At 47.1% G+C, this 51,877-nt stretch carries 42 protein-coding genes and 2 riboswitches; of the genes, 27 read left to right on the top strand and 15 right to left on the bottom strand.

From position 1 onward, the window contains the following. Positions 1-177 precede the first annotated feature (177 nt). Both C1I60_RS00430 and C1I60_RS00425 read left to right on the top strand, forming a co-directional pair. Positions 178-345, top strand: a complete 168-nt coding sequence (locus tag C1I60_RS00430; protein WP_082067123.1) for an aspartyl-phosphate phosphatase Spo0E family protein — start codon at positions 178-180, stop codon at positions 343-345. Between the two features lie 63 nt (positions 346-408). Further along, positions 409-603, top strand: a complete 195-nt coding sequence (locus C1I60_RS00425) for an XRE family transcriptional regulator (RefSeq protein ID WP_137060008.1) — start codon at positions 409-411, stop codon at positions 601-603. Positions 604-654: 51 nt separating this feature from the next. On the opposite strand, the gene C1I60_RS00420 is transcribed toward C1I60_RS00425, so the two are convergent. Together C1I60_RS00420 and C1I60_RS00415 are read right to left on the bottom strand one after the other, a co-directional pair. After that, the gene (locus C1I60_RS00420) at positions 655-1,608 is read right to left on the bottom strand and encodes an AEC family transporter (protein WP_137060007.1); all 954 of its coding nucleotides are present in this window, start codon (positions 1,606-1,608) and stop codon (positions 655-657) included. A 24-nt stretch (positions 1,609-1,632) separates the two neighbouring features. Then, entirely contained in the window at positions 1,633-3,354 is a 1,722-nt protein-coding gene (locus C1I60_RS00415; protein WP_137060006.1) for an NAD-dependent malic enzyme, read from the bottom strand. Positions 3,355-3,752: 398 nt separating this feature from the next. On the opposite strand from C1I60_RS00415, the gene C1I60_RS00410 reads away from it, so the two are divergent. Genes C1I60_RS00410 through C1I60_RS00395 form a run of 4 tightly spaced genes read left to right on the top strand, consistent with a single transcriptional unit; the run spans position 3,753 to position 8,225 of the window. Then, positions 3,753-4,874 carry a glycosyltransferase family 2 protein gene (locus C1I60_RS00410; RefSeq protein WP_137060005.1) on the top strand — a complete coding sequence of 374 codons (1,122 nt, stop codon included), beginning with the start codon at positions 3,753-3,755 and terminating at the stop codon, positions 4,872-4,874. A 4-nt stretch (positions 4,875-4,878) separates the two neighbouring features. Further along, positions 4,879-6,144 carry an MATE family efflux transporter gene (locus C1I60_RS00405; protein WP_137060004.1) on the top strand — a complete coding sequence of 422 codons (1,266 nt, stop codon included), beginning with the start codon at positions 4,879-4,881 and terminating at the stop codon, positions 6,142-6,144. Further along, a complete protein-coding gene (locus C1I60_RS00400) occupies positions 6,128-7,354 on the top strand; it encodes a glycosyltransferase family 4 protein (RefSeq protein WP_137060003.1) in 1,227 nt (408 codons plus the stop codon). The genes C1I60_RS00405 and C1I60_RS00400 overlap by 17 nt, the downstream gene beginning before the upstream one ends. After that, entirely contained in the window at positions 7,314-8,225 is a 912-nt protein-coding gene (locus tag C1I60_RS00395; protein WP_137060002.1) for a glycosyltransferase family A protein, read from the top strand. The genes C1I60_RS00400 and C1I60_RS00395 overlap by 41 nt, the downstream gene beginning before the upstream one ends. Here C1I60_RS00395 and C1I60_RS00390 read toward each other — a convergent pair. Next, a complete protein-coding gene (locus C1I60_RS00390; protein WP_137060001.1) occupies positions 8,193-8,897 on the bottom strand; it encodes a response regulator in 705 nt (234 codons plus the stop codon). The genes C1I60_RS00395 and C1I60_RS00390 overlap by 33 nt on opposite strands. 45 nt (positions 8,898-8,942) lie before the next feature. On the opposite strand from C1I60_RS00390, the gene C1I60_RS00385 reads away from it, so the two are divergent. Genes C1I60_RS00385 through C1I60_RS00375 form a run of 3 tightly spaced genes read left to right on the top strand, consistent with a single transcriptional unit; the run spans position 8,943 to position 15,584 of the window. After that, positions 8,943-9,392 carry a hypothetical protein gene (locus C1I60_RS00385; RefSeq protein ID WP_137060000.1) on the top strand — a complete coding sequence of 150 codons (450 nt, stop codon included), beginning with the start codon at positions 8,943-8,945 and terminating at the stop codon, positions 9,390-9,392. Continuing rightward, positions 9,389-11,122 (top strand): ATP-binding protein, encoded by a 1,734-nt coding sequence (locus C1I60_RS00380; protein WP_137059999.1) that lies wholly within the window; start codon positions 9,389-9,391, stop codon positions 11,120-11,122. The genes C1I60_RS00385 and C1I60_RS00380 overlap by 4 nt, the downstream gene beginning before the upstream one ends. Positions 11,123-11,156: 34 nt before the next feature. Then, the gene (locus C1I60_RS00375; RefSeq protein WP_137060212.1) at positions 11,157-15,584 is read left to right on the top strand and encodes a polysaccharide biosynthesis protein; all 4,428 of its coding nucleotides are present in this window, start codon (positions 11,157-11,159) and stop codon (positions 15,582-15,584) included. Between the two features lie 45 nt (positions 15,585-15,629). Here C1I60_RS00375 and C1I60_RS00370 read toward each other — a convergent pair whose 3' ends face one another. Then, the gene (locus C1I60_RS00370; RefSeq protein ID WP_137059998.1) at positions 15,630-16,325 is read right to left on the bottom strand and encodes a response regulator transcription factor; all 696 of its coding nucleotides are present in this window, start codon (positions 16,323-16,325) and stop codon (positions 15,630-15,632) included. A gap of 155 nt (positions 16,326-16,480) precedes the next feature. On the opposite strand from C1I60_RS00370, the gene C1I60_RS00365 reads away from it, so the two are divergent. Then, positions 16,481-17,830 (top strand): sugar phosphate nucleotidyltransferase, encoded by a 1,350-nt coding sequence (locus tag C1I60_RS00365; protein ID WP_137059997.1) that lies wholly within the window; start codon positions 16,481-16,483, stop codon positions 17,828-17,830. Positions 17,831-18,040: 210 nt separating this feature from the next. On the opposite strand, the gene C1I60_RS00360 is transcribed toward C1I60_RS00365, so the two are convergent. The 4 genes from C1I60_RS00360 to C1I60_RS00345 form a co-directional block, all read right to left on the bottom strand. After that, positions 18,041-18,556: a thioredoxin family protein gene (locus tag C1I60_RS00360; RefSeq protein WP_137059996.1), complete on the bottom strand. Its 516-nt coding sequence runs from the start codon at positions 18,554-18,556 to the stop codon at positions 18,041-18,043. Positions 18,557-18,797: 241 nt separating this feature from the next. Further along, on the bottom strand, positions 18,798-20,654 hold the full coding sequence (locus tag C1I60_RS00355) for a beta-glucoside-specific PTS transporter subunit IIABC (protein WP_137059995.1): 1,857 nt from the start codon (positions 20,652-20,654) through the stop codon (positions 18,798-18,800). 262 nt (positions 20,655-20,916) lie between these two features. Then, a complete protein-coding gene (licT, locus tag C1I60_RS00350; protein WP_137059994.1) occupies positions 20,917-21,765 on the bottom strand; it encodes a BglG family transcription antiterminator LicT in 849 nt (282 codons plus the stop codon). A gap of 232 nt (positions 21,766-21,997) precedes the next feature. Beyond that, entirely contained in the window at positions 21,998-22,969 is a 972-nt protein-coding gene (locus tag C1I60_RS00345) for a LacI family DNA-binding transcriptional regulator (protein WP_137059993.1), read from the bottom strand. 196 nt (positions 22,970-23,165) lie between these two features. Here C1I60_RS00345 and C1I60_RS00340 point away from each other — a divergent pair, with 196 nt between their 5' ends. The 4 genes from C1I60_RS00340 to C1I60_RS00325 all read left to right on the top strand — a co-directional run bounded on the left by C1I60_RS00340 (position 23,166) and on the right by C1I60_RS00325 (position 28,665). Then, positions 23,166-24,200 carry an oxidoreductase gene (locus C1I60_RS00340; protein WP_137059992.1) on the top strand — a complete coding sequence of 345 codons (1,035 nt, stop codon included), beginning with the start codon at positions 23,166-23,168 and terminating at the stop codon, positions 24,198-24,200. A 36-nt stretch (positions 24,201-24,236) separates the two neighbouring features. Continuing rightward, the gene (locus C1I60_RS00335) at positions 24,237-25,226 is read left to right on the top strand and encodes a Gfo/Idh/MocA family protein (RefSeq protein WP_137059991.1); all 990 of its coding nucleotides are present in this window, start codon (positions 24,237-24,239) and stop codon (positions 25,224-25,226) included. Between the two features lie 24 nt (positions 25,227-25,250). Further along, positions 25,251-26,708, top strand: coding sequence for a glycoside hydrolase family 1 protein (locus tag C1I60_RS00330; protein ID WP_137059990.1), 1,458 nt, complete (start codon positions 25,251-25,253; stop codon positions 26,706-26,708). Between the two features lie 190 nt (positions 26,709-26,898). Continuing rightward, positions 26,899-26,975, top strand: a riboswitch (glycine riboswitch). A 17-nt stretch (positions 26,976-26,992) separates the two neighbouring features. After that, a riboswitch (glycine riboswitch) is annotated at positions 26,993-27,087 on the top strand. A 159-nt stretch (positions 27,088-27,246) separates the two neighbouring features. Further along, positions 27,247-28,665 carry an alanine/glycine:cation symporter family protein gene (locus C1I60_RS00325; RefSeq protein ID WP_289306496.1) on the top strand — a complete coding sequence of 473 codons (1,419 nt, stop codon included), beginning with the start codon at positions 27,247-27,249 and terminating at the stop codon, positions 28,663-28,665. Positions 28,666-28,808: 143 nt separating this feature from the next. Here C1I60_RS00325 and C1I60_RS00320 read toward each other — a convergent pair whose 3' ends face one another. The 4 genes from C1I60_RS00320 to C1I60_RS00305 form a co-directional block, all read right to left on the bottom strand. Beyond that, the gene (locus tag C1I60_RS00320; RefSeq protein WP_137059988.1) at positions 28,809-29,636 is read right to left on the bottom strand and encodes a carbohydrate ABC transporter permease; all 828 of its coding nucleotides are present in this window, start codon (positions 29,634-29,636) and stop codon (positions 28,809-28,811) included. A gap of 23 nt (positions 29,637-29,659) precedes the next feature. Next, positions 29,660-30,535, bottom strand: coding sequence for a carbohydrate ABC transporter permease (locus C1I60_RS00315; protein ID WP_137059987.1), 876 nt, complete (start codon positions 30,533-30,535; stop codon positions 29,660-29,662). Positions 30,536-30,569: 34 nt separating this feature from the next. Beyond that, positions 30,570-31,853: an ABC transporter substrate-binding protein gene (locus C1I60_RS00310; RefSeq protein ID WP_137059986.1), complete on the bottom strand. Its 1,284-nt coding sequence runs from the start codon at positions 31,851-31,853 to the stop codon at positions 30,570-30,572. Between the two features lie 230 nt (positions 31,854-32,083). Beyond that, positions 32,084-32,956, bottom strand: coding sequence for a LysR family transcriptional regulator (locus tag C1I60_RS00305; RefSeq protein ID WP_137059985.1), 873 nt, complete (start codon positions 32,954-32,956; stop codon positions 32,084-32,086). 198 nt (positions 32,957-33,154) lie between these two features. Between C1I60_RS00305 and C1I60_RS00300 the strand changes: the two genes are divergently transcribed. The 7 genes from C1I60_RS00300 to C1I60_RS00270 all read left to right on the top strand — a co-directional run bounded on the left by C1I60_RS00300 (position 33,155) and on the right by C1I60_RS00270 (position 40,272). After that, positions 33,155-33,994, top strand: coding sequence for an ACP S-malonyltransferase (locus C1I60_RS00300; RefSeq protein ID WP_252361496.1), 840 nt, complete (start codon positions 33,155-33,157; stop codon positions 33,992-33,994). After that, positions 33,991-35,637 carry a malonate decarboxylase subunit alpha gene (mdcA, locus tag C1I60_RS00295; RefSeq protein ID WP_137059983.1) on the top strand — a complete coding sequence of 549 codons (1,647 nt, stop codon included), beginning with the start codon at positions 33,991-33,993 and terminating at the stop codon, positions 35,635-35,637. Before C1I60_RS00300 ends, mdcA begins: the two co-directional genes overlap by 4 nt. A 4-nt stretch (positions 35,638-35,641) precedes the next feature. Next, the gene (locus tag C1I60_RS00290) at positions 35,642-36,466 is read left to right on the top strand and encodes a triphosphoribosyl-dephospho-CoA synthase (RefSeq protein WP_137060211.1); all 825 of its coding nucleotides are present in this window, start codon (positions 35,642-35,644) and stop codon (positions 36,464-36,466) included. A gap of 28 nt (positions 36,467-36,494) precedes the next feature. Continuing rightward, entirely contained in the window at positions 36,495-36,794 is a 300-nt protein-coding gene (locus tag C1I60_RS00285) for a malonate decarboxylase subunit delta (RefSeq protein ID WP_137059982.1), read from the top strand. Then, positions 36,784-38,457, top strand: a complete 1,674-nt coding sequence (mdcD, locus tag C1I60_RS00280; protein ID WP_137059981.1) for a biotin-independent malonate decarboxylase subunit beta — start codon at positions 36,784-36,786, stop codon at positions 38,455-38,457. The genes C1I60_RS00285 and mdcD overlap by 11 nt, the downstream gene beginning before the upstream one ends. Beyond that, on the top strand, positions 38,451-39,071 hold the full coding sequence (locus tag C1I60_RS00275) for a malonate decarboxylase holo-ACP synthase (RefSeq protein ID WP_137059980.1): 621 nt from the start codon (positions 38,451-38,453) through the stop codon (positions 39,069-39,071). The genes mdcD and C1I60_RS00275 overlap by 7 nt, the downstream gene beginning before the upstream one ends. A 79-nt stretch (positions 39,072-39,150) precedes the next feature. Further along, positions 39,151-40,272, top strand: coding sequence for an acyltransferase family protein (locus tag C1I60_RS00270; protein WP_137059979.1), 1,122 nt, complete (start codon positions 39,151-39,153; stop codon positions 40,270-40,272). A 182-nt stretch (positions 40,273-40,454) separates the two neighbouring features. Here C1I60_RS00270 and C1I60_RS00265 read toward each other — a convergent pair whose 3' ends face one another. Continuing rightward, positions 40,455-41,933, bottom strand: a complete 1,479-nt coding sequence (locus tag C1I60_RS00265) for a PTS transporter subunit EIIC (RefSeq protein WP_137059978.1) — start codon at positions 41,931-41,933, stop codon at positions 40,455-40,457. 407 nt (positions 41,934-42,340) lie between these two features. Here C1I60_RS00265 and C1I60_RS00260 point away from each other — a divergent pair, with 407 nt between their 5' ends. Continuing rightward, positions 42,341-43,162, top strand: a complete 822-nt coding sequence (locus tag C1I60_RS00260; protein ID WP_137059977.1) for an MIP/aquaporin family protein — start codon at positions 42,341-42,343, stop codon at positions 43,160-43,162. A 30-nt stretch (positions 43,163-43,192) separates the two neighbouring features. After that, the gene (gene glpK, locus C1I60_RS00255) at positions 43,193-44,686 is read left to right on the top strand and encodes a glycerol kinase GlpK (RefSeq protein WP_137059976.1); all 1,494 of its coding nucleotides are present in this window, start codon (positions 43,193-43,195) and stop codon (positions 44,684-44,686) included. A gap of 215 nt (positions 44,687-44,901) precedes the next feature. On the opposite strand, the gene C1I60_RS00250 is transcribed toward glpK, so the two are convergent. Beyond that, positions 44,902-45,942 carry a LacI family DNA-binding transcriptional regulator gene (locus C1I60_RS00250; protein ID WP_137059975.1) on the bottom strand — a complete coding sequence of 347 codons (1,041 nt, stop codon included), beginning with the start codon at positions 45,940-45,942 and terminating at the stop codon, positions 44,902-44,904. A gap of 297 nt (positions 45,943-46,239) precedes the next feature. On the opposite strand from C1I60_RS00250, the gene C1I60_RS00245 reads away from it, so the two are divergent. The 4 genes from C1I60_RS00245 to C1I60_RS00230 all read left to right on the top strand — a co-directional run bounded on the left by C1I60_RS00245 (position 46,240) and on the right by C1I60_RS00230 (position 50,721). Next, positions 46,240-47,565 carry an ABC transporter substrate-binding protein gene (locus tag C1I60_RS00245; RefSeq protein WP_137059974.1) on the top strand — a complete coding sequence of 442 codons (1,326 nt, stop codon included), beginning with the start codon at positions 46,240-46,242 and terminating at the stop codon, positions 47,563-47,565. Between the two features lie 74 nt (positions 47,566-47,639). Next, a complete protein-coding gene (locus C1I60_RS00240; RefSeq protein WP_137059973.1) occupies positions 47,640-48,533 on the top strand; it encodes a carbohydrate ABC transporter permease in 894 nt (297 codons plus the stop codon). Then, on the top strand, positions 48,533-49,351 hold the full coding sequence (locus C1I60_RS00235) for a carbohydrate ABC transporter permease (protein WP_137059972.1): 819 nt from the start codon (positions 48,533-48,535) through the stop codon (positions 49,349-49,351). Before C1I60_RS00240 ends, C1I60_RS00235 begins: the two co-directional genes overlap by 1 nt. A 23-nt stretch (positions 49,352-49,374) precedes the next feature. Next, positions 49,375-50,721 carry a GH1 family beta-glucosidase gene (locus C1I60_RS00230; protein WP_137059971.1) on the top strand — a complete coding sequence of 449 codons (1,347 nt, stop codon included), beginning with the start codon at positions 49,375-49,377 and terminating at the stop codon, positions 50,719-50,721. Between the two features lie 88 nt (positions 50,722-50,809). Here the strand turns inward: C1I60_RS00230 and C1I60_RS00225 are convergent, their stop codons facing one another. Further along, positions 50,810-51,574 carry an exodeoxyribonuclease III gene (locus C1I60_RS00225; RefSeq protein ID WP_137059970.1) on the bottom strand — a complete coding sequence of 255 codons (765 nt, stop codon included), beginning with the start codon at positions 51,572-51,574 and terminating at the stop codon, positions 50,810-50,812. Between the last annotated feature and the right edge of the window lie 303 nt (positions 51,575-51,877).

The raw sequence follows: 51,877 nt of genomic DNA, 5'->3' as shown, positions 1-51,877 counted from the left end.
CAAACCAAAGGAACCTCTGTCCCCACTTTAGTAGTGGAGACAGGGGTTCCTTTGCGTAAAACTTGGGGACTTCCCAGTTAATGCGAACTTTTGGGAAAGTCCTTTTTTGGTAGGAGCATCATTAAAAAACCCAAAAAACATCTTTTTGTTCTAAAATATGACATATAGGAGGGGATCATGCTGATGAATCAAGGTGTGACTTTACTTCGTGTCGAAAGAGCCAGGAGGAAGCTGTATCAAGTCCAGAAAAAGTACGGATTTTTAACACATCCCAAAGTGATTGAACAATCCAAGAAACTGGATGATCTGTTGAATCATTACCAAACGGGTAGATCAGATCATTAAGCTAATGTGTATTACGTGTTGCATCATATATGATTTCACAAACCAGGCTTGGAGGTAATAAAATTGAATCGACGAAATGCTGTAACCCCCTTTGGGTGGGAGATCAAACAAAAACTGGTTGAGAAAAGAATGGATCAGAAAACGTTTTGTACTACATATCATATTCCGACCACCAGATTGTCCAATCTCATTCACGGAACACGTAGGGCTACGAGATATAGAAAGCAAGTATCCGAATTGCTTGGAATTGAAGAATAACGTATCTTTATCTATTTCTGGAGAAAGTCAGCTCTATCTATACGCATGAATTCACACCAGCAGGGAAATCAGCACAGGGAGTGTAGCAAGAGAAATGACCGCACTAATGACGAAAGCAGAGGCCGTTTCCGATTCCAGACTTTCAAAACGCGTAGCAATCATGGCAGCAACGGCTGAGCCAGGGAAGGAAACGAGCAATACGGCTTTTACCGTATCGGCAGACGAAAGACCGCACAGGTAGGCAAGCAGCAGCATTAATAGAGGCTGTACTATCGTTTTTAACAGCGCGATAGCAATGGCGGTTATGCTGAAACTGATATTGCGTACGCCGATGGTCACACCGACTGCGAATAAAGCGGCCCCGGACGTAATATCACCAATTTGATTGAACGATTTGTTCAGTAAATCCGGGGAGTGGAAGCCGAACAAGGTCAAAATAACACCAATAAGCGGCACCAGCGCCAGCGGTTCTCTTAAGCCGTGGAGAATGGAGTCCCAAACAATCTTCCCGAGATGACCATTCCGCTCTTTGCCTGAGTTCCGGCTGGCGACGGTAGCTATGATGGTAGCCGCTGGATCAAGAACAGCATTGACTACAATCCCCGTAATCGCAATCGGGATAGCTACAGCAGAGGAACCGTAGATGGCACCCAGCACCGGAATGCCCATAAAGGCAAACGTCGGCTGGGCCGAGTTCAAAGCAAACATGGATGCATCCTTTACCGATTGCTTCACCGCAAACCGACCCACCAGCAGGAGGACGGCATAAAAGCCGACAATACCCATGAACAGAGCCAGCAAGAAAGGCCATTGCTCGATCAGGGATTTCCTGCTGGTGGCCGTAATGCCGATAAATAAATGCGCGGGCAGCGCAAATTTGGTAACCAGTGAATTTAGGGCTTTCGAGGAAGAGGCATCGAAGCTTTTGTAATGGCCTGCCAACCACCCTAAAATAATAACGAAGAAAATAGGCACCAAAATGTAAAAGATATGTCCGACACTCATGGATTGTTCCTCCTGAAAGCCCTCTTAATGCGGGTGGTGTATTACGTTTTCCACTGCTTTTACCTTCGCATATTCCGGCTTCCACATCGCATCCCGAACGGCTTGCTCGATATCTGAAATGCGTGCCTGAGCCACCTGATCCTGAATCGCAGCTTTTCCTACTGCAACAGCAACGGCAAACGATACATCCCGTAATTTTCGGATGTTGGGAAGCAATGCGCCTCCGGGTTGATCGGTATCCACCCCATTGGCAACAGCGTCTGCCGCAGCGGTAAACATGGCGGGTGTAATTCTTTTTGCTCGGACCACAATTGCGCCCAGACCAAGCCCCGGAAAAACAAAGGCGTTATTCGCCTGTCCAATTTCAAGTTTCGTTCCGTTATAGCTAACAGGTTCAAAGGGGCTTCCGGTAGCGATTAAGGCCTTGCCATCTGTCCATCGAATCAAATCCTCCGGCACGGCTTCCGCCAGGTTCGTAGGGTTAGACATCGGCATAATAATGGGACGCTCCACATGCTTGGCCATTTCCTTGACAATCTCTTCGGTAAAGGCACTCGCTACACCGGAAGTTCCGATCAATATCGTAGGCTTCACCTGTCGGATGACCTCCAGCAGCGATATTTTGCCGTCATCAGACCGGGTCCAGGAGCTGACTTCTTCCTTGCTGCGCACATACGGCTTCTGATAATCCAATATATCCTCCATATCGTCCGTTAGCAGACCTCGATAATCAAAGGCCCAAAAGGACTTGAAGGAATCCTTGTCTGCAAGGCCGTCCACGATCATGGCTCCGCGAATTTGGTCGGCGTTGCCGATTCCCGCTGCTCCCGGGCCGAAGACCAGTATTCGTTGCTTACGCAGCGGAACCTTGGTGACGCCTACCGCCGAAAGAATTGCAGCCAAGGTTACGGCTCCCGTACCCTGAATGTCATCGTTAAACGTGAGAATACTTTGACCGTATTTTCCGATAATATGGCGTGCATTCACACTACCCACGTCTTCCCAATGCAAAAGCGCCTTTGGGAATTGAGCTAACGTTTTGCTGATAAAGGTATCAATAAACTGGTTATAAGCCTCTCCGCGAACCCGTTTATGGCGGTTTCCGATATACAGCGGATCATTCAGCAGTTTTTCATTGTTCGTGCCCACATCCAGCACAATCGGCAGCACCCGCCCCGGGTGTATTCCTGCCGCAGCCGTATATACAGCCAGCTTGCCGATGGCAATATTAATGCCTCCCACACCCCAGTCACCAATCCCCAAAATACTTTCGGAATCCGTCACGACAATCAGATCTACATCCTCACCGCTCAGGCCAGAATTATAGAATGCTTGTCCAATGCCGTTCGGGTTATCAATCGACAAATAGACGCCGCCGGGGCGATTATACTCATGACTATATTCCTGAATCGCGGTCCCAACCGTAGGGGTGTAGACTACAGGCAGCATCTCACTCAAATGGTCGGTTAGCAGCCGATAGTACAGCACGACATTTCGATTGTGAAGGTCGTTTAGGGAAGCGTTTTTGCGCAGCATGGTCGGTTGTGCCAAAAATTGCTGGTACGCCCGGACGCTCTGTTTCTCCAGAGAAAGGATGGTTGGCGGAAGAATTCCTTCAAGACCCAGTTCTTTGCGTTCCTCTTCGGTAAAAGCGACCCCCTTGTTCAAAAGAGGATTGGCTAATACATCCTTTCCCCGTAGCGGGGTGGATAATGACCCGTCCTTATTCACATAAAATGCTTCCATAGAAATAACCTTCTTTCACTTCATATTGATGATCATTCGTGACGTAAGATGACATGTTATCCATAGTATGGACGCTTGAATCTGATTTATTCGCCTAGTTTTCTATGACAAAATAACCATAATGTATTCTGTTTTTGATCAAAAAGAACTATATATGAGAATGGGATACAAGGTCTTTTTACACTTATTTTTACAGGTAAAAGTAGGTCTAAATACTTGTTTTCTGATAAATGTGAAATATCAGTCTCATTTCGACATTATCCATATATATCAAGATGTGTGAGCTATTTTATTAAAAAAATATGAAGAATTTGCAGCTATGTTTAATCCCTATAAGCGAACATTTTTAAATCCTTTTCAACAAAATAGAACTACCCGGAGGAAAAGGAGATGTTTGTGTGCAGGGACCTATAGCCATTTTTAGCGATAACCACAGGGCTATTGATTATCCCAACGTGATTTATTTTTACGAGTATATACAGTGTGAGGATCAGGAGGCTACTTCAGTCTATGAAGACGCATGCTGCTGCCTGATTGATTACAGGGAGCCTGGACAGGCTGTATGGGTAGCCAATCAGATTCGCGGCCGCTTTCCGCAGATGCCGCTGTTGCTGGTGACGGATGTATCGCATCCGTTCAGTGATCAGCATATGGTGCAGATTACCGGAATAGGCCGTTTGCGCCTGCTGTTTTGGCAAGCCAATGACAACGAGGAAATGCTTTCCGAAATTCAAAGCTTGCTTTATCCCGAGTATTCGGCCAAAAGTCAGCATATTGCTTTCATCTTGTCTGTGTATAACGAGGAGCAGCGTTTTGTGCATGTCAAGAAGTTTGCTGAACGGTTGCAAGCCTTTATCCGCAGCCATATTGTAGAGGGCTCCATTTATCTCATTGATGATGGCAGTCACGATGGGACGAATGCCTTGATCAAAGCGCTGGAGGCAGCGACAGACCTGTCCGTGAACCGGATTAATCAGAATCTGAGTCCGCTGCTTCAAACCAGGGAACTGGGACGCAATACCCGCAAGGCAGGAACGTATCTGGAAGGGATGCGTACCATCGGCGCGGATTACTATGTATTTGTGGACGCGGACGATTCCTTTTTTATTGAGGATATTGCCAAAATGATTAATGTCGTTCGGCAGGGCTACTATGATGTGGTGATTGGAACCAAGGACATGACGGCTGAAAACCGTTCCTTATTACGATCTGTAGTCAGTTTCGGCAAACGTGTCATTTCGCGGCCGTTTTTACCGACAGGCGTGGTAGATTCCCAAACAGGGCTTAAAGTGATGAGTTCGGTCGCTGTGAAGAGGATGTTCCCGCATTTGAAGGAACAGCTCGGACTGGCGCTGGATCTGGAAATGATGTTTATCGCCAAGCGACTCCAGCTTCGAGTGCTGCAATTACCTGTCAAGTGTATTGACCGGGACGGATCGCACATCCATGTCTGGAAGGATTCCATTCGTTTTTTGCGCTCCATCATTGATATTTGGCGACTGGATCGGCGGGTGAGATAAGCACGTGACAAACCGCTTGCGAACGTTGATGTTTCCTCTATTTAATGTGCTGCTGAACGGCTTTAATTTTTTCTTCCATATTGCAGCGAGCTGGTATCTTACCGGACAAGCTTATGGTCAGGCGAATGCGCTGCTGGCCCTCTTTGCACTTTTGTCCGTTTTGGGTCTGTCCATTCAACTATTAACAGCCAAGCTGGTCTCCAAGGGAGACAAGAAGCTTCCATTGAGCAGCTTGCCACTTGGTTCCCTATTGCTAAAAGCACCACTGTTTCTAACCGCGCTTGCCATAGTCATTTTGCTGGCGTTTCATCCGCTGCTGCGCTCGCTATTAGGCGTGGAATCTGGACCGCTGTTCATGCTGTATGGCTTGGTAGGGCTGCATATTCTCGTCAGCTCGTGCCGTGGAGATTTACAGGGCAGGGAACGCATGCTGGCTCTCAATATCAACTATTACATTGAGGTTTTAGGAAAGCTGAGCCTGTTTTTTATACTGGCTGCGTCAGGGCTTAAACTGGAGGCTTTGCTGCTGGCAAGCTGTGGGGGAATGCTGCTGTCGCTGCTTCACGGCTGGGCTGTTTCGGTTCGAGGCTTATCCTTACTCGGTCATACCAGGGAACGTATACCTTCCGGGCTATGGAAATCACTAGGCCAGGATTTTACGGATAGTCTTATTACGAATTTATTTATTTTGTTCTGCATTTCCATTGACATGCTGTATGTGCAGCATTATTTTCCCGAACAGGCCAGTGGCTATGCGATTGCGCTGAAATATAGCCAGTTGGTCTATTACGTGTCGTACAGCCTGATTGCCGCCTTTATACCAAAGCTCGGTGCGCAGGGTCATGATCGCCAAGCCCTGGGCAAGCTGGTTGCCGTCTATGCCGGATTAATGGCTATTGCAGCGATCTGTGTATATGTGGGCATCACCTTTGTATTCCCGCCCTCTATTCCCGTACTATTCGGGTCTTCATACCAGTCGGCAGAAGCCTATATTCCGCTAGGGGGATGGGTGTATTGGCTGTTTTCTATCGTGCTGTTCTTTGTTCATGTGCATGTGTTGGTGGGCAGGCGCAAATTTATGTTCGGGCTGCTGGCCGGAGCTGCGACTTTATTGGCAGCCTTTCATATTGCGCATCAAAACCCGTCTGACTTTCTGCTATCTGAATTGATTGTTTACGGCGCCATGTCTCTCTACTTTGTGGTAGATGCCTATGTATATTTGTTCAAAATAAAGATAAGGGGGGATTCAACCCGTGAATACAATACCTGAACAGGATGGTAAAACCGTAGTTCTGTTGCTCTCCTGGCGTGACATTCGTTCGCCTAAAAGCGGGGGGGCCGAAATTTTTACCCACGAAATGCTCAAACGCTCACAGCAAGACCGTTTTCAGTTTATTCATTTTTCGCCCAGGCTTGAGGGGATGCCCGAGGAAGAAATCATAGACGGAATTACGTATATCCGAAAAGGAAACATCTATAGCGTTATTTATTATGCCATGCGCTATTATCGCCATCATCGTAAGCATATTGATTATGTGATTAATCAGGCGAACACGCATCAGTTTTTCACCCGTTTCTGGGTGGAGGCGCCCAAGCGAATTTTCTTTATACATCAGCTAACAAGGGAAATATGGTTTGAAAATGCCGGATTCCCGCTTAATCATATCGGATATCGCCTGGAGCCATTGATGCTCAAGCTTGCCCGTAAGGATCGGACAATTACCGTATCCCCGTCTACCCGTTATGATCTGCTCAAGCTGGGCTTTCACCCGGATCGTGTTCATCTACTGCCTGAAGGCATCGAGTTTGAACACTGGCCTCGGGAACAATTTTTAACCAAGGAGTCCAATCCGACCTTTATGTACGCCGGACGCTTTGTAAAATATAAAGGCATTGATCTGGTGGTTGAAGCTTTTGGAGAGCTTAAGAAAAAATTCCCGCAGGCTATGTTATGGATCGCTGGAAAAACCGATAAAACCTATGTGGCAGAACAATTATTGCCGATTATGAAACGGTATGGATTGACCTACGGAGAACCGGATGAACAGGGACAATCCCAAGCGGATATTACCTTTTACGGATTCGTTTCAGCAGAGCATAAGCTGGAGCTGATGAGCCGCGCCCACGCGCTCGTATTCCCTTCCCTGCGTGAAGGCTGGGGCTTGACGATTACTGAAGCAGCGGCTGTGGGGACTCCCAGCATCGTCAGTAATTCACCCGGACTGGTGGATGCGACGGATTTTGGGAAAAGCGGATACCTGTGCTTCCACGGTGACGTCCGGGGATTATCTGAACAAATGGAAAGAGCAGCCAACGGCGGTGAAGACTATATGGCCATGCGTGAGCGGGCGTATCAGTATGCGCTGGGATTTCATTTTGATCATACGGCGGCTGCATTTGAGCAGTTAATGGGAGATTGGGTAAAGGAGGCGGAACAGAGTGGACAAAGTGGTCATTCTCTTCTCCACGTACAACAATGAACGGACGATAGAGCCTTGTTTGCGGAGCTGTATGTGGCAAAATTACAAGGATCTGCATATCGTGATTGCCGATGACGGCTCGGAGGATCAGACGGTGGAGACGATTCGTACGCTAGCCGCAGGGAGTCCAGTACCCGTAACGGTGTTGGAGCTTCCTCATGGAGAGCGGGGCGTTGCCAGAGTCAGGGCGGTTGAGGAGGCTGGACGTTTGGGTGCCGAGTACATACTTGTATTGGATTCGGATATGATTTTAGCCGAGCATTTGATTCAGCAGAGCATCGACTTTTTTGACCATCATCAGGACATCGGCGCATTGGTCGTTCCCGAGGAGGCCTATTCGGAGGCGGCCAACTTTTTTTCCAAAGTCAAAGTCTTTGAGCGGAATGTGATTAACAACGCGGGTGAGAGCTTGGGAAAACGTTCGATTGAAGCGGCACGCTTCTGGCGAATGAGCGCTTATGAATCGACGGGCGGATTTAACGCGGAGCAGATTGCTTTTGAAGAAATACAGCCGACCCTGCGTTATATAGAGTCTGGCGGAGTCATCCGGCGGGCGGTGTTTACCCGTGTATATCATGATGAAAAACAAGTCTATCTGCGTGATGTATTACGTAAAAAAGCTTACTACTTCTCGGTGATGGATCGTACGCTGTCGTCTGAGGAGGGGGGATTGCGGAAGGCGCTGGAACGGTGGTACTTTTTCCGTCCGGTGCTATATACATGGAGCAATCTGAAAAGCTACATTCGTCACCCGCTGCTAACGGCGGGGATGCTGTGGATGTATGCATGCCTGACCGTGATTGGGGCAGCCGCCGTGTTGAAGGGCGGCGCCCGTCACTCAGGCGATCTCGCTAAGGCGGACAAGGCGTAAGGATGAACGGCCCAAGGTCAGCGTATCCACCGTGTACAGGTCGGGATCGGAAGATTCCGACTCATCATACGGTATATACAGTGAGTGTGCAGTTAACTGAATGCCTTCCTGTGCAGGATGACGAAGCGAGCTGCCCACAGGATACAGTTCAGCCAGTGCAACGTGTACAGCAGTTACGATATCTTGCTCATTCAGCAGCACATAGGGTCGGTATGGAGCATTCAGAATGCTGTCTATAAATACCGACAGGGCAGGAGCGATGCTCTGGTCTGTGTTCAGATGTGTTCGATTGAGCTTGGCTTCATCAAGCGCCTCGTACAGTATCGTTTTCAGTGTGTCATCATCCAACTCCAGTGGTTTCGTCAAAAAGCGGAATACGCCCACTTGATTAATCGCGGATAAAATGGTCTGCGTATGCAGGTGACCTGACAAAATGATCCGAACGATATGGGGATAGTCCTCCTTGATCATACGAAGAAAGGTAATTCCGTCCAAACCAGGCATAAGCAAATCGGAAACCACGACATCAATCGGGTGCTGCTCCAGCACCTGCAAGGCTTCTTTGGTGGTATGAGCGGTATGTAAGGTGAACCTTTCTTCCGACAATGTCCGTTCAAGCAGGGATAAAACCATAGGACTGTCGTCAACAAATAGAATGTTTTGGGGTGTCATAAGAACTGGGCAACTCCAATCATGAAGTAAGAAATGAGGAACTACATGTATAATATCAGCGTTTTGGCATTTTTGAAAGATGTCAATACAGAACGGGCGTTGCGTCTTTTTTGTGAACGATTCGACTCGGCTGAACATGCGCTCTGGGAAAAAGGAATGCGTCTGCTTCACCAGTACCATGCTGCACGACATGCAGGAGTAACCCTGACCGTCTCCAGCACACTTCAGCATATGGACGATCGTCATGATATTTACATTGTTGATCTGCGCGAGTACAGCGAAGAAGAGCTGGATCGTTTATATATTGCAAAAACCTGCGAGTTGCTGCTGCTGACGGATGGGGCAACGGAAACCGCTGCAAGGTTTGCCGCACTCCAGCGCCGGACTCCCCGGCTGCTGTGCGCACGGCTTCCGCTGGTCAGCTATGAGCTGGAGTGTCTGATGCAGGCTATTCTGGGCCGAATCGAACCGAATGGAGGAGACAGGGAAGCATGAGACGATGGGCTTTGTTGAAACCGGGTTGGCAAAAGCTAATCCTGTACCTGCTTGTTCTGGGTATGACCATGCTTCTGGCCATCGTGCTTCAGTGGTTTATTGTTCGACAGTTCAGCGGTCAATTGGCGGACATTCAGGACAAGCAGCTCCGGTATGAGGTGCAGGATTGGTCCAGCCGTATATCCGAGCACTACGCGGCATGGCAGGCTGAACTGAATGAGCTGGCCTCCAGCCTCGGCAGAAATATACTGAATCAGGGGACGCGTCAGTATACCGAGGGCTTTAAGCGTGAAAGCGGGGCATTTTATGTGCTGGATGAACAGTATCGTGTGATTGCCGGACGTGATAACCGTGAGATGAAAAGCGCGGTACAGCAAATTAAATTGCTGCAAAACGGCTGTGCCGTAAGCTCCTTTGTGACAGAGGATCATCAGCCTGCGCAGTATATCGTGTGCAGGATTCAAGGGGCGCAGACGGGCGGCTTTATGGTGCGTACCATTGACTCCGGTATGCTCAGCGGTATCATCAAGAGTAAACCGGTCAATCCGCACGAGACTTTATTTTATAATGATCAATTCAAGGTCGTAGCTTCCCTCAATACATCGGATATCAATCGGACAGACATTACGGGTGTAACCCGCAGGTTGCTGGAGGGCAATACGGGTGTTGTTGAAGATCAGGGAGTGAAACACGGCATAGGGTTCAGCCGCGTTGGGGAAGAGGCTCTTTACATTTCAGTTGAGGATGTTGATCAGGACACTGCCCAGCGGATCAGCTCTTTTCGCAAAAAGGTATGGCTGGTCATGGCTCTGCTATTGTTGATACTATGGGCCATGCTCGTACAGTTTCGCAAACGGATCGTGAAGGATACGCTCGTGAATAATCAGGTGCGGGACCAACGGCGGGATGAAGATATGCGTCAGCAGCAGGATACGTACTACTTGCCGTTAATGCAGACGATTGAGCAGCGGCTACAAGAGTTGCAAGAGCAGACTGCCCGCCTGACAGGCGGAGATGACTTGAAGCTGTTAGGCTTTTATCATGATCTGGCGAACCGCTTTGAAGCAGCTTCCAGTCAGGGAAAGGGAGCATCCCATGAGGAATTGGAATATTTCCGTGAGTTGAATGAAAATTTCATTCAGGGACGTCTCAAACAGGAATCCTCACTGGGAGGGCTGCTGACCGGAGTCCGCACCTTACGTGATGAGCTGGAAGAGAAGATGCACGACAATAGCGGAATCAGCTTCACGGATATGAACGTGGTATTGTCAGAGTCGCTGAAATGGGCGAACCGTTCGATGAACATGAAGGAAATTCAGGTCATCTTGCGGCAAGAGCCTGTTCCGTCCATTGCAGCCCAAGCACCAATGCTGTACAAGACGATTCAGGGACTGCTGGAAAATGCCGTGCAGGCGATGGGACAAGTGGATGAGCTATCGGAGGTTCAGGAGCGAGGTCGTACGGGTCTGCGCTCTAAGCGACAGACTCAAGTGCTTAAGGTCAGCTCGCGGCTGGAAGAAGGAGAAATCGTTATTACCATTGAGGATACGGGCGGCGGTATTGATGACAAGATGCGTTGGAGCTATTTTCAGCCTGAATATTCGCAAAATTCGCAGGAGCATACGTTCAGCCTGTATCATATGGATGCCTATCTAAAAACAATCAGTGGCCGCTTAAAGCTGCGTAATACGGATAAAGGCTTGCAGGCAATTGTTCGTTTGAGAAGATAATCGGAAATTTCAAGAGAGGAGGGGGCCAGGCATGGTGAGAAAATGGATATTTCGATACCGCTATGATATGGCAGCAATCTTGCTGATGCTGGCAGCGATTGGCGTATATCTTGCGCCTATCTATGGACCGGGGCAAATCGTATTTAGTGATATTGCCTTTGGTGCCACCTCTCATCGGTACCTGGAGGAAATTATGGGGGTATGGAACGAACGGTGGTCTACCTCTACCATGTTCAATGCTCCCCGTATCCTTTATATTTTGCCCTTCTATGGATTTTCGTTGCTATTCGGAGAAAGCGGACCGGTCTTGCTCAAGTCGTTTATCACGGGTTTGCTGTTTGTTTCGGCATTTTCGATGTATGCCTTTGCCAAGCGGCTGGTCAGTGTATATTATTCACCGAGCTTTACGAAAACTCGCATTTTTGCCATCATGATTGGCGCACTGTTTTATGCACTGAATCCGTGGGTTATTTTTCGCATTCAGCATATCTACTTGCTCTGTGGATATAGCTTGTTCCCGTTAATGCTGCGCTTCTTTTTCAGCGCGGTTGATCCCAAATTTCAAATTCAGCAAATTAAAAACTATAATCCTCACAAGCTGTACCAGCGGAACTGGATAGACTTGTTTCTGTTGGCTGCGGTATTTACCGTCAGTGCCGCTGCGATTCATTATTTTTTCTTCGGCATGATTTATTTGGGATTGTTCACCATGCTTTTGCTGATCAAGCTGACCTGGACGCACCGCAAGGCCGGTCGCACCTATTTACAGCCGTTATACGGCAATTTTTTGCGTAAAGGGATCATTTTTGGCGTATTCTTCGGCCTGCTCAGTTTTTACTGGTTGTCCCTGTATCTCGGCAGTATGGTGATGGATGCCCAAGCGTCGCAGCATAATATCAACGTCGTTGATACCTTGTCCCTGTTCAGCCGCAACAGCAGCTTATATAATGTGGGCTATTTACTGAGCTATTGGTGGCCTATGTTTTCCTTTTCCTCACTGCCTGCAATGTTTTATGTGGGCGGAGGATTTTTACTGCTCTTGATTGGCTATGCGATGGTGACACGCTCACACAAAAATCCGATCATTCTGATTTTTTCGCTGCTTACGTTATTATTTCTCGTCGCCGCCACCGGGACAACCTTTCCATCCATTGCCAAGTGGTTTGTCATTCTGGTGACGAAGACCCCTGTGATTGGCTCGGTTTTCCGTGATCCCAACAAGTTTATCGGGCTGATTGCCCTTAATTTCGGGGTACTGCTGACCTTCGGTGTGATTCAGTTTATGGAATGGTTTGGATCATCGCGGCTGCAACGAGTATATAAAAGGCTGGCGCTTGTCATTGTGGTCCTGTGCCTTGGCGTGTATTTTGCTCCTCTGCGCACCCAGTTCATTGAGGGGTATTACAAGCCTGTTCAAGTACCGGAGGCTTACAGTCAATTGGCTGAAAAGCTGACAGACCCGGATCGCTTTGACAGCAAAGCCTTGTATTTTCCGATTGCCGACAATATGATTCAGAGTTTCAACGGCGTAGCCACACCCAAATGGAATAAGGGTAAGACCGCGAACGAAAAGGCAACCGGAGATTTTCAGGTATATTCTTCGCCCAAAAATACGATCTTTCATCATGAAGGCAACGATCCTGGTATTACATACTATATGAACTTTCTGGAGTATCTGCTGGACAATGGACTAAGCTCGCGGTTAGGCTCGTTATTCTCCACTTTTGGGGCTAATCAGCTAGTCTACCATGACGAATATGAGGGGCAGGAGAAGCGGCAGGATTTCCATCTGTCTCAGCTGGAAGGCCAGACCGGGCTGAAACGCACATACAAGAACGGAATTTTTTCCATATTTAATTTGGATCAGGCCCCGTCTTATATGAACATATTAACGAGCAAAATTGTGACACCTTACGGCTTTAACCGACTGGAGAGTTACAGCCATCTGCCTGGATTTGATTTTAGTCGCTTCGGCGTATTGTTCAGTGCGTTAAAGCCTGAGCTAAAAACCATTCAGACGGTCAAAAAGGGGGATTATGTGGAAGCGGCCTCCTTTAACGATTTGCTGTTGTCACAGCTTCCGGCAGAGGATTATTTGCGTCCGTTTGATGTCATTGAAGATGGCAATGCCTTTTTAAAATGGTCCAAAACCTTTGCCTCGACCAGCGAATGGCTATGGTACTTATCGTCCCAAAATATACGGAATTTCCCTTTTGATATGGAGATGGACGCTGGAATTGCTGTCACCTTTGCCAGCAAGAAGCTGGATGTGGCCCCTTATCAGATGAGCAGTATTGAGGGGAAAACCGTCGTGGATTTTGATTCCATGCTGCGGACCGAAACCTTTTTCAAACCGGATAATCCGCAGTTGTTCAGTGTGGAGGCTAACCCACGTGAGGAATCGAATGATGTGCCGACCCTGCATGGCGAGATTATGAAGGGAGACCCAAGCAATATATGGCAGGTCGCCAGATCCGGTTTACTGGAAGCCAAGGAAAATAACCCGTACCAGTTTCAGATCACTGTCTCTGGACGCGGCACGAACAAAATGCATGTTAAAATGAGATTTTATGATAAGCAGATGCGTGAGCTGGGGGTTAGCTATGTCGTAGCTCCTTCGGAGGGACATGATTTTGACGGTGTGAAATTTTACGGGGAATATGTGTCCCCGCCGGGCAGCTATTGGATGCGAATGGATTTGTTAACCCTGCAACGCCCGCAGCAAAAGAACTACTGGTGGATTCATGATATCCAATTACGTGATTTGGGACAATATAGTAGGCCTAACGCGTTTACGATGCACAAAAAGCTGGAACAGCCGCAAGCCTCGCATGTATATGCGAGAGTGTTTATGAATAAGGCAGGTGGGAAGCTACAAGTTACGCTGCCAGGTGGAGTGGTCGACATCAAGACCCGTGATGAAGGCTTGAATCAGTTCCAATGGGTTGACCTGGGAGAGCATGCTTTTCCCAAAGGGGATACCCCGATTACGGTGAATAACCTGCAAGGCTTTAATGCGGTCAACCAATTTGCGATTGTGCCTGTAGACCAACTGGATGAGCTATCTTTTCCGGTGGAGCAGGCATTGAAGCGAGGCAAGCTCTTTTTCACTCTGGAGGCCGAGAGCGATTTTAACGTCCAAGGAAATGTACAGTCAGAGCGTGCTCTGCCGAGGCTCAGCATGGGACGGGGAATCAGCTATCAGAAAGGTACATTAAGCAGGGATGTGGAGATCGCCAAAACCGGCACCTATTCCACAGCTATTCTGGCTGATTTACCTGCGGGTTACCATGGCGTATTGACAATGAAGTGGACGAATGAAGAGACAGGCAAGGTGCTGACAAGAACGATTTATACAGGTGAGTCGTATAAGCGGTTGCCCGTTACTTCTTCTTCCGAAGATCAGGTTATTGAAACGGTGCCGAATCAGGATGGCTTTGCCAAACAAATTATTCAAATTCCCGGTCTGCTAAACGATTATGGACGAGTAGAATTCAAGAAACTCTTTTTGACCAAGGGGAAGTATCGCTTAACGCTGGCGTTGGACAGTCAGGTGCCGTCCATGAGCGGGTATGGAGATATTCATCGGATGGCTGCGCAGGAAATGACGGTTAAGCCAGAGGAAAATACGAAGGAATCTTTAAGCAATGATGTAGGCTGCGTGGCGGATATTCAGCCTGGCAAGACGAGTCTGTCCTCAGATGGCGAGGGGGTGTCCATTCGTTACGCACCGAGCTATTCATGTGATTGGAATATCTATGCGTCGAAGAAGATGAAGGCTGAGCCACTACAAGAGTATGCCGTACAACTGGATGCGCGGTCAGAACAAATTGGAAGCAGGCATATGAAGGTTATTTTTTTGAATAAGGCCTCCCAAATCCTCCAGACCTCTTATATTAACGAGGTGGAGGAGCGAGATAAGGAGCAATGGAATCATTACGATCAGATTGTGAAGGCTCCGGCAGGAGCCGCCTTTATGCAGTTCCAGATTTTGGCACATGCGCATAAGAAGCAGTCAGGCTTATTTCAAATGAAGCATTATTCCATCATTCCTTATCGGGCAATGATTACGGTGGATCAGCTTACGCTGTTTGAGGGGACGGATATGGAAACCTTTTTTGCGGTTCCCCATGCTTCAGAAAGTATTCAGGCTACTCGTGAAAATTCCATGGAACGCAGCTTTACGCTGTATAATCCGACGAATCAGCAGGTACTGATTCGGGAAACCGAGTCGCCTAATCCACTGTGGGAATTCAGACTGGGAAGTGAAACCCAGCGTGCGCGTCTGTCGGTGAACGGAGTGACTACCGGATTTATAACGAGTGGCAACGGAAGTGGCAAGGTCGTCATTATTCTGGCTTCCGCCTACCGTTTTGGCTGGATACTGTTCATTATTGGAATACTTGGTGGAGCGGCTTGCTTCCTTCCATATCAGCGATGGATAAAACGAAAGATTCCATAGAAGGAAGTTACCATGATGCAATTCAGTAGCCATTAGAGGGCACGGCTACATCTCGTATTTGTACCCTCGGCCCCAAACGGTACGGATGTGCTGAGGATTTTTGGGATCGCGTTCGATTTTTTTGCGGAGACTGGAAATATGTACGTCAATCGTGCGATCGAGATAGGCACCGTCTCCGCCTTTAATCCGATCCATCAGCTCGCTACGGGTAAAGACTTTGCCTGGATAGCAGGATAGCTCTTTTATAATGGAAAATTCGATTTGAGTCACTTCAACCTCCCGGTCATCGACCAACAGGCTGTGACGGTAATCATTCACCCAGACCCGCACTTTTTTGAGTTTTTTGGTTATGGCTTGGGACTCGGCAGGCATGCTGCGACCACAGCGGCGCAGTAAGGCTTTGATACGGGCGGTTAGCTCTCTCAGGTTGAATGGCTTGCATAAAAAATCATCCGCTCCGTCTTCCAGTGCTTTAATTCTTATATTCAGAAGGGTATTGTTGGAGATCACCAGCACAGGAACCGTCGTATATTGACGGAGTTGGTCGATTAGTGCGCATTCGACCATACCGGAAAACAAAAGATCAGTCACAATAATATCAGGCTTAAAACGTATAAGTGTCGAAACTGCTTGCTTAGAATCGTAAATAAGTTCGGTAAGATAACCTTCTTCCTGAAGATGAAGGGCAATCATATCTGCCAAACTTTTTTCATCTTCAATGATAAGTATTTTAATGGACATAACTGACAGCTCCTGTACAAACAAATATACAAATACATGATGCAATCATGTATAAATTTCGATTTATGCATACTTATGTAATCGGCAAATTTATGAAAAACGAACAGTGCCAGGTGGCATGTAACTTATTAATTAAGAGGAAGAAGGTTGCATAAATGCGAATGATTTTATTATCTGGAGGTTCTGGTAAACGTCTCTGGCCTTTGTCCAATGAGAGTCGCCCCAAGCAGTTTCTTTCGATTCTGCGTCATGACGAACGACCTGAAAGTATGCTGCAACGGATTTGGCGGCAGTTAACTGAAGCAAATTTGGCAGGGGAGGCCTATTTTTCAACGAGTGGAACTCAAGCTGAGCTGATCCGTGGGCAAATTGGAGCGGATGCTGTAGTAATTGAGGAGCCTACCCGACGGGATACATTTCCAGCTATTTCCTTGGCTGCCGCCTACTTGCATGATCGGGCAGGTGCATCGCGCGACGAAGTTGTAGGGGTTATGCCAGTGGACGGATATGCGGGAGATGAGTTTTTCGAGCATTTACGCAGGCTTCCATCTATATTGGAGCAATCCGGGAGTGACATCGCACTCATGGGAGCTGTTCCAACGGAGCCTTCTGACAAATATGGCTATATTGTTCCTTCGTCATCTCCTTCCTCCAATCAGCCCTATCTCAGGGTTAGCTCATTTGTGGAAAAGCCGGATCTGATCCGTTCGGAGGCGCTGATTCGAGAAGGAGCACTATGGAATTGCGGTGTATTTGCTTTCAGGCTTGGTTTTTTACTGGACACGCTGGAGCAAAAGGGTCTATCATCGGACTATGCATCTCTTTCGACAAATTATGCAGAATTACCCAAAACAAGCTTCGATATTGCGGTGGTGGAACAGACCCGTCAGCTTTCGGTGCTTCCCTATCATGGTGAGTGGAGGGATTTAGGAACGTGGGATTCGCTGGTGCGGGAAATGAGTTCGGAGCTGAGCGGCCCGGGCTATATTTCGGAAGCTTCTCATGATTCGCATATTATCAATGAACTGGAGATTCCAGTTAGCATATGGAATGTCCCGGACATCATCGTCGTTGCCGGACCGGATGGTGTGCTGGTCACCGATCGACAGTCGTCTACAGGGATTAAGGATATGGTGGCGGAAATTGAGATAGGCCCTCGTTTTGAGGAGCGCTTTTGGGGGAAACAAACGGTATTGTCCCACCAACAAGCGACCAGCGGCTTACAGACAGTCACCAAACGGGTAGTCATCTCTGCTGGAAGGTTCATCAGCTATCATGAGCATCAGTTTCGTAAAGAGGTTTGGACTATTGTGTCCGGGGTGGGAAGCGTCTGTATCGATGGAATAAAGCAAACGGTCAACCCCGGTGAAGTTATTGTCGTAGAGCCGGGTACGAAGCATTATATAGGTGCTATCGAGGGGGATTTGGAGTTCATCGAATCTCAAATTGGGCATATTGTGTCAGAAACCGATATTATTAGATACGAATTTCCCGACTCCATCTAACACTAGCTATCGTATGAAGTAAATCTAAAATAATAGGACTCAACTGGTACGGATGATGCTATCATAAGGTAGTGAAGGCGAGTTAGGAACTATTTTTCTTTAAAACCATAAAAGCATCTGAAATTTCACGAAAAAGGTATCCATGCGGTGAACGCGTGAATATCTTTTTCTGCATCGAAGCTTGCGTAAGGCACGGTATAGGGACGATGCTTATAAAATCAGTTTCTTGGAAATCAGCCACTCTTTTACCACATCCGTACTGAGGTCTCTTTCTGGTGTCCATTCCACTTTATCCACCAGCTTGCCATGCCTGAATTCCGCAATGGTGGGGGTGTACTTTACGTTGTATTCCTCTTTGAATTTATTCCATTCTAGCTTGTTCTTATGAATTTTGTGAACATTCAAAAAAGTGATTTTGGAGCCCAGATCATACTGCTCGATCATCTTATTAAAGTTAGGCTCAAAGCGATTGCAGTCACCGCAACTGGGTCTGCCAACATAGACAAACACACTTTGATCCTGCTGGATCAGGTTTTTAAAACCATCAACTGTAACCGCATTCAAATGATCGTATATTTCGGGATAATTGCTTTTACTCGCTTGAATCTCTTTGTCTTTTTGCTGAACAACCTGCTCCAGATCCTGAAACTTGAACACAGCCGAAATAGCGATAGCAATGACGAGCAGTGCAATTACGCTTAAACCGACGATATATCCTTTTTTCACGAAAATCCTCCTTTATTTAACAATCTTATACACACCATACACGATATTTCCATTTTTCGCTGTAATAATTGTCTCATTTTTACTTTTTTTCTACGAATCATGACATAAACAATAAATAGGATATATTTGTGAATTTATTAGCTGAGGAAAAATATAAAATACAGTGGAGGAACGCAAAAGAAGCTCCCCGCAAGGGAAGCTTCTTTTATACGTGAGGCAATATTACTGTGTTAATTCATGATTAGATAACTACTGTCATCAAGTAGTCTTCGCGTTTCACTTCAGATTCTGCTGTTTTCAGAACATCCAGGTACTTAGCAGAATTCGTCACAATGATCGGCGTAGCTGTCGGGTAGCCTGCGGCTTTAATTTGCTCAATGTCAAATTCGAGCAGCAGTTGTCCTTGAGTCACTATGTCGCCTTCTTTTACGCGCTTGTCAAAAAATTGTCCTTTCAGCTTCACTGTATTCACGCCAACGTGGATCAAAATTTCTGCTCCGTCATTGGAAGTAATACCGATAGCATGTCCGGTAGGAAATACCGTCGTAATTGTTCCGTTTACAGGAGAAGTCAGTACACCCTCTGTAGGTTCAATCAGAATTCCTTTACCCATAGCCCCTGAGGCAAAAGCGACATCAGAAGATTCTTCGAGTGGCAACACTTTACCTTGCAGCGGACTTACGAGTATTTCCTTCTCAATCACAGTTTCTTTCTTCTCAGGTGTTGGTGCTGCTTTGACAGTTTCTTCTTTTGGATCATCAAAGCCCAAAACCATAACTAGCACCATTGCAAGTACAAAGGCAACGAGCAAGCCGATGACAACCCACAAGAATCCAGCACCAAAATAAGTAGGCAATGCCAACAAACTAGGCAGGGAGAAGGATTTTGCAGTCGCTCCGCCGGAAGCGATAATAGCCCCGCCAATACCACCGGAAATACAAGCATAAATAAATGGCTTTTTCAATTTCAAAGTTACGCCATAAATCGTTGGTTCTGTAATCCCAAAAACAGCCGCCAGCGTAGAGGAACCTGCCAAAGCCTTCATTTGAGTATTTCGGGATTTCAGGAATACGCCGAATGTTGCACCAGCCTGAGAAAGTACGGCTGCTGTAAGCATCGGAAGCATCGTGTCATAACCCAATGTTGCAATATTCGACAGCATGACCGGAACGAAGCCCCAATGCACGCCGAAAATAACAAACACTTGCCAGAATGCCCCGGCAACAGCACCAGCGACCAGCGGGCTTAAATTGTATACCCAGGTAAAGCCGTTCGCCAAGCCTTGACTGATCATGTTACCTATTGGACCAAAGGCCAGGAATGTCAACGGAATAACGACCAGTAAAACCAGCATCGGAACGATAATATTTTTCACCGATTGATGGATAAAGGAATTGAACCAGCGTTCCACATAGGACTGAACCCAGACTGCGAGAATAATTGGAATAACACTGGAACTGTAATTAATCAGAATGATCGGAATACCCAGAAACGCCAATCTTTCCGGGTTGCTTACCGCCGCTATAACCGCCGGATAGACCAGAGCTCCGGCGACTGCGACCGATACAAAGGTATTTGTCTTAAATTTACGGGACGATGTAACAGCCAGAAATACGGGCAGGAAATAAAATACGCTGTCCGAAGCAGCGCTTAGGATCAGATACGTACCGCTTTTATCATTAATCCAATGGAGTGACAAAATTAATGCCAGAATCCCTTTGAGCAAACCGGCTCCGGCAAGAGCGCCCAAGAGAGGCGAAAAAATGCTGGAAATGATATCGACGGCTTTACCAAGAAAGTTCGTTTTCTCGGAAGATTCTTCCTTTTTCTCACCTGCATTTTCGGCATCCTGCAAATTCGTTTCTGCCATCATATGCTCAAATACTTGACCTACATTGTTGCCGATAACAACTTGAAACTGGCCGCTGCTTTCCACCACCGTAATGACACCGGGCGTTGCTTCCAATGCAGCTTTGTCTGCTTTTGTACGATCATTTAATTTAAATCTCAAGCGTGTAGCGCAATGGAATACCGAATTGACATTCTCTTCGCCGCCAACGAGAGTCACTATTTTTTTGGATAGCTCTTTATCGCTCATGTTCAGAACTCCTTATAGGTTATTCTTGTTATGGATAGGACTTTCTGTTTACTTCATGTTGCTAAGATGCGCCGGCGTGCATCTTTTTAACCTTGTAAACAAGAAAAACCTAAACTCGTAGCGAAAGCAACACGTCCTCTTAAAGAAGAACGTGGATTTCGCCATCAGTTTAGGTTTTGCCTGCCTTACCAGTCACAATCCATGAACGATGAAGGTATGAAGTTTTTAGCCAGATTTATGATTGACTTGTTACTTGACAATATTATTCCGCAATATTATTTCGCTCGGTCACTCGATGAATATGAATGGTCAGATATACATATTCGTCCTTGCTTAAATATTGATCGTAGGTTTTTTCCAGATATTCATTGATCTTTTGCGCACAAGCGAAAGCTTCGGTATACGTCTGCTTTACCTGGTTGTACAAAAATTCTTCGCCGCTGTGAATGACCTCTTTACGAATCACCCGCATCGCAAAATATTGCAAATGCGTCAAAAATCTCGAATAGCTAAAAGAGGACTCGTCCAGCACAATACCATAATGATACGTAATAATATTCAATATATGTTGAACGATTTCGGTCATTTTCAGCGTAGACTTCATTTCGTTACCGTCGATCCGAGCATTCACCATATGCAATGCGATAAAGCCCGCTTCGTCTTCGCCAAGCTTCACTCCAAGCGTATTTTCAATTTTTTGCAGAGCATCCAGCCCAACCTCAAATTCTTTCTTGTAAAAGCGCTTAATCTCATACAGCATCGCGTTTTGGAGAGCGAGCCCCTTCTCTTGCCGCTGTATCGCAAAATGAATATGATCGGTCAGCGTTAAATAAATATTATCGCTTAATTCCGTATCCAGCACTTCCGTTGCATGGGTTACGATTTCATTCACGACCTCCAGATGAGATACGGGAATGTCGTTTAGCAGCTCGGTAAGCTTGGCCGTGAACTCGTTTTCATTTAACATGAAGATTTTATCTATTTTATCATCATCGACTTGGTCGCCAGCCACCTTTTTGAAGGAAATGCCTCTCCCCATCACGATGACCTCTTTGCCTTTGTCGTTTTTAGTCAACAGGACGTTGTTATTGAGCACCTTCTCAATAATCATTGAAGTTCCCCCTCCCATCCTTTACCAATAAAAAATGCCTAAGCACAATTCAACACTATTGTTAGCAATAGCACTCAATTGAACTCAGGCATTGCCCGCATCACCGGTCACAATCCTTTATATAGTGCTATTGTAGCACAAAAAAAAGCGATTTCAACATATTTTATTCTTATTCGACAAAAAACATTACAAACACAGGTCCTTTCGCCTAGCCCCTCAGTTAAGCGTTACTCTATGTAGTCGTGCGTTCAATGAGGCTGTATTGCAGGGGTTGCAGCTCCATTTGGCGACCCACGAGCTGAGGGGAAAGCATGTAAAAGGCATTTTGCGCCTGAGCCTCAATTGGATTCTGAACGGTTGTAATGCCCAGCGTATGCGAGAGCTCCGTGTTATCAAACCCGACGATCGCCAGATCTTCCGGCACGCTCAGCAGTTGTCTGCGGGCTTCGCAGAGAATTCCAACCGCCACATAATCGTTGGAGCACAGAATAGCCTGTGGGAATTCGTCCCGATACTGTAACAAATCGCGCACCACCCGCTCACCGTCACGGATGTTATAGATGGAAGATTGATTCCAATGCTGCAATACAGGAAGATTATGCTGCTCCATGATATATGCATAGGCTCGTTGTCTGCTGTGGGTGTTGATGCTGCTTGGGCGACCAAAGGCATTGGCTATACGAGTATAGCCTTTTTGTATCAAGTGTTTTAGCGCTAGCATGTATCCTTCGTACTGGTCCATGGCGACGGAGCGAATATCGGTATGATCCATTCGTTGCCACGACACAATCGGGCCATACTTGCAATAAGTGCTTAATAAATCGGTATCATTTACACAGGAAATGATGACCAGCGCATCAACTCTTTTTCTTTTCAGATCTTCGAAGGCCTGAAGCTCTTTCTTCTTGTCTTCTCCCGAAGTGTAAATTATCGTTTGAAATTCGTACTGGCCCGCCACCTCTACAAAGCTGTTCAGAAATGCGAGAACAATTTCATTAATGGTTGAAGTGATGATGCCAATTTGAAGGGTCTGACCCTTGGATAAGGAAATGGCGTTCCGATTGGGAACGTAATCCAGCTCCTGCATGATTTTTAAAATCTTGCTTCTCGTCTCCTGGCTCACATGGGGGGACTTGTTTAACACTCTGGATACCGTAGCTTTGGAAAAGCCCGCCAGTTTGGCAATTTGATCAAGATTCGACATGCTGCTTCTCCTCACATATGAAAAATATTTGACATGAAACGCGTTACAACATTTAGGATGCTTATGAGGGCATTACTTCTATTTTATAGCATCTGTCGATGCATTTCAAAAAAACGTTCCTCATGTTGTGGTATTATCCTGGCAATACTTGCGATATCGTAAAGCTAAGCCTTTAGGAAACGAGGGGATTTGCGAAATGACGATTCAAATTGCATATTTAGGATTTGGCAAAAGTACAACCAGATATCATCTGCCCTATGTTCAGATCAGGGACACCTTTCAAGTATCGAGAGTGTTCACACGCCAAGTGCGGGAGGATATGGAAACGGCTTACCCATACATTCAGTTCTCGGACCAAATTATGGACGTTCTGGGCGACCCGGAAATATCACTCGTCGTTGTATGTACGCCTTCCTCTACGCATTATGAATATGCAAAATTGGCTCTATCCCATGGCAAGCATGTGCTGGTGGAAAAGCCTTTTTGTGAAAACCTTGAGCAAGCGCGAGAACTGATCCAATTCGCCAAGGAACATAATCTCATCATCATGCCTTATCAAAACCGGAGGTTTGACAGCGATTATCTGGCGTTCAAGGAAGCACTCCATTCCGGAAAGCTGGGAGACATCGTCGAAATTGAATCCCATTACGATTATTTCCGTCCAGATGCCAGTATGCCCGGCGGCAATCCTGTTAACGGAATGTACTACGGACTCGGTGTTCATACGCTGGACAGGCTCATCGCCTTATTTGGCAGACCGAAGCAAGTCGGATATGACATCAAGTCTATTCGTACTCCTCATGGCGCTGATGATTACAATGAAACTATATTATATTACCCGGACAAAAAAGTGATTGTAAAAACTTCTCTGGTGGTGTGCCTGCCTTACCCGCAGTTCACTATTCACGGCACGAGGGGCAGCTTTGTCAAATGGGGAGACGATCAGCAGGAAACCTGGCTGAAAGCTGGCGAGACCCCGGATGCGGAAGGTTTCGGACTGGATAATCCCACTTCCTATGGCAAACTTAAATACGTGCCGCCCGGTAGTAGTGAAGCTATCGAGGAAACACTTCCTACGCCAATAGGAGATTATGGACAATTGTATGACTCGTTGTACGAGTCCATTGTGCACGGAACACCCAAGCTGGTTAAGGACGAGGACATATTGCTGACAATCGAAATATTGGAAAGCGGCTTTAAGCAGCCTTCCCCGTCCATCGTTGATTTCTGACGATAAACTCGCCATCAAGAAAGGAAGTTATGCCATATGAAGCTCGGAATGATTGGAACCGGATGGATCAGCACGGAATGGGTTAAAGCCGTGAAAGAAGGCGGCGGCTGGGAAATTACAGCCCTCTTTGTTCGAAATAAGGACAAAGGCGCAGCTTTTGCCGCTGGGTGTCAGCTTGAAAACATTACGCTGTATGACAGTTTGGAAGAGATGGCTCAATCCGATATTGATGCCATTTATATTGCTACGCCCAATTCCTTGCACATGCCGCAAGCGCGTCTTTTTTTGGAGCATGGTAAACATGCGATTGTCGAAAAACCGATCAGCCTGACAGAACAGGAATTGCGAGAAGCTTACGAGTTGGCTGACCGAAATGGTTGCTACCTGCTGGAAGCGGTTCGCCATATCCATGAGCCTAATTTTTTGCGCCTTAAGGACAACTTGAAGCGCGTGGGCAATATCCAGGGCGGCACCTTGTACTCCATGCAATTTTCCTCCCGGTATGATCAGTTGCTGTCAGGAGATACTCCTAATATTTTTTCTCTGTCTTATGGCGGGGGGGCATTAACGGATTTGGGTGTGTATTCGCTGTATTTTGCCATTGATTTGCTCGGAGCTCCGACATCAGGCTTGTACCGTGCCCAAAAGCATGAGAATGGCGTGGATTTGGGCGGCCCGATCCTACTGTCGTATCCCGATTTTACACTGGTGATCCAACTGGCCAAAAATGCTGTAACCACCAACCGTGTTGAAATTTACGGGGACCAGGCCACTATGATCTCCAGTGGTGTTTCTGGTATTACGGAGGTATCGGTGCTGGATGTCCGTACTCAGGAAATAGATACTATAAGTGCTCCTGAAACTCATCATTTCATGTTTCACGAGGCTCAGGAATTTTATCGGATCATTGCCGAAAAGGACAAAGACCGCTACGAAGAATTGAAGTCATTAAGCATAGAGGTTCAGAAGATCAGCAATGAGCTGCGCCATCAAAATGGCATTTATTTTGAAGATAGACAAAAATAACTAAAGAAAAGAGGCTCTCATACTATGACTAAGACATTAAAAGGATTTCCGAAAAACTTTCTGTGGGGCGGGGCAACCGCAGCTAACCAATTGGAAGGCGCTTTTGACGTAGATGGAAAAGGATTGTCCAGTGCGGACGTAATTGCCTATGTACCCAAAGCAGAGCGCACAAACGATCATGCTATAGAGATTTCGTCCGAGCGACTCGAAGACGTTTTATCTGGCAAGGTGAATGCCCGTTTTCCAAAGCGCGAGGGTGTGGATTTTTTCCATCATTACAAAGAAGATATCGCATTATTTGCGGAGATGGGCTTTAAGGTATTCCGCATGTCCATTAACTGGTCGCGGATTTTCCCGAATGGTGATGATGCGGAGCCGAATGAAGCAGGACTGCAATTTTACGATAATGTATTTGACGAGCTGCGCAAGTATGGGATAGAGCCACTGGTGACATTGTCCCATTACGAGACACCGCTAGGTCTGACACAGAAATATAATGGCTGGCTCGGTCGTGAAGTGATACAACACTACGTCAATTATGCCGAAACGGTGTTTACACGTTATAAGGATAAAGTGAAATACTGGCTGACTTTTAATGAGATCAATGTGATGACGATGAGTCCGTTCACAGGTGGCGGTGTGGTCATTGACCGTGTAGATAACAAGCAACAAGCGATCTATCAAGCCCTGCATCACCAGTTTGTGGCGAGCGCATTGGCGACAAAACGAGGCCATGAGATTATTCCTGGCTCTCAAATCGGCTGTATGCTGGCTCGTATGGAAAGCTATGCAAATACATGTAACCCGGAGGACGTGCTGAAAAGTCAGCATGAAAACCAAATGAATCTGTTCTTTACGGATGTACATGCCCGTGGGGAATATTCAAATTATATGAATCGTTATTTTGAAGAAAATAATATTGTTTTGCACACAGAACCCGGCGATGCCGAAATTTTGAAAAATAACACGGTCGATTACATCTCATTCAGCTATTACATGACCTTGACTGTCTCTGCAGGTCCGGAAGGAGAGAAGGCAGCGGGGAACCTGATTGGCGGCGTGAAAAATCCATATTTGCAATCCTCTGACTGGGGCTGGCAGATTGATCCGATCGGCCTGCGTGTTACGCTGAACACATTATATGACCGCTATCAAAAGCCGCTGTTCATCGTGGAAAACGGCTTGGGTGCATATGACAAGGTGGAAGAAGACGGCTCCATTCACGACACGTATCGCATTGATTATTTGCGCCAGCATATTGCCCAAATGAAGGAAGCGATTGCGGACGGTGTGGATTTGATTGGTTACACGAGCTGGGGGCCTATCGACCTTGTGAGCATGTCTACTTCCGAAATGTCCAAGCGTTACGGATTTATTTATGTTGATCTGGACGATGACGGTAACGGAACACTGAAGCGCTCCAAGAAGGATTCTTTTGACTGGTACAAAAATGTAATTGCCACTAACGGCGAAGAACTGTAACCCAAGCTAACTGAATATAACCCAATATGGTCTGGGGGCGGGTGCGGCGAAGAACATCATGAGGATGAATCTGGCTGCGCCCGCCCTCATTTTATAGGCCATCTTAAGATAACGAAACAACTTCACAAATTTTTCACTTGTAAAAAGCTGAAAGTTTTCTGTATAATAAAAAACAATTTCATATGTCTGGTTGATGTTTGCGGGAGATGGAACGTAAGTTCCGACCGAAGGGGCAAAACTCTCAGGTGCTTGGGCTGATTACAGCAACAAGCGGGACCGTAAACGGACAGAACTCTGGAGAGACCCTTAATTGGGCGCCGAAGGTGCACCGCAGATATCATCTGCTTAAACTCTCAGGCAAAAGGACAGAGACGCGAATAACCTGTGACAGGGGATGCCCTAGGCTTTTTTATGAGCTGTTAGTGGCTGAATCCTGCACAAGATGGTTGTATTTTTTCGTGCCTTTAACCTCTCCAGGAGTCGAATCAGCGGATTTGACTCTTTTTTGTTTTTTAATATGCTGGAGGAGCGGGTTGAAATGAATTTGGTACATGTGTTAGAGACAATTAGCAGTTGGATATGGGGTGCCCCTCTGATCATTCTCGTCATGGGAACAGGTCTGTGGCTGACCATACGTTTGAAAATGTTGCAGGTTTTCCGCCTGCCTCTGGCGATCAAGCTGATCGGCAAGGCCCCAAATGAAGGTAGCGGGGATGTCAGCAGCTTTGCGGCCCTGAGTACGGCGCTGGCAGCTACAGTAGGTACAGGAAGTATTGTCGGCGTCGCGACAGCGATAAAATTGGGAGGACCAGGCGCCCTGTTCTGGATGGTTGTTGCAGCCTTTTTCGGGATGGCGACGAAATATGCGGAAGGTGTGCTTGCAGTAAAATACCGGGTGAAGGATCGGAATGGACAATTTTCCGGCGGCCCGATGTATTATATTGAAAAAGGGCTTGGACGCCGCTTTAAACCGTTGGCGATGCTGTTTGCTTTTTCCGGGATGCTCGTAGCGCTGTTCGGGATTGGAACATTTCCTCAGGTCAAAGCGATTGTATCCTCAACCGAAAACAGCTTCGGTGTTCCGCCGATTGTAACGGCATTGATTATTGCTACCCTTACGGGACTCGTTACCATTGGAGGACTCAAGAGCATTGCCAAGGTATCAACCAAAGTGGTCCCTTTCAAAACTGGCTTGTACGTGTTGATCTGTATGATCGTACTGATTCGGTTCGCCGATCAGATTCCTGCCGCACTCGCACTTGTGCTGCATTCGGCATTTTCCACGACGTCTGCGACGGGTGGATTTGCCGGGGCTACGATTATGCTGGCGATGCGCAGCGGGGTAGCCAGAGGGATTTTTGCCAATGAGGCCGGATTGGGAAGCGCACCGATTGCAGCCGCAGCCGCCAAAACCAAATGGCCTGCGGAGCAAGGGCTGATTTCCATGACAGGTGTGTTTATAGATACGATGATTATTTGCGTAATGACCGGGCTGACGCTGCTGGTTAGCGGCGTATGGAGCGGTCCTACCGATGCGGGCTTGATGACGCAGCAAGCTTTCTCCAGCGCATTCCCGCTTGGTGCGGAACTGCTCACAATCATTCTGATTATGTTCGCGTTCACCACGATGCTTGGCTGGAACTACTATGGAGAACGCTGTGTTGAATATTTGTTGGGTGTCAAATGGATTAAGCCTTACCGTTATCTGTTCATTGCGCTGGTTGCCGGAGGCGCGTTTATTAAGCTGGATGCGATATGGTTACTGGCAGATATCTTTAACGCCATGATGGCCTTCCCGAACTTGATTGCACTGCTTGGCTTGTCGGGAATTGTGGTTGCTGAGACCCGTACCTATATGGATTCCCTGTATCCCAACAAGAAAAAGGGAATACTTGCAGGTGCCAGTGCAGGAGCAGCCATAGACATAGAAGAAAATGGTCAAACAGTCAGATCGTAAAGTCCGATATATCCGGATTTAAGAATATTGACTCTGCAAGAACATTTGACAGGATAACGAAAGGGAGTGTACCTCAGCCATTAGAGGCTGGGAGGACACTCCCTTTTTGCGTTTTAGAGCAGGATAAAGCTGGCTCAGTAAATCTAATCTTTGACCGCTCCGGCGGCAAGATCGGAAATAAACTGGCGGCTAATGAAAAGAAATAAAATGATAAGTGGCAGTACAGCCAACAGGGTGCCAGCAATGACCATCGCATAATCCGTATTGTAAATACCGTTTAATTGGGACAGCGCAATCTGGAGCGTAAATTTGCGCTCATCGGTTAATACGATTAACGGCCATAAATAATCATTCCATGCTCCTATAAAGGTGAATGCGCCGAGAAAAGCGAACGCAGGACGTAGAATCGGGAGCGCCACATTCCAATACAGCCGAAAAAAGCTGCATCCGTCCATACGCCCCGCTTCCAGCAGCTCCGTTGGAATGGATTCCTCTGCATATTGGCGTATCCAGAAGATGCCGAAGGCATTCACCATCCCCGGAATGATCAGCGCTTTGAACGTACCTACCCATCCAAAGGTAGCCATCAGCACAAAGGATGGGACAAGCGACAGTTGGGAAGGGACCATCATCGTAGCCAGAAGAATGATGAATAATGCTTTTTTGCCCGGAAAATCAAACTTAGCGAATGCAAAACCGGCCAGTGAATCGAAAAACAGTACCAACAGGGTAACCGAACTGGCTACAAAAAGCGTATTAAAAAAGGCTCCGGCAAAATCAATCTGCTGCAACACTCTTGTCACATTGCTCCAGAAGTGGCTTCCAAACCATAGCTGCGGCGGAAAACGATAGATGTCCGAAGTTGTACGGGTAGCCATGACGATCAGCCAGTAAAAAGGAAACATCGACAGGATCATTCCCGCCAACAGCCCGGTATATAAAATAACGGATTTTACACGTGCCTGCATCATGTTGTAGAGCCCCCTTCCTGCCGTTATTTTTTACCTTGTACGAGTTTCCAGTTCACGATGGAAAACAGGGCAATAATGAGGAACATGCCCCATCCAACGGCTGCGCCATATCCAAAATAATTGTTAATGAACGATTCACGGTACAGATACAACACAATGGTCATGCCACTTGCTCCGGCGCCGCCGTCATTACCGACCAGTACCTGCGGTTCGGTGAACAACTGCATTCCGCCAATGGTAGACGTAATTACGGTAAACAGGATGACTGGACGCAGCATGGGAATGGTGATGCGAAAGAAGGCCTGCACTCCGGTGGCCCCATCCATTTTCGCAGCCTCATACAGCACATGCGGAATACTCTGGAGTCCTGCCAGATAGATGATCGCATTATAGCCGGTCCATCTCCATACAACCATGGAGGAAACGGCGATTTGGATACCCCAAGGCACATTAAGCCACTGAATCATAGGCAAGCCTAGGAGTTGCAGCAGGTAATTGAGAAATCCGAAATTATTGGCAAATAAAGCGCCAAAGATGATGGCAACCGCCACAATGGATGTCACGTTCGGCAGAAAAAATCCGACCCGCCACAGGGTACGCATTTTGACAAAGGGTGCATAAAGCAGGAAGGCAATAATCAATGCAAAAAATAGCATCGGAATCGTTGAATACACCCAGATCGCAAAGGTATTGCCCACAGCCTGCCAAAATTCGTTATCTGTTACAAGGTAGCGAAAGTTACCCCAGCCGTTATAGGTCATATCTCCGATGCCATCCCATTTGTGAAACGCCAGATATAATGAAAAGCCGATCGGAAACAAGCCGAAGATGCCAAACAGCAGGTAAAACGGCGAGATCGCGGCATATACGGCACGGTGCTTCCATATTTCTCTCAGCATATTGACCACACGCCTTTTTTAAAAGTTTGATTTTTTACCGTTGTAATTCCCGTTCGATGCGATCCTGCGTTTCCGTCCATAGTGCATCGGGATCGGCATCCTGCTTGGCGACATTGGCAAGGCGACGTGTCACAATGCCGTGAATGACAGGATAACGCTCGCCGAAATAGCTGCTTTTGACATTACGTGCGGAGGCAGCAAAGATCAGTCCGGTGGCCTGACCGCCAAAGAAAGGTTCGGGTGTCTCCATGGCAGGATCGTCATAGACGCCAGGAGTGGATGGGAACAGCCCGATTTTTTGGTAGGCTTCCAGCTGGTGTTCCGGGTTTTGCAGCCAGGTCAGCACTTCAAAGGCTTCTTTGGGATGTTTGCTGGATTTGAGGATGGAAATGAAAGATCCACCCAAATTTCCGTCCCCTCCAGGGGCACGGGCGACTCTCCATTTGCCCGCAGTATCCGGCGCGGCCTCCGTGAGAACCTGCTTCATCCAGATTGCCCCTACAAAAGAGGCAACTTTTCCGTTATTGACCGAAGCATTCCATTCGGGGGTCCAGCCATCCGCATTGGCGAGTAGATGCTTTTTGTGAAAAGCCACGGCGGTTTGCCAGCCCAAACGGATATGAGGAGATTGATTACCGATGTAGCTGCCGTCCGGCTTGAAATACAGGTCCGTATTTTGGGCAAGCACCTGATTGTAAACGTTTACAATATTGTCAGCTAAAAACGAACGGCTTCCGAACTTTTGCTGAAGCTGTTCTCCGGCGGCCATATAGTCGTCCCATGTGCGAATCGTAGCACTGACCTTTTCAGGATCACTGGGCAGACCCGCCTGTTCAAAGAGATCGCTACGATAGAAGAGGGCGGTAGGGCCTGTGTCCATGGGAAAGGCAATCATTTTGCCATCAGGGGTGATGCCCTGATTCCATTTCCACTCCAAATATTGATCCTTGAGTTGATCGGCTCCCAATGTCCTCAGATCATAAAAACGATCCGCACTAGGAAATAACTCTACCATCCAGTCGTTCAAAGCTACGATGTCCGGTTCCCCGGAACGGGCTGCCAGAGTTGTCTTGAGCTTGGCTTTGAAATCACCGCCGATTTTTTGGGTGTTCAGTTCAATGTCGGGAAACTGCTTTTCGGCACGAGCGAGTAGCTCATCGTCAATAGAACGGTTCCAGTACCATAATGTAAGCGCTATCTTTTTACGGTTTGGCAAATTGCTGCCAGATGAACGACTTTCAGAGGACAGAGGGGCGCTACAACCACTAATCATAGTGAGGAAAGCAAGACATAACACCAGCCATCGCACTGTCTTCACGTCATTTCCCTCCTTGCTGTCTGAGATGGTCTACCTGCTGAACAAGTTGTGAATGGTATAGCTCCATCATATGAATCGGTTATCCATTTATGTGCAAATGCCTTAACCAAAAACAAAAAATTTGAAACGAAGCATGTATAGAAATTAAATATTCTAAAGATATTGATCCTACTAATCCGAAGAATGATAAAGCAATAAGTCAGTTATTATGACAAAAGGTATCTAAATCGTCAATGCTGGGCAATATCCTGGAAAAATCTAATGATGAATTCGAAGAACGATTTCTCTATATCGGTGTGCAGTTCCCCAGTAGGATAGGACAGATAGATTGTTCGCATACATCGAGGCTCCCTGATTTGAAGCAGCTTGATGTCTTCGGTTACGACGTTCCTCCACAGGATAGAAGGAATAAAGGAGATGCCAAGTCCTGTCTGAATCAACCCTCTTACCGTAGCCGGATCATCACTTTCAAAGATGATGTCCGGTTCATAAGGGACGTGGGTAAAAAAGCGGTCTGTTGTCTTCCTAAGCGAATTTCCAGGTGTAAGGCTGATAAACTTCTCATGCTCTAGATCTTTCAGGAATACGGTGTCCTGAGAACTCAGAGGGTGAGATTTTGGTACGCCAAGCAAAATTTCCTCCTCCAGCAGGATCGCATGTTCGTTGTCTGCCAACTCTTCGGACGTAATCGCAAAATCGTACGCCAGTCCTTTCTTCACCATCGCAGGGTGCTGGGTCAGGTTGAATCTAATTTGAGGGTAGAGATCGCGAAACTTACCAACCAGGTTGGGCAATAGCATAGAGCCGACGGCGACGTATAACGTGATGACCTCTACCTTTTCGTTCTTCATTTCTTTGACTTCGGATATGCCTTGCTCTAGCGCTGAGAGCGACTGATTCACTCTTTTCAGGAACTTCTTGCCGTATTCATTCAGCACGATATGTTTTCCTTCGCGGTCAAATAGCTGCACACCCAATTCCGTCTCCAGGTTTCGAATCATTTTACTTAAGGCAGGCTGTGAAATAAACAACTCGTTCGCGGCACGTGTGACATGTTCATACTTCGAGGTCACTTGAAAATACTTAAGCTGTAAATAATCCATTATGGAGTAGCTCCTTTATAACCATTAGGTTATCAATCATATGTGAATATATATATTTTACAGGTATTTACTCACTTATTACAATTGACAATGTAAGAAAATGAATCTGCTAAAGGTGGTGAGATTCTGAACATCGTTTTTACATTTCCCGGCCAGGGGTCACAGGTTCCTGGAATGCTCCAGGATGTGCCCGAGTATGTGAAAAAGGCAACAAGTATCATCGGAACTGAACTGCGTGATGATGAGAAGGCTATGGGCTCAACGGTCTGGATTCAGACGGCACTCTTCGTTAAGGAAACGGCAATAGCCTACCGGTTGATCGAGCAGGGGATCCGTCCCCAATTTGTGGCAGGGCATTCCATTGGTGCATTTCCTGCGGCGGTCATCGCGGGAGTTCTCTCGTTCGAGGATGCGCTTCGGATCGTATGGCTCCGTGCCCGGTTGATGGAAGAAGCCTTTCCTGAAGGATATGGAATGGGTGTGATTATTGGGCTTACGAAGGCAGAGGTTCAACAAGCCGTGGATCTTTCTCATAGCGAGGCGATGCCTGTCTACCTCTCGAATATGAATGCAGAGCAGCAAATCGTCATATCCGGTTCATTGGAAGGGATAAATAAAGCTTTTATGCATGCGAAGGAGTTTGGGGCCGCTAAGACAGTGCTTCTGAAGGTTCCGATTCCTTCACACTCCCCGCTGATGTCAGAGGTAGCCAATAAGCTATTGCTGAAAATGCACACTTTTTCCATGCGGGACGCTCAAATACCATATTTGATGAATCATACGGGGAGAAAGACGACAGCCAAGGAAAAAATTGCGGAGGACCTTGCCCTAAACGTAGCATATCCCGTCCGGTGGATGGATATGACGGCTGTCTGCGTCGAATCCGGAGTTGACTGTTTCATCGAGATGCCGCCGGGTCATACTCTTTCCACACTTGTCAAGCAAGCCCATAAGGATGCGCTGCAAATATCTGTGGACGAGATCGGTTTGGAAGCGACTCAGTATCTGATTAGAAAATGGAAGGAGCAAGAAGAATGAATAAAGTACTGCGATCCTGGTCACAAAAACGTGATAAAAAGCAGGAAAAGTTAGGAAAGGTGGAAAAGTGGCTGGACGGAAAATACATCGACTCCTCCCGGATCGTCGATCTGCTGGAGGCGCTAATCGAGCCAGGTGCGAAGGTCGTACTGGAAGGAGATAACCAGAAGCAAGCGTCCTTCCTTTCCCAGAAGCTGCTGGAAGTCGATTCTGGCAAGGTGCACGACCTGCATATGATTATGTCCAGCATTTCAAGACCTGAACATTTGGATATTTTCGAGAAAGGCATCGCCGGGAAGCTGGATTTCTCCTACAGTGGCTCCCAAAGCCTGCGTGTAGCGCAAATGATTGATGACGGGACGCTTAAGCTCGGTGACATCCATACGTATTTGGAATTGTTCGGACGCCTCTTCATTGACCTTATTCCAGATGTGGTGCTGGTAGCGGCAGACAAATCAGATCGCGAGGGCAATCTGTATACCGGAAACAATACGGAAGAAACTCCGACGATCGTAGAAGCGGCCGCTTTCAAGGATGGGATCGTGATCGTGCAGGTCAACGAAATCGTGGACGAACTGCCGAGAACCGATATTCCAGCCTCCTGGGTCGATGTCATTGTACAGGCCGACAAACCTTACGCACTGGAAGCACTGTTTACCCGTGATCCGCAGAATATTACTGAACTGCAAATCCTGATGGGCATGATGGCGATCAAGGGCATTTATGGAAAACATCAGGTGCAGTCGCTTAATCACGGCATTGGCTTTAATACTGCAGCGATTGAGCTTTTGCTGCCGACCTATGGCGAGCAGCTCGGCCTGAAAGGGAAGATTGCCAAGCACTGGGCCCTGAATCCGCATCCGACTTTGATTCCGGCGATTGAATCCGGCTGGGTCGAAAGCATTCACAGCTTTGGAGGCGAGGTCGGTATGGAGAAATACATTGCGGCTCGTTCAGATGTGTTCTTCGTCGGCAAGGACGGATCTATGCGCTCCAACCGCGCGATGTGTCAGGTTGCAGGCCAATTCGCTGTAGATATGTTTATCGGATCAACGTTACAAATGGACTGCGCGGGTAATTCGTCTACCGTTACTTCCGGCAGACTGTCCGGTTTTGGAGGAGCACCGAATATGGGGCATGATCCTCGGGGACGGCGACATGCGACTCCTGCCTGGCTTGACATGATCGAGCACCCGACGGAACTCTCTAAAGGCCGGAAATTGGTCGTGCAGATGGTTGAAACATACGGTGCCAACAAAAAGCCAGTATTTGTGGATTCGCTAGATGCCATCAAGGTGAAGGATGAATCCGGCCTCGCCATTACGCCGGTTATGATTTACGGGGATGATGTCACCCACGTCCTCACCGAGGAAGGTATCGCATACCTCTACAAGACGGACAGCATAGAGGAGAGAAAGAAGGCACTCGCGGCAATTGCGGGCGTAACGCCATTGGGTATGGAAAGCCATGAGAGCGATGTAAGCTTGCTGCGTGACAGGGGGATCGTGGCCTATCCGGAGGATCTTGGAATCATGCGTAGACAAGCCAAGCGCTCGCTGCTGGCAGCACAAACGATCAACGACCTCGTAGATTGGTCAGACGGATTGTATGATCCACCGGCTAAATTCCGGAGCTGGTCTTAAAGCCATGCTCACGATGAAGCATTCGGCTTTCGCGGCTTCTCTGGCTGCCAAAGCGGTAAAGGCATTGACGGAAGAGGCTCTTCTTACGCCCAAGCCTGGACTTGTCGATGCCAGAGACAATGGCTCTCATACAGATATGTCCATCGATCTGATGTTTACATCCGCGAGAGCATTGGAGGATACGTTTCGGGAAATAGCCATTGTGTCATACCTTCACCCGGTGGACCAGTCTTTGCGCGAGCAGATAGCTCTAATCGGGCGGGAGGGCGAAAAGGTGATGCTCCGTGCAACGAACGGTGTCAATACACATAAGGGTGCCATTTGGGCCCTTGGTCTTTTAACCAGTGCACGGGCAGCCTTTCCAAGGGAACGGGACCCACATCAGATTATGAGCATTGCAGGAACAATCGCATCGTTCCATGATCGGTACCGCCCGATGCAGCGGACGAATGGACAATCGGTGAAGAAGAGATACGCGGTAATGGGAGCAGAGGAAGAGGCGAGGCTCGGTTTTCCGCACATCCGTGATAATGCCCTGCCCACTTTGCTGCACGCCAGAGCTTGTGGCAAGACGGAGGAGGAAGCACGCATCGAAGCATTATTGGCTTTGATGGCAAGTGTGGACGATACCTGCATCCTACATCGCGGCCATTGGTCAGACCTGATAACGATCAAGCGAATGTCCGGTGCCTTCCTTGCTGCAGACGGATTCAGTACCCAGTCGGGCAGAAAGCTGTTTTACCGATTGTCCGAGCATTGTAAATTTAGACGGCTCTCACCTGGAGGCAGCGCCGACCTGCTAGCCGCCACATTGTTTCTCATCGATTGATACTTTTACTTGGAGGTGTTCCTGAAGGATGGAAAAATTACAGTTTCAATATCAAACGACGAAGCCCATCCGTAAGCCGGCACATATCGGTGTTGTCGGTTCGGGGGATTTGGAGATTATTGTAGAGCCTGTGGAAGGCCAGACCACCAACGTCAGCATTTTAACAGGCAGTGAAGGATTTGGACAAGTATGGGAGAATGTTCTGATCCGTTTTTTTAACCGTTATCCGATTACTGCCAATATTACAGTTCATGACTTCGGAGCTACTCCGGGGGTAGTAATGCTTAGATTTACGCAAGTGTTGGAGGTGCTAGACTATGCAGAATAGTTTTGTGGAGCTGAATGGACGCGAGAGAGCCAAAGCGTTGCTGGACGAAGGGACTTTCCGGGAGATGCTTGGGCCGTTGGACAAAATCCAATCCCCCCACTTAGAGCCGCAAGGCATTGTTCCTCAGAGCGATGACGGGATCATTCTGGTTCTTGGCGAAATACACAAACAGAAGGTCTTGATCATTTCGATGGAAGGTGCTTTTCAAGGAGGGGGCATTGGAGAAGTCAGCGGGGCCAAAATTTCCGGAGCGCTCGAACTGGCACTGGAAGTGAATAAGGACGGGAACAAGCTATATCCCATCATGATTTTCGATACAGGAGGCGTTCGTCTACAGGAAGCGAACTATGGGTTGTTGTCGATTTCGGAGATTGCGACCCAGATCGTCGGACTGCGTAAATACGTTCCAGTTATCGGGCTGATTCCGGGCCGCGTAGGGGCATTTGGGGGAATGTCCATTACTGCAGAATTGTTTACCACTCTGATTGCTACGAAGAAAGCGCGCCTCGGTCTGAACGGGCCGGAGGTCATTGAGCAGGAAGCAGGGGTTATGGAGTTCGATTCAAGCGACAAAGCCTTGATTTGGAACACAATTGGAGTCAACCAGCGCTTCCAAACCGGATTGATTGACGAAGTGGTGGAAGATACGACGGATGCAGTTATCGAAGCGATTGATACTGCGCTCAAGGCACCGGCAAAGCCTGCTAAAACAGAGCAAATCGATTTCTATCTGACCCTGTTAAGCAATCTTGATCCTACAGAACCTTGGACACCTGAGCGCTATCGTGAATTTTACAAGCAGATACAGCCTGTGCAGCAGCCTGTCCCGCTGGCAACAGAGGGCGCGGTCGACATTTCGGACAGTAGAGGTTATCGCTGGTTCTCCCGCTTGACGGGCATTACTCACCCAGTCAGCGATGTTCCTTCCGTACTTGCGGCCGATGTGGAAAAGAACGGACAATTGTGCAGATATGTCGCCATTGTTCCGGATGCCTCCAACCGATTCCCGCGTGTCAGAAACGGCGAGGTCGGTATGCTTGAAGGCTGGACGGTGGCTCAAGTCATCAAGGACGCAATCCGTCAGGATGAGAAAAAAGAAACCAAACGTCCGATCATTGCCATCATTGATGTACCGAGTCAAGCCTACGGCTATAAGGAAGAAATGGTCGGCATCAGCCTTGCCCTCGCTGCAAGTGCAGATGCTTATGCAACCGCTAGATTAGAGGGTCATCCGGTCATCGGTGTGATCGTCGGTAACGCGATTTCGGGAGGCTTCCTCGCGCATGGGCTGCAATCGAATCGTTTGATCGCACTGGATGACAGCAAGGTTAATATTCAGGCCATGTCCAAGGCTTCTGCTGCCCGAATCACCAAGCGGACGATTGCCGAGCTGGATGAAGCTACCAAGAAAGTTCCAGCCATGGCCTACGATGTGCGCAGCTACAGTACTCTGGGAGCACTATATTCGCTGCTGAGCGGGATCCAAGCGGACGATCCACAGAACAGTGATGTAGCCATTGTGGAACGGACCATTTCCGAGGCTATTGAGAGTACGAAAGGAGCGCCTCGTGACCTTAGCTTCCGCTTGCAGACCAAGGAAGCTCTGGCAGGTGGGCGTATGGCAACTAATAACGTGCGACAAGTGCTTTCGGAGCAATGGTAATTCGGCCACATGATCTGATTGAAGTGTCCAATTTGAAATATCTCTCCTTCTACGAAGACAAGGAGTGGGTAACCGCCTCGCTGAGGCGGGCCCCCTTTGTAGTCGTTCGCAGGGCTGGACTATTAGAAAATAGTTATATTCCCGTCGGAATACGTGGAACAGACCGAAATCAACGGGAATCTGCCTTGCTTGACCCGGAGGGCGTGTGCCAGCTCGTGTCTCCTTATGCGATAGCGGAGCGCCAGATGTGGAACTCTTTATCTGCAACAAGACGGCAACAGCCTGTCCTGCAGGTGATGGATTTATTAGCAGAAATCATGCTGGATTGGCGCTGGGGACCAGTGGGAAGTGCGGGTTTCGAAATAGTAACGCAATACCCAACTGTGAAGGAAACGAGTGATCTTGACCTTGTTATAGATGGTTCAGAGGTTATTGATTATGCAGCAGCTGAAAGACTTGTGCACAAGTTGGAGCATCTGGGTGTTCGAATTGACATTCAATTGGAGACAAGAGACGGTGCCTACGTCCTGCGCGAAATTCTTGAGAAACGGGCCAGTACTGTGGTGCTGCGAACTTCTTCGGGTCCCAAGCTCGTTCGTAATCCTCGGCAATAAGGAGCTATAATCAACGGCAAAAGGGAGGAATGCACGACCATTTGGCTTTAGGCAAGCTGTCCAAGGGGAAGTGCGTAATATGGAAAACACTGAAAAGCGGAATATTAATATTAATGAGAGCGACATCTTAAAGGTGTTTGCCGTTAGCGGAGCGATCTTGCAAAGCGTTCTGGGAATGTTTCTGAAGTATGCACACACTAATGATGACCTAGCCTTATTAGGTGTTATTTTCAATATAGTAAAGTATACTGCGCCAGTCTTTATTTTTGCCATTGTATATGGGATGGTGAAAAATAATCAGCATACGAAGGCATCCCATTTTTACAAGGAAAAATTCGGTGAGCTCGTGATACCTTATTTACTGTGGGCAGCGGCTGGCCTAATTTTCTTCCCGGAAATTCAGGTTAATCAGCACGTTACATCATTCTGGACGCTCATCGAGTCATTTGTGCTCGGGAATGCATCATCACAGTATTGGTACACAGTGATGATGTTGCAATTTCAATTGCTGATGCCAGTCCTTATTTTCATCTGCTACAAATACCTGGCTAAGCCTAAGCGGGTCATTCCGCTGCTTATTGTGAGCTTTGTGATCTTCGGAGCGTGGTTATTGGTGTACGATACCTTTGTATTCCGAGGAGCATATGCGATTAGTCTGCGTTACCTTGACCGCTTTTTCGTTAGTTATTTTATTTATGCTTTACTAGGTGGAATCGCTTGGGTATATAAGAAACAGTTCGACGGAGTGCTTCGCCGGATTCAGTTCATACTCATTCCGGTAATGCTGCTTATTCTCATTTGGACAAATCACGAATTTTTCGGTTTTGGATTTGAGGATATGTCCTTCGGAAATCTGATTTATCTGAAGCCGTCCATGACCTTGTATAGTCTGGTAGTGATATTCCTGATTTACATGCTGGCAAGGCATCTGATCAGCTTGAATTCCCGTTCACTTCCCTATTACAAATGGTTATCTACTTACGCGTATCGGGCCTTTACAGCGAACGTGTTCATTCTGGTCATCGTGCTGCGTTTGTTTGGTAATTTGATAGGCCAGCTTCCTTTCTTCGTGGCGCTGCTCTTGGTTTATCTTTCGACTTTAACATGTTCGTTCGGCGTTGTTTATGCTTTTGCGCAACTAAAGGTATGGGCTGAGGGGGTATTTCTGAGACAAAAAGGAGCACACAGCACCAATCACTAAGATAAGTGCTTAAAAATAAACAATACATGTAACATCGTGTATATGACACTATAATTTAGTTGTATTTAAGTTATTTAGCAGATTGACGGCAACCCAAAAGGGTATCTCGATGATTGAAGAGATACCCTTTTTGTGTAAAGAAGCGGCGGAGGAATTCAAGAGCTTATCGAACCTGAACTTGTCTACATCAACCGTTGTATTTCATCTTTCAGAATTTCGGATCGCGTACCGAAAATAACCTGTACCGTACCGCTGCCAAGCCTGATGACTCCCGACGCTCCGAGCTGCTTGAGAGCTTGGTCGTTAACCGCTTTGTCGTCATTGACGACGAGACGCAGCCGTGTGATGCACGCATCGATGCTTTGGATATTGTCCGAACCGCCGAGATAGGTCAGCACCTTGGCTGCATGACTGGACTGACTGTCGGATGCAGCACCCGCCTTTTCATTGGGTTTGGATTTGTTAGTGTCAGGCAGGAGGCTGTCTTCTGCATCGTCTTCACGCCCGGGGGTTTTTAGGTTGAATTTGAGAATGATGAACCGGAACAGGAAGTAGTATACAACGGCAAAAGCAAGCCCGACCAGGATCATTCGCAATGGGTGGGTGGAGAGCTTCATATTGACCAGATAGTCAATGAGTCCTGCCGAAAAAGAAAAGCCGAGTTTGACATTCAGTAGGTACATGATCAGGCCACTCAGACCTGTAAGCAGTGCGTGGATGCCGTAAAGCAACGGTGCAACGAACATAAAGGAAAATTCGAGGGGCTCGGTAATTCCGGTCAGGAACGATGCCAGCGCAGAACCGATGAAGATGGAAGCGACTGCTTTACGTTTTTCCGGTTTGGCCGTATGAATGAATGCGAGGGCAGCCGCAGGCAGAGCGAACATCATAATGGGGAAGAAGCCGGACATAAACATTCCTGCCGATTTATCGCCTGCGAAGAAACGTGTCAGGTCACCATGAAGGACCTCGCCTGCCGCATTGGTGTAGTCACCGATTTGAAACCACGCGATAGCGTTCAATACATGATGCAAACCGAGCGGAATCAGCAGCCGATTAGCGATCATGAATACCATCGACCCGATTCCGCCAAAGCCGACAATCCAGTTGCCGAAGGCTGCAATCCCATCTTGTATCGGACTCCAGATCATACCGAGCAGAATGGCCAGAATCATGGTCGTGAAGGCCGTGATCATAGGGACGAAACGTTTGCCCGAGAAGAAACCGAGCCAATCCGGAAGCTGGATGCTGTGATATTTTTTGAACAAAAAAGCAGACCATCCGCCGATAAAAATACCACCCAATACCCCCATGTCCAGTTTGACGTCATCCGGGATATATGCAAATATGCCCGGTACTGCCGCCAAAATGCGGGTCAGCACCATGTAGGCAATGACTGCTGATAGTGCGGCTACAGCATCCCCGGCCAGGCCAATAGCAACACCGATGGCGAAAATTAACGCCAGATTGCCGAAGACGGCACCCGCCCCCTCGTTCAGAAAAGGAGTGACATAATGATTCAGAAATCCGCCAACTTCGGGACCAAGTGGTATATCCGTTTCATAGTTAATCAGAGCCAATCCTTGTAAAATCCCTGCGGCGGGTAGTGTGGCTACTGGAAGCATTAATGACTTACCGATTCTTTGCAGAAATTTCAGCATAACATTCTTCCCTTCTTCGTCGAGTTTGGAAGCGTCGTACCATCCTGAAATTCTTACTGGACAACAAAAAAGAACCGCAAAGCGGATCTCTTTCCTTTCGCTTTCTAGCTCATAACTATGAGTTTGGTCATATACCCAAAAACTGGGTTGCCTATTTTTTTACATCATAAATCGGGAAATCTGACATAGTCAACGATTATTTTAGTACATAAGAAAACGTAAATCCGCAGTTGACATCGCTTACATGCTTATATAATATCAAATTTAAGTTAATAATCGTGACGGAGACAAGAGAGCCACGCAGACATCCCATGTTAGAGCACAGGGGGCGGTTTGTGATGGCTTTTCTTTTTTGTGCGCGGTGAAAGCGATTGAAAATCGGTTGATCTATTGAGGAGGTAGGTTGTATGTCGCCATACGCAGCCGAATTCATAGGGACGATGATCCTTATTGCCCTAGGTGGCGGAGTGTGCGCAGGGGTGTCCCTGAAAAAATCATTTGCCCACGGCTCTGGCTGGATAGTGATCGGACTGGGGTGGGGGCTCGCGGTTGCCGTTGCGGTATATGCGGTTGGTCAGATCAGTGGAGCACACTTGAATCCTGCGGTGACGCTGGCGCTTGCATTTCAGGGAGTTTTTCCATGGAGGGACGTTCCGGGCTATATTGCAGCTCAGCTTCTCGGGGCCATGGCAGGTGCCGTGATTGTGGTTTTGCACTATTTGCCCCACTGGAAAGAGACGGAGGACACAGCAACCAAACTCAGTGTATTTGCTACAGGACCGGCTATTGATCATCCGTTTGCCAACGTGCTTAGTGAAATGATCGGTACTTTCATCTTTGTTCTTGCTTTGCAGTCATTCGGTGCCAACTCCTTCGCTGAGGGACTGAATCCACTCATTGTGGGTTTTCTGGTTGTCAGCATCGGCTTGTCTCTCGGCGGGACTACAGGTTATGCTATTAATCCGGCTAGAGATTTGGGGCCGCGTCTTGCGCATTGGTTGCTGCCGATTCCCGGTAAAGGAACATCGAACTGGAAATATGCCTGGGTGCCGATTGTAGGACCATTGCTGGGCGGCTCTTTTGGAGGGGTGTTTTACCAGACCGTATTTAAAGGGAATATGACTCCAGCTTTCTGGATTGTGCTTGGTATGATTGTAGTGGTGCTTATGGTTACCTTTCGTTTCAGCCGTACTTATAAAAGTGATAAAGCTCATAAAATGACTGCATAAAATGGATTCATTACAGGGGAGAGATCAACGATGGAAAAATATATTTTGTCACTGGATCAGGGAACGACAAGCTCAAGAGCGATTTTGTTCAACAGTAAAGGGGATGTGGTGTACTCTGCTCAGCGGGAGTTTCCGCAATACTTTCCTCATCCCGGCTGGGTGGAACAGAATGCGAATGAAATCTGGAGTTCCATTCTGGGGGTCATTGCATCTTGTCTATCCGAATCCGGTGTAAAAGCAAATCAGGTTGCCGCCATCGGCATTACCAATCAGCGAGAATCGGTAGCGGTGTGGGACAAAAATACAGGACTGCCTGTGTATAACGTACTCGTATGGCAGTCGCGCCAAACCTCGGACATCTGCGAAGAACTGAAGCAGCAAGGGCATGAAGAGCTATTCCACAGTAAAACAGGGCTGTTGATTGACCCGTATTTCTCTGGCACAAAAGTGAAGTGGATACTGGACCATGTAGAAGGTGCGCGCGAAAAGGCGGAACGAGGCGACTTGCTGTTTGGTACGATTGATTCGTGGCTGATCTGGAAGCTGTCCGGCGGCAAGGCGCATGTGACCGACTATTCCAACGCAGCCAGAACGCTGATGTATAACATTTATGAGCTAAAGTGGGACGATGAGCTGCTGGACATTCTCGATGTTCCAAAAAAAATGCTGCCTGAGGTACGGCCTTCCTCCGAGGTATACGCGCACACCGTGGATTATCATTTCTTTGGTCAAAATATACCGATTGCTGGCGCTGCTGGTGACCAGCAGGCGGCTCTATTTGGTCAGGCTTGTTACGAAAAAGGGATGATCAAAAATACTTACGGCACAGGTTGCTTCATGCTGATGAACACGGGCGATCAACCCGTAGAATCCAAGCATGGACTCATTACGACCATCGCTTGGGGGCTGGAGGAAGGCAAGGTGCAATATGCGCTGGAGGGAAGTGTTTTTGTAGCGGGCTCGGCGATCCAGTGGCTTCGTGACGGTCTGCGCATGTTCCGTGAAGCCAAAGACAGCGAAGCCTATGCAGCCCGCGTTTCCTCTTCGGAAGGGGTGTATCTGGTACCTGCTTTTGTCGGACTGGGCAGTCCGTACTGGGATAGTGAGGTGCGTGGAGCGATGTTTGGTCTGACACGGGGCACCACGAAAGAGCATTTTATCCGTGCAACACTGGAGGCACTTGCTTACCAGACGAAAGACGTGCTTGCCGCGATGGAAATAGACTCTGGTATTGCAGTAAAGACGTTGCGGGTGGATGGGGGAGCCGTGCTGAACAATTTTCTGATGCAATTCCAGAGCGATATTCTGGATGCCACAGTAGAACGGCCTGTTATCCATGAGACGACGGCACTGGGAGCCGCATGCCTGGCAGGCTTGGCGATTGGATACTGGAAGAGTATGGATGAGCTTCGCAAGCGTGTGAGGGTGGAGCGATCTTTTGCCCCCGGTATGGATGAAGAAACGCGCAGCAGTTTGTATGAAGGCTGGAAAAAGGCTGTGAAGGCGACGATGGCCTATAAGTAATAGCTTAAACGAAGGGTCTCTTCTGGAGCAACGCAATGTCTTTTTCGGTTACACGTAAGACATTTGAATTGGGCATTATATTTTATCCGCTCCACTGTTGTTTACTCTGATTAAAACTTAAATGCCCCGTAAGATGGACACTTTGAGAAAAAGTGTCCATCTTACGGGGCATAGTCATGTAACACTGAGGCGGCTCCCTTTTTTTCGTTAGGGTACTACCCCTGAACCATCGTATGGTTCCAATTTTCCCGGGCTCCGCAGGAGCTGCGTATGACTAGCTCCGGTTCTACTTTAATACATTTCGTTTCCATCTGTTTATTCATCAGGTCAAATAGCACCATTGCGGCTAGACGGCCTATTTTTTGTTTATCTTGTTTTACGGTGGTCAGTGGAGGATCGGTGTAACGACAGGCTTCTATATCATCACATCCCACTACAGCAATATCCTCGGGTACCCTCAAGCCGCTTTCCTTGAAAGCACGGATGGCACCAAAGGCAAGCAGGTCGGTAGCCGCAAAAATAGCCCTTGGTAAATCTCCTTGCTGTATCCACGTCTTCGCGATCTGGTACCCATCTTCCGCTGCGTAGTCCTTGGCATACACGATCCATTCGGGTCTGACATCAAGACTAAACCGTTTTAGTGAAGCGATAAAGGCTTCTTCTCTCTCCTTAATCACCAGGGATGGGCGTTCGATGCCTATAAAACCCATTTCGCGGTAGCCATTCATGTAAAAATGCTCAACAACCTTCATTGAGATCTTCTGATTATCGGACATAACATAGCAGGAACTGGCTCCGGTTAGTTCAATATCGACACCGATGCAGGGAATGGGGCTGGCATCGAGATCAAAAACGCTCTTCTCCACTTCATCTCCAGCAATAATAATGCACCCGTCCACTGAAAAATATTTCGAACGAGCCAAATAGTCCTCTCCATTGTCCAGAAATTTTTCATTCGAAAAAAACAACAGATCGTAACCGAGCAAGCCAATCTGTTTTTTGAAGACATTAATGATATCTACAAAAAAAGGATGGCTAAAATCGACATTCAGCTTGCCAGCGAATATAACGCCTACCAGATTTGATTTCTTGGTAGCAAGTGTTTTAGCCGAGGAGGAGGGTCTATAGCCTGTTTCCTCCATAATTTTAAGCACCCTCTGCCGGGTCTCCTCACTGATATCCGTGTAATTATTTATAATTTTTGAAACCGTTGCTACCGAAACTCCTGCCATACTCGCTATTGTTTTTATATTCATAAAATCCTCCAAAACTAAACTGGTTTAGTTGAAATTGACTTTGCATTCTAAATTTAATGATTACTCGTATTCTATGCTACCTTATAGAGGAGAGTCAACAGTGCTTAGTAGGATATAACTTAATATTTTATGGAAAAATAAGTTTGATTTAGTGGTGGTTCATCTTTTTTTTGATATTTCACAAATCTCTATTTACAAATACAGATCATTCGTTACATAATAGTAAATGTAAATAACGAAACTGCTTTCGTAATGTGTGGGTGTATGTATTCTAAAAATGATATGGGGGATTCTGCAATGCTAAAAAAGAGTTTTTCTTTACTTCTTGTAACCGCTTTAATCGTGGTATTGGCCGCTTGCGGTAAAGGTAGCGGAGCTGCACAGGAGGGGAATAAAAAGGTCACGTTAAAGATTATTCATTGGCAGCAGGAAAATATTAATAACTATATAAAGGAATTCAATAAAAAATTTGAAGAGAAGTATCCTGATGTTCAGGTGGAGTATACGACGGTTCCTGCTGACTCAACGTATGATCAATTGATGCAAACGCGTATGAATGCTGGTTCATCCGGTGATGCAGACATTATTCCTTTGAAATTCAGCTTCGTAGGCGCCCCACAGGAATGGTCCAAGGGAGCAGCAGATCCGATGTGGAAGCAATGGATTGACGGAGGACTAATAGCCGATCTGTCGGATCAAGCTTTTATAAAAAACTATAATGCTACAGATGTCAAAAATGCCATGACCTATAAGGACAAGGTATACGGTGTAAATATGGGCAAGGTGGCACTTACAGGTCTGTTCTATAACAAAGAGATTTTTGAAAAATATAATCTTGCTGTGCCCACAACTTGGGATGAGCTGGTACATGTGATGAAGGTGCTCAAGGACAATGGTGTAGAACCGATTGGTTTCGGCGGGAAGGATGTATGGCCTATTAACCTTGCTGTCCAAGGGCTTCAAGCCTCTATCCATGATGATCAGCTGGCATATATTAAAGGACTGTGGACAGGTAAGACAAAGCTGACAGATCCCGTCCAGCTTGAGGTGCTGGAAAAAACACAAATTTTGATGAACAATGCCATTGGTGGATTTATGGGGATTGACTATGGAACCCTGCCAAGCTTGTTTGCTACAGGGCGTGTAGCTATGATTGCAGATGGCACGTGGGATGCAACGACGATCCAGACAGCCAATCCAGAGATTAAATTTGGTTATTTCCCGATTCCAGGCAGCAATAATCCGGCAAAAAATAAGAACCTTGCAGGCAAGTACGATATGACATGGATGGTATTGGAAAAGTCGCCAAACAAGGATTATGCGATTAAATGGCTTGAAATGCTCTCTGAGAAGCAGAACTACACGGATTTTGTGAACGCCGCCGGGTTTTTGCCGACACAGCCGGATGTGAAGATAAGTAGTGAATTTTTTAATGAAATCCAGCCTTCACTGGAAAACTTCAAGCTCTCTTGGGATCAGCTGTTTATCAATCGTAAGAATGTTGGACAGTACATTAAGGATGGCGTACATGCTGAATTTCTGACGCCTGCCGGTCCACTAAAGACGCCTTTGGAGCTTGCTCAAAAATCCCAGGCAGACTGGGATGCAGCAGCCCCTAAATAAATCAACAGGCTTTGCATGAGCGCAGATTGGCAACTGTAAAGCTCCCATAATAATGTAAAAAAGGTGTGAGGCCCATGTATCCCTTCGGAAAGGGTGCGGCCCGGTTAATGCCGTATCTTTTACTGAGTATTCCGGTGCTGCTCTATTTGCTTCTTGGCTTTGGTCCCTCAATGGTAACCGTACTGTTTTCCTTTACAAATGCTTCAGGGGTTCCGGGACAAACGTGGAATTTTGTTGGATTCGAGAATTATATGACCTTTTTTACCTCTTCTGATTCTGGAGATCGAATCGCATCTATTGGTCGTTCCCTATATTTCGCCGTAGCTGTGGTTGTGATTCAAAATGCAGTAGGGCTGTTCATGGCCGTCATTATTAATAAAAAGCTCAAGGGTGATGTGTTTTACCGTGCTGTATTTTTCCTGCCCGTTGTGCTCGGAGTAACGGTATCCGGCCTGATCTGGCAGTTGATTGCCAATCCGCTTGGCGGTCCTGCGCAAGCCATGATGAACTTTTTTGGAACCAGCTCCAACTTTTTCGGGGACTATGATATAGCATTTGAACTGATTATTTTTGTGCAAATTTGGATGTACATGGGTTACTCGATGACTATTTTCTTAGCTGGACTTCAATCCATTCCCAATGATTTATATGAAGCAGGGTACATGGATGGTGCTTCCGGGTGGAAAGCGTTCAAAAATATTACCTTTCCGATGATTGCGCCATCCTTTACAGTCAATATGCTGCTGTCCATTATCGGAGCATTGCAAACCTTTGATATTATTTATGTGCTGACAGGTGGTAAATTCAACACGACGACACTTGCGTTTGATGTGTATGCAACAGCCTTTGGCTCCGGGACGTCGGATTACGGCCTTGCTTCCGCAGTAGCTATGATCCAGTTTCTGTTCGTATTTACGGTGTCGATGATTGCTCTGTATTACTTGCGCAGAAGAGAGGTGGAAATGTAATGAGCAGTACCAAAGGAACCAAACTACTGAGCTACATCATCGTACTGCTCATGCTTTCGTTATATTTATTCCCGCTTTTCTACCTCTTTAATGTATCGATGAAGACTCAAAGTGAGTATCTGATAGATCCTGTGGCTATAGCCAAGGGTCTGCGCTTGGAGAATTTCATGGACGCTTGGGAAAAAGGGAATTTCTCTCAGTACATGTGGAACAGTATTTTGTATACGGGCGTATCTACGCTATTAACGTTGGTGATATCCGTGTTTGCAGCTTTTCCATTGGCGCGGGGATACGTTAAGTTCAGTACCTTCTTTTATGTGTTTTTCCTGATATCCATGTATCTTCCGAACCCGCTGATTCCGCAATTTGCTCTCATTAATAGTCTGGGACTTTACAATACGCAGCTTGGTTTTATTTTGCTGAAAACAACGGGTACCGGCATTGCCTTCCTGATGTTTGTGGGATATATCAAGTCTGTCTCCCGAGAGCTGGATGAAGCGGCTGCAATGGACGGGTGCGGGTATTCACGCTATTTGTTTACGATTCTTGTTCCGCTGATGAAGCCGGTGTTGGCGACAGGCATTATTTTGACAGCCATCGGGGCGTGGAACGACATTATAGGTCCTACCATTTATTTGTCTGATCCCGCGTATCAGCCAGTGACCAAGGGATTGTTCTCCTTCTACGGACAATACATGAACAACTGGCCGCTGCTCGCTTGCGGTATCCTGATTGTTACACTACCACTGGTCATTTTGTATATTTTCCTACAGCGCTTTATTGTCGGTGGTGCAATGGCCGGAGCTGTGAAGTCTTAAATCCTGAAAGGAAGATACCAAGTATGAGTGAGAATACCTTTTTATTTCCAGACACTTTTATGTGGGGAACCTCGACCTCTTCTTATCAAATTGAAGGTGGTGTAGCTGAGGGAGGAAGAATGCCTTCCATTTGGGATACTTTCTGTCAAGCACCCGGGAAGGTGATAGGCGGTGACAGCGGAGATATAGCTTGTGACCATTTTCACCGCTTTAAGGAAGACGTGCAATTGATGAAGCAGCTTGGCTTTTTACATTACCGTTTTTCCGTGGCCTGGCCGCGCATTATTCCCGCACCCGGCGTGGTTAACGAACAGGGGCTGCTCTTCTATGAGCGTCTGCTGGATGAGATTGAGTCGGCCGGGCTCATTCCGATGCTGACATTGTATCACTGGGATCTTCCGCAGTGGATCGAGGACGAGGGCGGTTGGACAAATCGAGGAATTATCCAGCATTTTATGACGTATGCCTCTGTCATTATGGATCGCTTTGGACAGCGTATAAGCTGGTGGAATACGATCAATGAACCCTATTGCGCCTCTATTTTGGGCTATGGTACAGGAGAGCATGCTCCCGGCCATCAGAACTGGAAGGAAGCCTTTACTGCCGCCCATCATACTCTGCTGTGTCATGGCATAGCCATCAAATTACACAAGGAAAAAGGGCTGACGGGCAAGATAGGTATTACATTGAACATGGAGCATGTGGATGCCGCTTCTGAGCGACCTGAGGACGTAGCCGCTGCCGTCCGCCGAGATGGCTTTATCAATCGTTGGTTTGCCGAGCCGTTGTTTAACGGGAAATATCCAGAGGATATGGTGGAATGGTATGGTGCGTATCTGAATGGCTTGGATTTTGTACAGTCTGGTGATATGGAGCTGATTCAGCAGCCAGGGGATTTTTTGGGTATCAATTACTACGCTCGCAGTGTCATCCGAGCGGCCATAGACGCTTCGTTGCTTCAGGCAGAGCAGGTTCGCTTCGAGGAACCGGTAACGGATATGGGATGGGAGATTCACCCCGAATCCTTTTATAAGCTGCTGACCCGGATTGAGAAGGACTTCACCAAGGGCTTGCCCATTCTGATTACGGAAAACGGAGCAGCGATGAAGGACGAACTGATGGATGGAAAGATTGACGACACCGGACGTCAGCGCTACATTGAGGAGCATTTAAAGGCATGCCATCGCTTCATCGGGGAGGGAGGGCAGCTCAAGGGCTATTTTGTCTGGTCATTCCTTGATAACTTTGAATGGGCCTGGGGCTACAGCAAACGTTTCGGTATTGTACATGTCAATTACGAAACGCAGGAACGGACACCCAAACAAAGTGCGCTGTGGTTCAAGCGAGTGATGGCGAATAACGGGTTTTAAACAGTTTATCATAATAATCTAAGCCGTCATGCTGCAATACAGCGCATGACGGCTTTTAAGACTGCATAAATTTTTGTGCAAGGGGGGACTATGCTGAAATATCTTGCATATCCAATATAACAGGGCAGTGGTCGCTGCCTGTAATATGGCAATCAATACTTGCATCTATCAACAACGGACGAAGTCTGTCCGAGACGAGGAAGTAATCGATTCGCCAGCCGATGTTCCGTTCTCTCACTTTCGGCATGTAGGACCACCAGGAATAAACATCCGTCCTGTCAGGATAAAAGTATCTGAAGGTGTCTATAAATCCGGCTTCGAGCAGTTGTGACATTCGCTCCCGTTCCTCAGGCGTAAATCCGGCATTGCCGTAGTTGGCTTTTGCATTTTTTAAATCCATTTCCTGATGAGCCACGTTGAGATCACCACAAACAATGACAGGCTTCAATGCATCCAGTTGTTGCAGATAGCTGCGGAAACGGTCCTCCCATTCCAGTCTGTACGGCAGTCGGGACAAATCCCGTTTGGTATTCGGAGTATATACATTAACCAGATAAAATTTCTCGAATTCCAAAGTAATGGTTCTGCCTTCAGGCTCCCCATTTTCTTCAAGCCCATAATGCACAGAAAGAGGCTTGATTTTGGTGAAGATAGCCGTCCCGGAATATCCTTTTTTCTCGGCATAATTCCAGTACTGTGTGTATTCCTCCATGTTCTCCATCAGGATTTGTCCCTCTTGAAGCTTGGTTTCCTGTACACAAAAAATGTCGGCATTCGTTTCTTTTAGATAAGTATAAAATCCTTTGGTCACACAGGCTCTTAAGCCATTAACATTCCAAGATACTAATTTCATTAATTATTTCTCCCTTGCTGTACCCAACATATAAGCTTACTGCTTTATTTCTGAGGCACTTTGTCCAGTTCATGCTCTTCAGAAAATATTCAAAATTATATCAGAAAATATTCGACATTATAGATGATGACATTCACGACCTCAAATCAGCGATATAGAGATCGAAACGATTTAGTTCGTCTATCTACTGTACTTTCGAGCGTGGGGAGTCAAATGATGCAAAATGCTGGAGTTAAAATAGAATATTTTTTGTAGGGGGTTGTAAAACGAAAAAAAGCTCCCTTACGGAAGCTTCTCACGATA

This window comes from Paenibacillus terrae (genome assembly GCF_005217525.1).
Taxonomy (GTDB): Bacteria; Bacillota; Bacilli; order Paenibacillales; family Paenibacillaceae; genus Paenibacillus; species Paenibacillus terrae_C.
The sequence above is the reverse complement of the archived record's forward strand: the minus strand, read 5'-3'. Positions and strand labels throughout refer to the sequence as shown.

Coding starts and splice junctions, on each gene's coding strand:
- C1I60_RS00430 (WP_082067123.1), top strand. CDS start 178: ATGCTGATGAATCAAGGTGTGACTTTACTTCGTGTCGAAAGAGCCAGG.
- C1I60_RS00420 (WP_137060007.1), bottom strand. CDS start 1,608: ATGAGTGTCGGACATATCTTTTACATTTTGGTGCCTATTTTCTTCGTT.
- C1I60_RS00415 (WP_137060006.1), bottom strand. CDS start 3,354: ATGGAAGCATTTTATGTGAATAAGGACGGGTCATTATCCACCCCGCTA.
- C1I60_RS00390 (WP_137060001.1), bottom strand. CDS start 8,897: ATGACACCCCAAAACATTCTATTTGTTGACGACAGTCCTATGGTTTTA.
- C1I60_RS00385 (WP_137060000.1), top strand. CDS start 8,943: ATGTATAATATCAGCGTTTTGGCATTTTTGAAAGATGTCAATACAGAA.
- C1I60_RS00380 (WP_137059999.1), top strand. CDS start 9,389: ATGAGACGATGGGCTTTGTTGAAACCGGGTTGGCAAAAGCTAATCCTG.
- C1I60_RS00370 (WP_137059998.1), bottom strand. CDS start 16,325: ATGTCCATTAAAATACTTATCATTGAAGATGAAAAAAGTTTGGCAGAT.
- C1I60_RS00365 (WP_137059997.1), top strand. CDS start 16,481: ATGCGAATGATTTTATTATCTGGAGGTTCTGGTAAACGTCTCTGGCCT.
- C1I60_RS00355 (WP_137059995.1), bottom strand. CDS start 20,654: ATGAGCGATAAAGAGCTATCCAAAAAAATAGTGACTCTCGTTGGCGGC.
- licT (WP_137059994.1), bottom strand. CDS start 21,765: ATGATTATTGAGAAGGTGCTCAATAACAACGTCCTGTTGACTAAAAAC.
- C1I60_RS00345 (WP_137059993.1), bottom strand. CDS start 22,969: ATGTCGAATCTTGATCAAATTGCCAAACTGGCGGGCTTTTCCAAAGCT.
- C1I60_RS00340 (WP_137059992.1), top strand. CDS start 23,166: ATGACGATTCAAATTGCATATTTAGGATTTGGCAAAAGTACAACCAGA.
- C1I60_RS00335 (WP_137059991.1), top strand. CDS start 24,237: ATGAAGCTCGGAATGATTGGAACCGGATGGATCAGCACGGAATGGGTT.
- C1I60_RS00330 (WP_137059990.1), top strand. CDS start 25,251: ATGACTAAGACATTAAAAGGATTTCCGAAAAACTTTCTGTGGGGCGGG.
- C1I60_RS00325 (WP_289306496.1), top strand. CDS start 27,247: ATGAATTTGGTACATGTGTTAGAGACAATTAGCAGTTGGATATGGGGT.
- C1I60_RS00320 (WP_137059988.1), bottom strand. CDS start 29,636: ATGATGCAGGCACGTGTAAAATCCGTTATTTTATATACCGGGCTGTTG.
- C1I60_RS00315 (WP_137059987.1), bottom strand. CDS start 30,535: ATGCTGAGAGAAATATGGAAGCACCGTGCCGTATATGCCGCGATCTCG.
- C1I60_RS00305 (WP_137059985.1), bottom strand. CDS start 32,956: ATGGATTATTTACAGCTTAAGTATTTTCAAGTGACCTCGAAGTATGAA.
- mdcA (WP_137059983.1), top strand. CDS start 33,991: ATGAATAAAGTACTGCGATCCTGGTCACAAAAACGTGATAAAAAGCAG.
- C1I60_RS00290 (WP_137060211.1), top strand. CDS start 35,642: ATGCTCACGATGAAGCATTCGGCTTTCGCGGCTTCTCTGGCTGCCAAA.
- C1I60_RS00285 (WP_137059982.1), top strand. CDS start 36,495: ATGGAAAAATTACAGTTTCAATATCAAACGACGAAGCCCATCCGTAAG.
- mdcD (WP_137059981.1), top strand. CDS start 36,784: ATGCAGAATAGTTTTGTGGAGCTGAATGGACGCGAGAGAGCCAAAGCG.
- C1I60_RS00275 (WP_137059980.1), top strand. CDS start 38,451: ATGGTAATTCGGCCACATGATCTGATTGAAGTGTCCAATTTGAAATAT.
- C1I60_RS00270 (WP_137059979.1), top strand. CDS start 39,151: ATGGAAAACACTGAAAAGCGGAATATTAATATTAATGAGAGCGACATC.
- C1I60_RS00265 (WP_137059978.1), bottom strand. CDS start 41,933: ATGCTGAAATTTCTGCAAAGAATCGGTAAGTCATTAATGCTTCCAGTA.
- C1I60_RS00260 (WP_137059977.1), top strand. CDS start 42,341: ATGTCGCCATACGCAGCCGAATTCATAGGGACGATGATCCTTATTGCC.
- glpK (WP_137059976.1), top strand. CDS start 43,193: ATGGAAAAATATATTTTGTCACTGGATCAGGGAACGACAAGCTCAAGA.
- C1I60_RS00250 (WP_137059975.1), bottom strand. CDS start 45,942: ATGAATATAAAAACAATAGCGAGTATGGCAGGAGTTTCGGTAGCAACG.
- C1I60_RS00245 (WP_137059974.1), top strand. CDS start 46,240: ATGCTAAAAAAGAGTTTTTCTTTACTTCTTGTAACCGCTTTAATCGTG.
- C1I60_RS00240 (WP_137059973.1), top strand. CDS start 47,640: ATGTATCCCTTCGGAAAGGGTGCGGCCCGGTTAATGCCGTATCTTTTA.
- C1I60_RS00235 (WP_137059972.1), top strand. CDS start 48,533: ATGAGCAGTACCAAAGGAACCAAACTACTGAGCTACATCATCGTACTG.
- C1I60_RS00230 (WP_137059971.1), top strand. CDS start 49,375: ATGAGTGAGAATACCTTTTTATTTCCAGACACTTTTATGTGGGGAACC.
- C1I60_RS00225 (WP_137059970.1), bottom strand. CDS start 51,574: ATGAAATTAGTATCTTGGAATGTTAATGGCTTAAGAGCCTGTGTGACC.